Here is a 41,920-nt window from a genome sequence, read left to right on the forward strand (position 1 = left end):
CCGAGCAGGACTTGCAGGCTCGGATCTTTCTCCAACGTTGAAAATGCCGGCGCGCTGCCCAAGTCCAGCAGCACCAACGGCTGCTCAGCCGTACCGGCAGCCGGCAGTGCCGACAACGGCGATGCGAACAGGAAAGCGTCGAAAACCTTCGCATCGTGTCCTGCCCCGCTGTCGCGCACTTCAATGACAGCGTCGTCGGCTTTAAGATTGACCGGCGCTTCGGCGGCAACCCAGGCATAGTCCCAGCCTTTGGGTTTGATCGATACGATGCCGCGCAGCTCCAGCCGTGACGCATCCGGCCCGGCCCAAATTTCGAAAGACTGCACGCAAACACTAGGATCGCCGCCCTGGCGCCAACGCGCCCAGAAAATGTAGGGTTTGTCCGCAAAACCGGGATTGATATTGAAGCGGAAGCTAACTTTCCAGCTGCCGAATCCGGGATGCAGCGAAATGATTTCATCCTTATCGATCTGGATCGAGGTGTCGCCCTCGTGGCCGGACACATCGCCGACGAACACCCTCACGGTCTTATCGCTAACACCGGCCGACGGCGGCGCACTGCCCAATTCCAGTAACAGCGCTGGGCGTTCAGTTGTGCTTTGTACCGGCAAGCCGTCAAGCGCGGCGGCGTTGGAGGCAAACGCCGCCTGTAGGATAAGGATGAATAAAATCAATGGTTTCATGATCGATCAAGACGGCAGTTTGAAGAATGCCGACTATGATAGATCAGCGCTGGCGGGGACTGGACGGTTTTAATGTAATCCTAATTTTCGATCAAAACTGCGAATCAGACCTTCCAGGTTTTAAAAACCTGGAAGGTCTCCCTACCGGCCTATTGCGTAGCGCATCCATCATTCATGCTTAACGCCTCTACCGTCATCCGGCCGCGCAATGAACGTAAATAGTCCAAGACGCGGGCCTGACGCCACTGGGCGTTGGCGTGGCAGCGCGCGGCCCGTGCACGCTGACAGGCGATGATAGCCTCATCGCGGTGCCGGTCCGTCCAAGGCTGTAGATCGTCCGGTGTCCGAGCCAGCACCGTACGCGCCACATCCGTCGGGGGCGTTGGGCCTTCCCGCAGCCACGCTTCGGCCTGCGTAAAACCATCGCGACACATCAGCGCGATCATATAATCGCAGGCCGATTGCAAACCGGGCTGTAGCCGGCCGGGGCTGGCTGACACCATGGGCAGCAACGGCGCCAGCGTGGGTAAAAGGTGGTTGGCATAAATACTCGCGCCCCAGTAGCGCTCGGCCGTCTGGCGGAAGTGGACCAGGTCGCGCACGGCCAACAAGCCGCTGGCTTCGATCGGCAGGATCTCCACCTGGGGTTTGCTCACCTCGACAGTGTCGTTGGAAACATCAATGTACAAACCGCCAATTTGTAGTGCATTTTGAAAGTACTGCTCGCGCAGCACGCCCCATACCGTGCGCACGATGCCCCCTTGGTTCATGAAATTGTGCAGCGCATGCTCGATCGGCGCAACCGGCTGGCGCAGGCGTAGCGCGAGCAGCGCATGCAGCTCTCGTGTAATCTCCTCGCAACGTCCGTAAGGATAGTCCTTACCGGCGGCGGCAGGGAGCTTGGGCGACAGCACCGTATCGACCTGCGCCCGCAGACCCAGAAAATAAGCCATCAGCGCTTCTGTATGCCCTGCCAGGTAGGATTGGGTCAGCGCATGCTGCCGGGCATCAACGGGTGCGATTTGTTGAGGAAGTAAGGCCATCATTGTATTGACGCATTATCACGAAATAAAAGTCTCTGTACGGGATAAGAACTCGTTTAATTTAGCCAGCTCGGAAATTTCCAGCTTCAACATTTAAGCCGTTAAGTACAGAACCTTCCCTTTTTTTACTGGAGCCGCTCCCGGCAGCTACAGCACTTCTGACTTACATGGAACAGACCTTCCAGGTTTTCAAAACCTGGAAGGTCTACCTGCCACCTGCCTTTATCCGCCGATCACCGCACCCTCGCCGCCAAACAACGCCTGTTGATAGCTCGCCACCCCGACCGCATCGATAAAGACCTGGCCGCGCGTCAAGCCGCCCGCCAATTGACCCAGCCAATAGGCCTGATCCGCTCCTGTTAGCGGCGCGCCCAGGACGGCTGTGCTGAGCTGGGCGATAAACTGGCTGTCGTTCAGGCCGGCCCACTGGCTTTGGTAGCCGGCCGTCTGCATCAGCTGTGCGGCCACGTCGCCGAGTTGGACGGTATGGGCGGCCTGCGCGTTCAGTTCGGCCAAGCTCGGCGCGGCCCCGGTTTCCAGCCGGTACAGGCCGAACAACGCTTTCAGCGTGGCGCCGTCCAGGTTGGACGCGCCGGTCGCCAGGGTCTGGTCGCCAAACACGACGCTTTCGATGCCGACCAGGCTATCGCTATCGGCCCTGAGTTTATGGTTGATCTGCAACTGGCCGCCGCTGTTGACGCGAAAGACGTAATCGCCGCGGTTCTCGACGACAACGGCGCGGTCGCTGCCCGCGCCGCCATCCAGCAGGTTGCGGCCGCGGCCGCCGACCAGGGTGTCGTTGCCGGCGCCGCCGAACAACTGGTCGTTGCCGCTATCGCCGGACCAGCCCAGTTCCGGCGATAGGTAGGTTTGCGTCAACGGCAGCTCGCCCTGGCTATTCAGCAGTTTGCCCTTGAAGTTGTTGTGGTGCACCAGGTAATTCAGGGCCTCGCCCCAGCTGCCGCCGTTGACGATAAAGTGCGTGCCAGCCGCAACCCAGTCGGCCGTCGCGGCCTGGGCGCCCCATACGCTAGCGATCAGTGTTGCGACCTGGGTTTCGATCGCCTGACCTTGCGCCGGCGGCTGTTTCGCCAGGTAAGCGTCGTAGGCCGCTTGCGCATATTGCGCGTCGCTGTAGTCCAATACCGCCCAATGGCTCAGCGCATACACGTCCGGCAAGCTGCCGGTGACCGCCTTGTACAATAGCGCAACGGTTTCCAGTTTGGCCGCCGCTTCGGTGGTAAAGGCGACGCGGGCGTCGGAGGTCACGCGGCCTTCGGCGCTAATCCAGGGGCCGGACAGATTGGCGCGGGTGCCGTCGGCGAGGTTAGCATCGGCCGGTGTAAAGTCCGACTTCAGCAGACCGTCGCTGCCCAAGCTGAACGTCCAGGCGCCGGCGTCGCTCTGCCCGCCTTGCAGCACGTCGTCGCCGTTGCCGCCGTACAAGCTGTCGTCGCCGAGGCCGCCGACCACGGTATCGTTGCCGTCGTCGCCGTACAGTTGGTCGTTGCCGCCTTTGGAACCGACAATATCGTCGCCGCCGCCGCCATGCAGCAGGTCGTCGTCGGCGCCGAGCACCATATACTGCACGGCATCGTCGCCGACCGCGAAGTTTTGCCCGTCGCCGCCGGTAACGCGGGCCGCGCCGATGATGATCGCGAACTCGACGTTGTTCAGTTGCAGCACGGTGCCGTGCGGCAGGTTGCGCACGTCGATGACCAGGGCTTCCTGGCGGTCGGGATGGGCCGGATCTTGCTCGCCGGTGCCCTTGGCTCCGGTAATCACGATCGGCGGCGCATCGGCCGCGGCGGTTTGATCCGACGCCCCCGCCGGGGTCTGGAACGTGACCGTGCGCACGGTGACCTGGGCCTCGTCATGGACGCCGGGCACGTAGCCGTCGATGCCTTGGCCGAGAATGCCGGCGAACGCGTTTGAGTCGGTGCGCGGCTCGGACGCGGCAATCAATAGCTCGCGTAAAGTCAGGTGGCTGTTGCCGCCGCTCACCGCTTCGGAAGTCAGACCGACGCCGGGCGGCAGGCTGGCTTGCAATACGGTTTGACCGCTGTTGTCTTTAGCCAGCGGGATGTCGGCCAAGGCGGTCGAATTGTCTTCTTCTTTCCGCGTTGCAGGCACGATAGGAACGGTCGTGGTGACCACCTGGGTAGTCACGGAGCGCTCCGTTCCCGTTGTTGGGTCGGTGACTGTCGTCGTTGTGGTTTTCGTGGTGCCGGTGACGGTCATGCCATCCACGGTGGTTGTCGTGGTGGTTTCCGTGGTGCCTGTATTTGTTCCGGTGTTCGTGCTACCCGTTCCGGTGTTTGGGTTGTTGTTCCCGCTTCCGCCGCCAGCCGCCGGCGTATTATTGGTGACGGTGGTTGCGGTCAAGGCGGCGGCATCGTTGCCGCTGCTACTCTGAATGGCATTGGCATCGTCGCCTGCCGACGGATCGGCATAGGCCACGGTCACCGCATCGCCGTTCGCCACGGCCGAAGCCAGAGTCAGCGTGACGGTCTTACCGTCGGCATTGACCGTCACGCCGGTGACAGTGATCGCGGTGCTCCCGCGCATCACCGTAAAAGCGCCTAGAGCAGGGATATTCGTCGCATCCAGGGCGCCGACACTGGTATAGGTCATCACCAGAGTGTTGCCGTTGACGGTGGCGCCGGCGAACACCGGCGCGGCGGTATCCAGCACATAAGCCTGCGACAAAACGGCGCTGCTGTTGCCGGCCGTATCCGCGACTCGGACCTTGAGCGTGTTGCTGCCGCTCAGGGTCTGCCCGGTTAGCGTCCACGTACCGCCCGCGGCGGTGGTGGCCGGTATCCAGTTGGTGCCGTTGTCGAGACTGATTTGCAGCGTTTCGCCGGCCCCGAGGGTGCCAGTGTAGGTGCCGGACAAGTTTTGCGCCGCAGTTTGGGTGATGAAATCCTTGTTGCTGACGCCGGTGTCGGCTGAAAAGGCCACTGTCGCCGCGACCGCCGCCGGTGCGGTTGTGTCCAGCACGTAGGCTTGGCTGGCGATTACGCCGTTGTTGCCGGCGCTGTCGCTAACCTTGAGTTTGAGTGTGTTGCTACCGCTCAGGATCACGCCGTTCCAAGTCAGTGTGGTGCCGCTGACCTTGCTGGTGATGTTGGTCCAGGTGGCGCCACCGTCCAGCGAACCGTAAACGATTTCGCCCGCGCCGAGTCCGGCGCTCAAGGTGGCGGTAATAGTCTGGGCCGCGCTGTTAGTGACGAAATCGGTGGTACTGGTGCCGGTATCGGCTGAAAACGCCAGTCCGCTGAAGGTTGCTACATTTCGATAGCGGATGTATTCGCCATCCAAAACAAAGTTGCCCGGCAGGTAGGCGCCGGTCAAAGTGATCTGCAACTCCGGGGCATCGGCGTCGTTTTCGCTGTCGATATAGAGTGTCGTATTGCCGCCGGACGCGAAGATTTGTACGGATTTGCCGGCAACCGTCGTGCCGGTGCCGGCCGTGACCGTGCCGCCGGTGAAGTTTTGGGTAATTACCCGAATCGCATCGCCGGAGCCAAAGTCGGTGATGGTGTCGATGCCGTTGCCGGTAGTATCGTAGGTAAAAACGTCGTTGCCTGCACCGCCGGTCAAACTGTCGGCGCCGGCCCCGCCGGTCAGGGTATCGGCGCCGCTGCCGGCCGTGACCGTGTCGGCGCCGCCCCCGGCTTGAATCAGCGAGGGCGCCGAGCCGGTGTCGGTGAACGTGTCGTTACCGCCGAACAGGTCGTAGGTCAGATAGCCTTGGCCATTGTCCACGGTGCCGCTGGCGACCGTCACGGTGATCGGGTTGACTGCGGTGTCGGCGACTTCGGCCGGCAGGTACTGATGGTCGACATCCTGGTTGTCGAACACCGCAAACCAGGTTTTTAGGAAATTATTGGCGGCAAGGGTATGCGCCGCGGGCGCCGTGTTGTCCGTTTCGACGATCACCCCAATGAAGTTGTTGGTGAAGGTGTTGTCGTGGATGTTGATCGGGCTGGCGACGTTTATCAGGTCGATGCCGTAACTGCCCATCCAGGTCGGCGTGCGCTGGGCGTTGATGGTGTTGTTGGCGATTTCCGACACGCCCGCCGAGGCCAGCAGGATGCCGGTGGCGTTGTACGTACCGGCCGGGTCGTCGGCGTCGATGTCGTTGATGGTGTTGTACTTGATCGTCGCCGTGGTGCCAGCGCGGGTTCCGCCCGAGCCGATCTGTATGCCGTTCTGGTTGGACAGGCCGTGAACGCCGACGGCGTTGACGGTGTTGTGCTGGATGTCGGCATTGAGCTGCGGCCCCCAGGCGACGATGCCGGTCTTCTGGAACGTGCCGATGGTGGAGTTGGTGACGGTGACCGTCACCGGTGAACCTAAGGCATTGCTACCCTCGGCCAGGATGCCGAACTGGTTGCTGTCGCCCTCGTAGTCGCCGTTCCCTAGCACCGGTTGGGCGATATTGTTGATAACGACGTGGTCGATCGTCGCATTGGCGTTGTAAGTCGAAAGGCCTGCATATAAATCGCCATCGTCGGCGGTTCCCTGATTACGGCCGTCCAACGTGAGATAACGCACTGTGATCGCGTCGGTTCCGGGCGTCGTGGTCCACAAGTCGAGAATGGCTTTTCTGACGTAGCCGGATTTGAGCGCCCCCTGCGCCGAGGCCGTCCAGTTCCCGCTGTCCGGTGCGGCGAGGATCACGTCGGCGGCGTTGCCGCTGGCCGATTCGATGGTGACGCCGCCGGTCGCCGCGCGGAACTGGCCGTAATAGGTGCCGTTTTGAATCTTGATGGTGTCGCCGCTGACCGCCTTGTTCAGCGCTTCGGTCAGCGTGAAACCGTCGGCTGCGTCGCCCTGTATGTCGGTACCCGGCGCACTGGCAGTGTCGGAATGATCGACGTAGATCGTATTGCTGGTCACGGTCACGTCGGCGTTGCTGGTGTCGGCGCCGTCGGAAAGTCCCATGCGAATCGTGGCGGTGCCGTAGGGGGTGTCGTTGCGGTAAGTCACGGCGTGCAATACGCTTTGTACCAGCGCGGTGGTGGCCGCCGTGCCGCTGCCGGTGAAATTGACAGTAAGAACGCCGCCGGTATGGGTAAAGGTGGCGAAAGTCTGGCCACCGGCTTGCAGCGCATTGCCGCTGACGGTGAAGTCGGCGCCGCTGGTATTGAAACCGAACACATCGTTCGCAGTGGCGTCGGCCGTTCCGCTCAGGACCCGTTGTACCGTCAACGAAGCACCATTCCAGTCGCCGTTGCCGCTGTTCAGCGCGCCCAGTTCGGCGTCGCTGACCGTCACCGCCGTCGACCCATCCAGCCTTACGGTCTGCCCGACCCCAGCCCAGGCCACGCTGTCGCTGCCCAGGTTATTGATCACCGGGGACGTGTTATTCATCGTCAACGTAAAATCGTTGCCGGTGCCGTTAACAGTCGTCTTATAACTGGCTTGCAGTGAACCCGTTCGTCCGCCTTCGGCCAAGTTGTTGAAAGTGCCGGGGGCGCCGGTGATGGCGTCGGTACTGTCGTTATCGATCAAGACATAGGTGTCGTTGAGTGCCGGGGTGTAAGTCAAGTTCACCGTCAATGGTCCGCCGTTTAACGTGACTCCGCCGGTGACCGCCACTTGGTCGTAATCGGTTCCGGCGGTGGCGGCGCCCTTGATGTCGGTCACCAGGGTACCATTGACACGGAGGTCGCCGTTGACGGTCAGCTTGCCGACGCCGCTGTTGGTACCGGCGACGCCGGGCGACAGCGTGGCGCCGTCATCGACGAAAATCTCGCTGTTCACGGTGCCGGTGCCTGCCAGCGTTGCGCCTGAACTGACCGTTACCGTTCCCGCGCCGCTGCCGTTGAGCGTGCCGGTGGCCGCCAAGGTGCCGGCCGACACCGCCGTTCCCCCCGTATAGGTATTCGTGCCCGACAACGTCAGCGTGCCGGTACCTTGCTTGGTCAATGCACCGGTACCGGCAATCGCGCCGGAAAACGTCGTAGACGTATTATCGCCGCCGGCTGTCAGCGTATTGGCTCCCAAAGCCACGCTGCCGGCCCCGGCCAACGAACCGATGGTCTCGCTGGCCGACAACGTCAACGTCGCGCCGCTGGATACGGTAAGCGCATTGGCTTCCGCCAAGGCACCGGTGCCTGTACCTTTATTCAACGTCAAACCGCCCGCCGATACGGTTGTTGCGCCCGAGTAAGTATTATTGCCGGATAAGGTCAAAGTGCCGGTACCGACCTTGGTCAATGCGCCGGTGCCGGAAATAACGCCGGAGAACGCCGTGTTCGTGCCGTCGCCTGCCGTCAGCGTATGGGCCCCCAAGGCCACGCTGCCGGCCCCGGCCAACGAGCCGACGGTTTCGTCAAAAGACAAGGTCAGCGTCGCCCCCGAAGACACCGTCACCGCACCGGCATCGGCCAGCGCGCCGCCGTTGCGGTTCAAGGTCAACGTTCCCGCCGATACCGTCGTCGCGCCGGTGAACGTATTGTTGCCGCTCAACGTCATCGTACCGCTGCCGGCTTTAGTCAGCGCGCCGGTTCCCGAAATAACACCGGAGAATGTCGTGGAGGTGTTGTCGCCGCCGGCGCTCAGGGTATTGCTGCCCAGCGTCACCGTGCCGGCCCCGGCCAGGGAACCAATGGTTTCGCTGGCGGACAGGGTGAGGGTGGCGCCTGTATTCACCGTTACACCGCTGAAATTAGATATGGCCGCGCCACCGCTAACGGAAAGCGTGCCGGCCGAAACCGTCGTCGAGCCGGTATACGTATTGCTGCCGGATAAAGACAGCGTACCGGCACCGGTTTTAGCTACGCTGCCCAAGCCTCCGGCGATGATCGAACTAATCGTCAAACTGTCGCCGGACCCATTGTTGACGGTCAGCGCACCACTCAAATTCAAAGTATTGCCGGCAATGGTCAGGCTGCCCGGCGCGCCGATCGAATCGACGTCTAACGTAACGCCGGCCGCCGCGGTCACATCGGAACCGAGACTAATGGTTTGCCCGGACAGGCCGGCGGCGAATTTAATCACGGAGCCGTTACTGGCATAAACCAACGCCTCGCGCAACGACAAACCGCCGCCGTCGACAAAATCAGCCGTATAGCTAGGGCCAGTGGCGGCATCGTCACCGGAATCCAAATTCGTGGTCACCACCAGCGAATTATCGACCGTGATCGTAAACGTCTTGTCTAAAAGGCTTATGCCGTCATCGACTCTCACCACGACCGTATAGTCGCCGGTCGTTGTCGTGGACGGCGTGGAAGCCCGAAACGCTGCGCCGCTGATGTTGAACAGGTTGTCAGCCGTTACATCGACACTCGAAGGGTTCGTCACGCTGATGATGCTATAGGTCGGCCCGCCGCCGTCCACGTCGGTGCGCGTCAGCAAGCCGACGGTAGAGTCGTTCGCATCGTAGGTACTGACTGAGTTGGCCGACAACGCAATATCGGTAGGCGCGTCGTTGACCGCGGTTACCGCGATGGTGCGGGTAGCTGCGGTGGCGGTGTTGCCGGCGCCGTCGGTCAGGTTGAAGGTGACGGTGCGATTGGAGGTGCCCGGATTGTCCGAAGTGTTGTGGTAACGGATCGCGGCGACGGTGTCTTGGATATTTTGCTGCGTGGCGCCGGCCAGGAAAGTCAGGGTCCAGGCGATGCCGTTGTTGACGCTGGATGCAGTGACCGTGCCGATGTTGGTGGTGCCGGAGCGAAGGTTGTTCGAACCGTCGATATTAATACCGCTGTCGGTGCTGGTAGGCAGCGACAGCGTATCGGCAGCCTCGTTGTTGGCGGTGATTTGCACAGTCAGCACCGATTTACCGGGCGTACCGGCTTCGGTGACTGTGGCGGTGGAGTCCAGCGCGGCGGCCGTAGCGTTTTCGGTATAGGCGAAGGCGGTGCCGTTGTTGATGGTAACGGACGGGTTGGTCGTATCCAGAGTGAGGATCAAGCTACCGCCCGCCGTGCCGGCGTTGCTGGCAGCGTCGGTAACTTTTGCGGTCAGCGTCTTGCTGCCGTCGCTGCCCAAGTCGCCGTTGGCAATGGTGAAATCGACGTAGCCGTTGGTCGTCACGTCCGTGGAATTGAGTACCTTGGTTTTCGGCGTTCCCAACGAAGCCCCGCCCAGCAGCAATTCCAAGGTATCCCCTACAACAGCGTTGGTGCCGGCCAGGCTGACCCGCACCGTCGGGTTAGTGGTCTTGGTGATATCGTCGGAACTCGACGGCCCGGTATCGGAACCGCTTTGCAAATCAATAGCCGTGGTTGGTGTACCGGGCGCGGTATGGTCGAGCGTGTAGAGTTCTCCCGACGTGTAACCGGAAGTAATATCGATCGAACTGCCGTTCTGGATGCCGGTGCCCGAGCTGTTGAGGTCAAGTCGTAACGTACCGTCGCCCGACAGAGAATTGGCGGTGACCGTATAGGTCGTGCCACTGCCTGTGACGCTGCTGATCGTGCCGTTAGCGGTGCCGGTCTTAGTCAGCGTGAAGTCGCTGGCGTCAACGCCAGTCACCGACTCGCTAAAGGTCACCGTGTACTGGACCGAGGTCGCCAACCCCAGCACAGCGGCCGAGGCGCCGCCGGCCCGGACAATGCTGTCTGGGGTGGGGCCGGGAATAACCGGATCGGTAATCGAAAAGTCATCAAGCACGATTGTCGTAGCGTTACTTGAAAACACGACGGTCAGGCTGGTCAGGTTGTTGAAATTGGCCTGCGTACCTGGCGTGAACGAATACACATCAAGAAGGCTACCGAGAGAGGCGGTCTCCTGACCGGTAGCCGAACCGTTTGGCTTGATCGTATAATTTCCCCCATTTAAACTGGCATCGGCCAGTTTAAATGAACTTAACTTGAACGCATCGCCAAACGTGCCATCGTTACCCATATCGGCGGTGATGGTAATGGAAGAACTGCTAGCAAGTCCTTCGATGATCCCGTATTTGCCCGTAAAGGTGGTGGTATAACCAGAACCAGTAGCATTTTTAGTAAAACTATCATTTACGGCTCGCCATCCATCAAGGCTGCCTGCGCCGTTATCTGATGTTAGTTTGAGCGTATTGGTTCCGTCGTTTATAGTCAGAACAGTTGTAGTACCGTCAACGCTTGTACCAGAGGAAAAATCAAAAGTGCTCGCAGCCAAAACGTCTCGATAGGCACTTGTTGCTGAATTGCTAAAGGCTAGACGGGTATCCATCTGCGACGTCGCTGTTTCCAGTATCCAGTCCCCACCCCGAGACGCATTACCTGTTAAATCGGTGGATGCGGCGATATTCGCTTGAGTCGCATTTGCCAGCGCCGAAACGAAAGCCGCGCCGTCGGGTCCTGCCGCCACATCGCAGCCGTACAATAAAATATTGCCGTTCGGGGTTAACGCATTACCGATAGTTGCCAAATCGGCGGCATGACCTTGTAGGTTTTGCGAAGTCAATGTCAGCGAACCCAGCTCCAACGAAGCTTCGGAGCCGTGAGAGACGATGTGGATTGCATCAATGCCGCTCCGCCCCTCTAGAATCTGCGCCATCTGGGACAGGCCGTTTCGAGTCGAATCGAACAGCACCACCTCAATACCGGGTCGAATGCCGTCTACCAGGGTCTGGTAATCGGCCACACCGGTATCGATAAATGCCACTTCCCATTTGCCACCGTCCAGGCTGGGATCGGCGGTGCGTAATATCTGGGGTGCCAGAACCGTTATCCTATTTTCATCGGTGATCGACAGCGAAGCTGTGTCATTGCTATCGTTGTTATCGACAGAAACAGTTTCGTTGTGTTGCTGGGAGGTTGTCGTCATGAAGGTACCTGGAATAAACAATAATCGACTGGATCCGCTGAATAGCGGTTAAATTTCAGCGGATCGGCGTTGATGGATTGGGGATGCGTCAAGACTCGGGGCGACTTGCAACGAACTGAGCAGCATAAAAATGATACTGGAGGCAAGTCGGCCGGGATAGCTCCCATTTCTTCTAGGTATTTTGTAGCCATTAAAGTCCGATTCCTTAAGCTACTGAATTAAAAGATAATCAGTTTGCTGCGTATCGCATGAGCTACTGCCTGCGGCAGCGTTTTTGCTTGCAGTTTGCGTTTGGCGTTCTCGAGATGGAAGATGACGGTGGCTTCGGCGACGCCTAACGTTTCGGCAATTTCCCAAGCGACCTTGCCCGCCGCTGCCCACGTCAGGCATTCTTTTTCACGGGACGATAAGGAAGCCTCCCCTTCCGATGACTTCATGCCATTGATTCGGCAAATGGTGTCGTGCATTTGCGTCGCAATCAGCTGCGACAGGGTTGCCAACGCGGGCAGCCGGACTTTAAGATCAGGATCAGTTTCAGAAAACGCGACTTTGAATATTGAAAAACACGAGGGCGTGTGCACAGGCACAATAATACCGCAGCTGATTTCATGCGAGTCGAGTAACGAATATAAAATTTGTTCTTCCCGGGTCGCTTTCTTCCGCTGAAAATCCAAGCCGAACGCAATCGGCAAGCACTGGTGCCGTATTTGAGAAGAAATGGTATCGATAACAATGGCGTTGGATTCCAGATAGGCTTGGGTATATCGATCGAGATTTTCCGAATGGGCGTAATACGAAGCTTTTTCAGAAGAATAATTCGGCAAAAATAACTGTCCGAGTACATCGGCTCCCTGATTTTTCTGCAAACAATCCATTGCTTCATGGATTTGATGGTGTGAACTGGCGTTGGCTAAAGCATTTAAAATGGTATTGAGATCGTCTATCGCGGAGCAATCCAGGCGAGTACAAGGAATGGGTTGATATTTTGCCGCTGTTTTCATAGTGTCTCTCTTCACCCATCAGCCATGATATATGCCGAAGCTCATGTTATCTGGTTTGCCGGCCCTAGTGGCTTAAACGCTCTCTGCCCTGTTCAAACACCACTTCTTGCCAATGAACACTACTCTTCAAAAATAGCCTCGTCGGGTACCGCCGTGCGTACCCTACAGGGTTAGTAGCAGGAGCAGATTGGTTTGAATTTGTATCGTCCGAATTTTTCTTAAGTTTATTTTCAATCAAATTCATTCGGGTTATGCTCTGCGCCAATGTCGATGGGATTGAAAACTAAATAAACTTATAACTGTAAGCATAAACTTACAGTTATAGGTAATAATACCTAGTTCCACCCAACCGGTAAAATGCTTATTGTTAATATTTGACTTTCGCAACCCTAGCCAAAGCGGTGCTTTGGGCGACTTGATGCGTAGCATCGGCGTCAATCGGCTGCACAGTAATGTACAGGACCATTACCCGATGGATAACCGGATCTATCGCAACGCCGCCGACGGCAAGACCAAAAACGACCATTTCAAGGACATGCCGGTCAACGCCGTTGCCGACAAAGCCTTTAAAGCGAAGACAGTGTTGTTCAGCAGCTGGTATGCCTCTTGGGAAAACCTGAAGCTGGCTCATTCGCTCAAGCAAACCTTTTACACGCCCCTAAAAAGCAACCGCTTGGTCTGCCTCAATAAATCGGAACCGTTTCCCTTTTAGACCGTCGGCTATATGCAGCACGGTCGCTCCAGGTTCTTAAGCCTTAACAGGTCATTGGCAACAACCAAATACCGCTATAATGAAAATACGACAACTATTTGGGAGAAACGACATGTTAGCCGTAAAAGATACCGGACTCATCAGCCCGGAAGACTATTTGAAAGGCGAACCGCTTAGCGAAGTCAAGCATGAATTGATCGATGGCCATGTTTATGCGATGGCCGGAGCCAGCGCCAATCACGAAAGAATATCGGTGAATGTTTTAAGAAAATTTGGTAATCATTTAGAAAACACGCCTTGCGAACCTTTCGGTTCGGACATGAAGGTCAGGGTCGGTTCGAACTTCTTTTATCCCGATGCGACTGTCGATTGCCATTTCGACGATTCGGAACCCTATTTCACCGAGACCCCTATCATTATTGTCGAGGTCTTATCGAGATCGACGCGCAGAACGGACGAAACCGTCAAGCTGATGTCCTATATCAATATTCCCACTCTGCAAGAATATGTGCTGATCCAACAGGATTTCGCGGATATTCAAGTCATACGCAGAAGCGAGGGCTGGTTGCCGAAGCATTATTTTCTCGGCGATGAAATTACTTTCGAATCGATTGGCTTAACCTTGCCTGTCGAGGACATTTATTACCGGGTACAAAACGACGATGTGGTTGAATTTCTCAACAATAAAGCCGAAGCCGGGGAACAGGCGCCTGAATAGTCGCTATACGTTAACGCCAGTCATAGATTGTAAAGTTTCAAAGAGAAAACAATCGATCAACCCGCAACATGGTCAGCGATAGTTTAGTTGTGTGTATAATAGCCGCCGTTGAGTCAGGCTTGCCGGCAAATGTATCGTAGCTGTAATCGGGTTTTATAATGCCCGAAGCGGCTCCCGTTGCGGCGCGGCATCATGGATGGGTTATTGGCGAAAGGACCACTTTTAACAATTACACACGGAGATCCATGAAGGAGCCTATCCCCAATTCTGTTCCGGGTATTTCCGGAAAACCGGATTTATCGAAGCTTTGGTCAAAACCGGCAGAACGCTTGTTTGCGCTATGCGACCGGATAAAATTCAAAAATATTCTTTCGTTAAAATCGCTTATCGCTCTTGGTTTTGTGATTGCGGTTATTCCGCTTTTTTTAGCCGTGATGTATGCGGCTTTCGGCATGCGCGAAACCTCGGCATTGGGCAGAACCATCAATTCCGAAGTTTTTGAACAAACCAAGGCGATACGCCTGGTTTTGCAAAAAACCGGCGATATTGAACGCAAAGCCAGGCTGTTTGTTTTACTGTCCGATCCGGCCGTGCGCCAACCTTATGAGCAACAATCCTATGAAAGCACCCGCGCATCGTTCAAGCAAGCGTTGAACGCCCTTCTAAAGCTGCATATCGACAACAAAATCGCTTTGCTGGTCAACGAGCTGTCGGAGAAAGAGGAGCTGATTTACCAGCAGATCATCGGCTCGGCCGGCGAGAATAACCTGAAGTTGCCGGTCGACGAAGCGTTTCAGGGCTTGCGCGAATCCTCCTCCAGCCTGTCGCGCGAATTCGAGAGCTACGTCGATCATGAATTCAACGAATTGCGCAATCAGTCCGAGTCGCTTGAACAAGGGTTGTTGATCAAAGGCGGAGCGCTGTTAGTTATTTCGTTTATTTTTATCGCGGTATTGCTGGCGATACTTTCGCGCTCGATGCGCCAGTTGGACGCCGGCATCCGCCGTCTGGGCTCGGGCGAACTCGACGAAGCAATCGATATTACCGGCCCTTCGGACCTGCGCTACCTGGGCAACCGTCTCGAATGGCTGCGTACGCATTTGATGGAGCTGGAAGTTTCGAAGCAGCAGTTCATGCTTAACGTGGCCCGCGAAATCGACCTGCCGTTGGCAAGCATCCGCGAAGGCGCCGAACTTCTCGCCGTCGTGCCGGATCAGCAATCAAGCGATACACGGCACGACATCGCCAAACAGTTATGCAGTAATGTCGACAAGCTGAAAACCGTGTCCGAGGAATTGCTTCGTTACAGCCAGATCAACTCGAAACAGGAAGCTAACCGCAAGCAAACCGTCAATATGAAATCCTTGCTGGAAGCGGTCATTGAGGATTTTCAAGTCCATCTGCAAAGCAAGTCGATCAGTGTAAAAAAACTGGTCAGGCCGGTTGAGATTTCCGGCGTCCAAGACCAGCTACGCAGCATTATCGAGCAGTTGATGTCGAACGCGGTCAAATATTCGCCGACCGGCGGCGAAATACGGATCATGCTTCGCGATTCGGGCGCGCAATTGGAACTGGAAGTCGAAGACGAAGGTCCCGGCATTGAACCCGATGAACGCTTGCATGTGTTCGAGCCCTTTTTCCGCGGCAAGATTGCCGAATCCGAAGATGCTATCGAAGGCCCGGGCCTGGGGCTTGCGATTGTCAAGGAATATGTCGTCAACCATCAAGGCAAGGTCGATATTATCGACTCAAGGCAAGATCAACACGGAGCCCGCGTCCGCGTTCAGATTCCGCTAAGCGGGAAGGCTTAAAATTAGGGGTCAGTGCGTAAAAAAGTACTGTCGTTTCCACGTAGCGTGTCGTCACTAGTTCTCGCTCCCACGCGCTGCGTGGGAATGCGATATAGGACGCGCTGCGTCCTATTAAGATAGCCTGCATATCGACGCATTGCTCCCGGCTCGCGGCGCAGCGCGCCTTGACTGCATTCCCACGCAGCGTATGGGAACGAGACATTTGATTCTTATCTGTACGCTATTAATTACACTCAAAACATAAAACCAATAAACCTATGCTGTCATTTTTTTCTATTCGCAATACCGGCTTGATGCTTGGCGTCTTGCTGTTAACAGGATGCGCCGAGTTCAACTCCGGTTGGAACGGCTACTCATCCACTTATAACGATCCCTATGCGCAATCGGATTTTGACGAACTGCTGGCTTTCGGGGCCAATATGTCCAGAATATCGCCGTCAGCGCGCACCGATGTCTGCCGTACTTTATTGAAACGGCAAAAAAGCCCTCCGGGCCCAGGCATACACCTGCACTTGATGGTAGGCCGCCTGCTGTCCGATAGCTGCGGCGACATCCCCAGAATCCTCGATGGCGTCAGTTCCATCCCGCCGGTGAACCTGTCCGATGAACGGATGCAACGGCTGGTCGCGATTCATGCCGAAGCGTTAAAACGCCTGCAAAACGTGTCGAGAAAAGTTGGCTCGCTGGAGCACAAACAAAAATCGGTCCAGTCGGTGCTGGAATCGAAAGATACCGGCGGCTCGAAAAAGGATGAAACCCGCCTGCTGCGGGAAAAACTGGAAGCGATCCGCTCAATGGAAAAACACCTGGACGAAAGCGGCGACGCAAACTAAGCCTGCATGTTCCGTTTCCGCTTGGCGATCGTGATCGTCGTATCGTTTTGCTTTGTGCTGTTTTTAGGCATCGCGCTGTATTGGGGCGCGAACCAGGTGGCAGGGCATTTTCAGCGCAGCCAAATGGCGTACGACGCTTTCGACCATTATGAAAAGTTATCCCAGGAAGCTTATCGCCACTTCAAACAGCGGATGGATAGACAAATCACGGACAGCCCGGCCGCGGATACCGGCGTCGAATCGTCCAAACAGCGTCTTTACGAGGCGATGCAGGAACTGAGGAACACCGCTGTCGCGGAAAGTCACGGCGAAGATCGCCAGGATAAGTCCGCCGAGCTGGAACGAGTCGCGCATTTCACCGCCTTCCTGGATGCCGGCGAATACCGCTTCGATGAAGTCGAACGTCTACGTCAGCAGGGTAAAAACGAATTGGCCGTGAAAGCGTTGTCAAAATTCTCCGAAGAAGAAATCGACGGAAAATTCCAGCCGCTGATCGATGCGGCGATCGATGCGGAACGGGAAAAAGCCGGCAAAGCCAAGCAGGAAATGGAGGATTTGGTCGCGCAGTCGCGCTGGGTCGCGATCCTGGCTTCGTTGATCGCGGCGATATTCAGCCTGTTATCCGGCGCATTGCTGTTTCGCGGCGTCAAAAAACCGATTGAAGCGTTGATGAAAGGCACCGATGAAATCGCCTCCGGCAACCTGGATTACCGTATTGCGCTGGATACCGGCGATGAATTCGGCTATCTCGCCAGCCATTTCAATCAAATGGCGCAGGAACTGGAGCTTCAGCAAAATAAACTGCGCGAAGGCCGCCTGGTGCTGGAGAAACGAGTCGCCGAACGCACTGTCGAGCTGCATCAATTAAACGAAGAATTGAAACGCATGGACAACGAGCGCCGGGAGTTTCTGGCCGACATCAGCCACGAGCTGCGCACGCCGATTACCGTCATTCGCGGCGAGGCGGAAGTGACGTTGCGCGGCAAGGACCGGGAAACCGAAGAGTATAAGGATGCTTTGCACCGTATCGTCGAGCTGTCGATGCAGTTGGGAAAATACGTCAACGATTTATTGTTCCTGGCCCGGGCGGAAACCGCGAACCTCCAGTTCGAATGGGAGCGGCTGGATTTGGTCGAACTGCTGTCCGCGGCCGTCGAGAATTTTCAGGTCATGGCCGAGGAAGAATCGATGTCGGTCTCGCTGGATGCGCCTGAAGGGCCGGTCTGGGTGCGCGGCGACAAGCAACGGCTTCGGCAAGTGTTATTCATCCTCGGCGACAACGCCTGCCGATACTCGAATCCCGGCGGCCGTATTGCGGTCGCCTTGCAGGTGGACGGCGGCATCGCAAGCTTCAGCCTCAGCGATCAAGGCATCGGCATACCGGAGGAAGATTTGGAACGCATTTTCGACCGTCATTTCCGCAGCAAAAATGCGTTGGCCTCGCGGGACGACGGCAAAGGCCTGGGCTTGCCGATGGCCAAATCTATCCTGAAAGCGCACGGCGGCAGCATCACCGCAGCCAGCAGTGAAAATTCGGGTTCGACGTTTACGGTCGTGCTGCCGCTGGTTTCGCCGGATTAAACTCCCCTACTGGTTCGGGATAAAAGCTCTTTACTAGCCAAAGCGGAGCGGTAAATATTCATGCTTGATTTGCGCAGTTAGCCAGACTAGACTAAAAATTTTCATGGAGAAGGCAATGCAAACTGTCAATATGTTACAAGCCAAGTCCTCTTTGTCTCGCTTAGTAGAGGCCATTGAGCAAGGGCAAGAACGTGAAATCGTGATTGCCCGGAATGGCCGCCCGGTTGCCAAATTGGTCCCGCTGGAGACTGCATCAACCGGACAGCGGATTGGCGTCGCGAAAGGCTTGTTCGTGGTGCCGGACAACATCGATACGCATAACGACGAAGTGGCTCGGTTATTTATCGGCGAGGCCTCGTCTTGAATCTGCTGCTGGATACTCATGTTGCGCTATGGGCCATTACGGATAACCCCAAACTGCCGCAAAGGGCGCGCGATTTAATTACGTCACGCAAAACGAACGTTTGGGTCAGTGCGGCGAATATCTGGGAAATTGCGATTAAGCATGCGCTAGGCCGAGGCGATATGCCGGTTTCCAGCCAAGACGCAATGCGCTATTTTCAGGAATCCGGCTATCGCTTCCTCGCCGTTGAGGCGGAACATGCGATTGCGGTCGAAGAGCTGGCTTCGCATCACCAAGATCCGTTTGACCGCATACTTGTGGCCCAAGCGCTTGTAGAGCCGATGCGCTTAATGACCCATGATCCCTTGGTAGCTCTTTATAGCGACACCATTATCAAGATTTAAAGCTGAGTCGTGCGGCTCGTCCGCTCAACCCCTACTTGGGGATAAAGCTGAGTTGATTTTAATATGCAAATAAAGTCCTCATCACTATAAATTAAATAAAAATCCAATGAATACCGGTTATATGAGAGTTCTGCTAGTAGAAGACGACGATCGCATTGTCGATTTTGTTCACCGGGGACTGAGGGCCGAAGGCTACACTGTCGAAGTGGCCCGTAGCGGCCAGCAGGCCGTGGCGCTGGGCAGTCAAGGCAAGTTTCAAGTCATGATCCTGGACCTTGGCTTGCCTGACATGAACGGCCGGGAGGTTTGCGAACGCTTGCGCAATACCGGCGTCGCCACCCCGATCCTGATGTTGACGGCCAGGGACACCGTGCAGGATAAAGTCACCGGCTTACGCTCAGGCGCCGACGACTATATGACCAAGCCTTTCGCATTCGAAGAGCTGCTGGCCAGGATCGAGGTGCTGATGCGCCGCGGTAACGGCAAGATCAAACCTGAAAAAGAAAGCAAAGAACTGCGCATAGCCGATTTGGTGTTGAACGGCGAAACCCACGAGGTCAAGCGCGGAGAAACATTGATCGACCTGACGCCGAAAGAGTTCTCCTTGCTCGAATGCTTTATGCGCACGCCCGGCAAGGTGCTGAGCCGCACCCGGATACTAGAACAAGTATGGGGCTATAGCGCCGATCCGTTGACCAATGTCGTGGATGTTTATATCCGCCAGTTGAGACGGAAAATCGATGACGATTATGAGTTAAAACTGCTGAAAACCGTCCGTGGCTTCGGCTATAAAATGGATGTATCCTAAAGCTGAGTTGAGCGGCTTACCCGCTCAAACGAAACTTATGGCCTTTGGCCATAAATTTTACAATCTCGACATCACATAAAAAACATGGCCGCCGATTTGCCTGACAATCTCACCGGAATACCGCGGCTTGGTGCCGACATTCCAGCTGTCGGAGTTCCGTACGATGGATTCTTTACCATGCATAACGGATTTAGCTAATGCGGTGTAATGCGATATCAAGCCGCGTGGCGGGGTTAACCGGGACACGCCGCTTAAGTTACAGATTGACTTGCCGGTACGCTTGGCCCGGTTGACTGTTGCCTGCCCTACCGCGACAGCGCCTTCTATGGATTCCCCCCTGGATTCCGCGAAAATAATGTTAGCTAGGCATCCCTCTTCACTGGGTGTAGCCGATACCGGAAACAAGAATGCTAGCGTTAGAATTAAGTTGGTCATCGTGCAATTCCTCTGGGTTAGCTTTGGTTAATCACATGCCAATTTCATTACTATCTATTTCGTTCAGGCATTTTTGGTCTAAAGTTGGATGCTAGACTTTTTATCGTAATCAAGGAATAAGTGCGAATGCGTAGACCTTTGCCCTGCTCTTTTCACTCCCATCTTAACGAGAAAACGTACAATTTATACATAAGCTTTCAACGTAAGCCGAGACACATACGCAAAGACTAACATTTTTGCAGAATGAACAGGGAACACGGATGACACGGATATGACGGATTTACACAGATTTTCTCGTTATTATTCAATAGGTTATTTTTAAGCACAGAGCTTCCGCTTTATCCGTGTCGATCAGTCGAATCCGTGTCATCCGTGTGCCATTTTTTAACGCTCCCGGCTTAAATGGATAACCTAATAAATAGCCAACACATTGTTATTATCAGGCTTTATCAACTTTCTAAAATTAAACGTTTTTTGAATAAGACGGGAGTAGGTTGATCGACTATATAACCGCTGCTTTTTGAGATTCTAAAACCAGTGCTAGTGAATATGTCCGGCAGTAATTGAAGGATACAACGCACAGGAATGATTGGTCGTTCCCTGCTCGACTTGCAACGTGCAATGATGGACAAGAAAACGATCCTTGAGCGTCTGCACGATGGCGTCAATAAACGCATCGCCGGGATAACCGTCAGGCATGACCAGATGAACCGTTAACGCACTCTCGGTCGTGCTCATGCCCCAGATGTGCAGATCATGAATGCCGGCCACGCCGGGGCATTCGCGCAGATAATTTTCCAACGCGGCCACGTCGATATGCGCCGGAACGGCAATCAACGCCAGTTGTACGGATTCGCGCAGCAATTCCCAAGTGCTGACGACAATGACGGCCACGATCACCAGACTGATCACCGGATCGAGCCAGAACCAGCCGGTAAAAACCATAGCGATACCGGTAATCACTACGCCCAGCGATACCGCCGCATCAGCCGCCATATGAAGATAAGCGCCGCGCACATTCAAATCGCTTTTGCTGCCCTTAACGAACAACCATGCCGATAGTCCATTGACGACGATACCGACAGTTGCGACCCATGTAACCATTAATCCCGCGACCGCCGGCGGCTGCGAGAAACGATGAACGGCTTCCAGCGCAATAGCTCCGGACGCGACCAGCAGGAACATCGCGTTCGCCAACGCGGCCATGATCGAGGTGCTGCGCAGACCGTAAGTGTAACGCTCGCTCGGCGCCCTGCGGGAAAGGATCGAAGCCCCCCAGGCCAATACCAGGCCAAGGATGTCGGACAAGTTGTGCCCGGCGTCGGCCATCAGCGCCGTCGAATTGGCAATAAAGCCGTAGCTGAACTCCATCAGCACAAAGGCCGAGTTCAGAACGATGGCTAAAACGAAAGCGCGGCCTTGCTTATGGGTATGATCGTGATGCCGATGACCGTGACTATGCGAGTGTCCGGCGTGATCGTGAGAATGATTATGTTGGTGGTTTTTTGCCATCGGTCTGCCCCCGTGAGCCATTTGCAGAATTGGCTTAATTATTATTCTAACGGAGCGATAATGGCAAGTTGCCGCGCGGAGCTACTCACCGCGCCGCTTAAGAAACAGGCCGATAGACAGACCTTCCAGGTTTTGCAAACCTGGAAGGTCTAACTCGCGCAACGAAGCAGCATAAAGCTTAGTTGGCGTAACTCTCTATTTTTCGTGGCTTTCGCGCTTTTCGTGAACAATGCGTAACATCCGCTAAAAAAGATAATGCGCACCCAAACCGAAATATTCCACTTTTTCCTTATAAAACTGCCCGCTTGGCGAATAACCGTTATAGTATTCAGCCATCAATTGCAGCTTGCGGCTTAATACCTGCAAGCTTTCAAACTCAACGCCCGCCCTGGCCGATACGTCGTAATTCCAACGGTTTTCTTCATGGTTTTTGATGTCGACTGCCGCAATCGGCCGCATTTTTGCCAATTCCACGCGCCAAGGGCTTCGAAATTCAACGCCGTATTGCGCCGACCATATCTTCAGCGCCGAAGGTTCCCGGTCGAATAGCCCGGCTCCGCCGCCGTACAAACGTATGCCGTAAGGAAATTCATAAGAAAGTTTTAAGTCTACGCCCTCATAACTAAGATTCACGCGCTCGAATTTCGTACCGATCTTGCGCAACAGAAACTCATCGCCCAGATGCGAGCTCTGGTGATAAATACGGCCAAAAGCCGAGAATTGATCGACTCGCAAACTTGAATAAAGCGCAGCAATAAAATCGGTATTGACCAAGTCGCTTGATGGCGCGTCCAGATTGAAATCGCTAAAGACCCCGCCCTGAAGCCCGGCCTCCCATTGCACAGTGGACTGCCCGAAATTATCCCGATAAATCGGTATTGTTTCGCCGAAACTCACCGAGGCTATATCCCTGCCGTCGAAATTTTTGCTTTGGAAATTACGATACGCAGCCGAGAAATGCGTCCAACGCGGGTCCGCCAATAAAGGCTTAAACAAGTGGCCTATCGGTAGAAGTCCTGTCGGCAAAATAACCGGTTCATTCGACGGCAGCGCCTGGACGGCACTGGCTTGGGCGGACGTTGACGAGCCGTATATCAACTGCTGATCGGTATCCTCGGAAATTTTTACCGCATTGACGCCGGGAATTTCGGCTAATAACTGTGCCGCTTTGGCGCGGTCGCCGGCGTTTAAATTACGTCCCGACAAATTAATCGCGCCATTCCGTACCACTAACGAGGCTTTATCAATCTTTAAACCATGCTTTAGCGCGGCCGCCGCGTAGCCGGCAATATACGCATCGTCCGCCGTTGTCGCATGAGCAATCGCCGCGGGCAACAGCATGACACCCAGGGCAATCATAAACCGTAAAGTAGCCATTATTTATCCTTGATAGTGTTTAGAAACTCACTAAGAAATGTAACGGCAAGGTCAGGCGCTGTCTGTACGCTAGCGAACATATAAGTGGCGGTTATCCGTTAGACGCACGTCCCCTGGAACCCGTCACTACGATCAAGATTAGCGTTGTAGCCCGCGACATCTACACAGCGATTGAAGAACTGTAGCGGCATCATCGCGGGCGCAGCCGCTCCTACGGAATATCGATATGCTTTTCGTAAGCCCTATTTTTTTAACGAAAATTCTCTAGGTCCGCCACGGATGCTTCGGATGGTCGATGACACCGGCGACCGCGACGCCGACCTTCGCAATCTGATAGTCGTTTGCCACGGTGCCGCCGCTGACGCCTATCGCGCCGATCAATACGCCGTACTCGTCTATGATCGGCAGGCCGCCGGGGAATGTGATCAAGCCGTTATTGGAATGCTCTATGCTGTAAAGCTGGCCGTTCGGCTGGGATAACTTGCCCAGCTCGCCTGACGGCATCGCAAACAAACAGGCGGTTTTAGCTTTCTTGATCGCCACATCGATACTGCCGACCCAGGCATCGTCCATACGCCGGAAAGCTTTCAGGTTCGCGCCGGAATCCACTATAGCGATGCAACTCGGCGTTTCGGTTTCTTTGGCTTTATTAACGGCGGCATTGATCATTTTTTCCGCTTGCTCATAAGTCACATGCATGTCATTGCTCCTTGATTTATCAAGTAATTTACCTAAAATTTTCCAATATTTCGGAGTGCAAACTCTGCTTGCAAAGCAGGCGTAACCTGCACTCCGCCTTTAAAGAAACAGTCTAAACTTAATATTCAGCTACTTATCCGGTTGAATAAACTCGATTTCATCGCATTTACCAAACTCGATCGGTACGCAAGCCCACATAAGCTTGTACAAGCTATAAACCTTATTCCGCCTATCTGTGCGATACCGTACCGACCCATCGCCGCTTTTGCAGTTAAAGTACGAACCAAGGTCTTAATACGACCCCAGTCTCGCTGCCCAGCTTGATGCGGGGCCGAGGTTTTTTAACTGTCACTTTTCCTGCTTTAGGAGAATCTCATGACTCAGCAAACTCATACCGAAACATCAATGCGCCCTGAGCAATCCATACACGCGATGCAGCATTCGATGCAATCTTGCATAGAAGATTGCATGAATTGCCATCAAGTTTGCCTGCAAACGGCAATGAATTACTGCCTGAATACCGGCGGCAAGCATGTTGAACCGGAACATTTCCGCCTGATGATGAACTGCGCCGAAATCTGCCAAACGTCTGCCAACTTCATGCTAAGCAATTCCCGCTTTCATATGCGCACTTGCGCGGTCTGCGCCGAAATCTGCGAAGCCTGCGCCGCGGATTGCCGTCAGATCGGCGGTATGGACGAATGCGTGCAAGCCTGTCAAAACTGTGCGGAAAGTTGCCGACAAATGGCCTCCGGCACTCAGCATTAAGCGGGTGCAGGACTCCATACCGATGAAATCGCAACGCTCACTGTTATTCACTGTCATCGCGATGGCTCTGGCCTCCTGCGGCGACGTCGCACAATTGCCGGTAACAGCGGGCGTTGGACCTCATCCCCAGTTGCCGCCTCCGAACCCGACCTGGATTCCGACCGTAAACATTGCTCCGGCTGTAGGCTGGCCTGAAAACAGAAAGCCGATGGCCGCACCGGGCATCAACGTCAATGCTTTTGCGGCCGGACTCGATCACCCGCGCTGGCTTTACGTGCTGCCGAACGGCGACGTATTGGTCGCAGAAACGAATGCACCGCCAAAGCCCGAGGATAGTAAAGGCATGAAAGGCTGGTTCATGAAGCAGGTCATGAAGGATGTCGGTGCAAGCGTGCCCAGCGCTAATCGCATCACGTTGCTGCGCGATAGCGATGGCGACGGCGTAGCGGAAACGCGGACAACGTTTATTGAAGGATTGAATTCGCCGTTCGGCATGACGCTGGTCGGCAACGATTTTTATGTCGCCAATACCGATGCGTTGGTGAAATTTCCTTATCGCGACGGCGAAACGCGGATTACCGGGCCCGGAACCAAAGTCGTGGACCTGCCGGGAGGCCCGATCAATCATCACTGGACCAAGAACGTTATCGCCAGCCCGGACGGATCGCGGCTGTACGTCACGGTCGGCTCGAACAGTAACGTTGCCGAAAACGGCATCGATAACGAAACCGGCCGCGCCGCTATCTGGGAAGTCGACCCGAAACTCGGCACTCACCGTATTTACGCGAGCGGCCTGCGCAATCCCAACGGCCTCGCCTGGGAACCGAATAGCGGAGCGCTTTGGACGGTCATCAACGAGCGCGACGAACTCGGCGGCGACCTAGTTCCCGATTACCTGACTTCGGTGCCCGACAACAGCTTCTTCGGCTGGCCCTATAGTTATTACGGACAACACCTGGACGAGCGTGTGCAGCCGCAGCGCCCCGATCTGGTGGCTTCGGCAAAAGTGCCGGATTATGCTCTCGGAGCGCATACCGCCTGTCTCGGTTTGGTTTTTTCAAAAAATAATGTCTGGCCGGCGCCTTTCAATAACGGTGTTTTTGTCGGCCAGCACGGTTCGTGGAATCGCAAACCGCGCAGCGGCTATCAAGTCGTCTTTGTTCCATTCAAAGGCAGCCGACCTTTCGGCGAGCCGATCAACGTGTTGACCGGCTTCGTCAGCGCCGACGGCAATGCGTTCGGGCGTCCGGTCGGCGTCGCGCTGGACAAAAAAGCCGCGTTGCTGGTCGCAGACGATGTCGGCAACAGCATCTGGCGCGTCGTCCCGTCAATCGCCGTTAAGGCTGCCAAGTAAAACTGGCCGTCGCGCTGAATTAGACCTTCCAGGTTTTCAAAACCTGGAAGGTCTGTCTATCGGCCTGTTTCTCTTCCAACGTCAACTCAGTAGAATGGCTTCCAAACAACACTTTGATGGCATAGGATCAGGCTGTGGAACTCAATATAAGCAATTCTATTAAGAAATATATATGGGGTTTACGCGACGACAAACTGCCGCCGTTTAAAGAAAAAGCCATTAAATCGCTGAAAATACTCGTCCTGTCCGCCCAAGGCTTCTCCCGGGATTTATGCTCGCTTAGGGCCTCCGCATTAACGCTTTATACCTTGTTATCGATAGTGCCTGTCATCGCGATGCTGTTCGGTATCGCCAAAGGTTTCGGTCTTGAAAAAATGCTGAAGCAACGCTTGCTCGAACAAATTCCAAACCAGGAAACGATGGTATTGAAATTAATCGGTTTTGCGCAAAACCTGCTCGATAACGCACAAGGCGAGGTTGTCGCCGGGACCGGTATCGTCATCCTGTTTTGGACCATTATTAATGTGATTAGCGACATAGAACAATCGTTTAACTACATTTGGAAAGTCTCTCAAGACAGATCGTTAAGCCGTAAATTCAGCGATTATTTATCGCTGATGTTATTAGCCCCTATTGTATTAATCGTTTCCGGCAGTATTACGGTCTTTCTTAAAACGCAGCTGACTTGGCTGGTCAATATTCTTTACCTGCCTGCTATTGGCGAATGGTTCGTTATCAGGGCACTCAGCTTATTACCTTTGCTACTGATGACCGGGTTATTTGCTTTTATATTTATTTTCATGCCCAACCGTAAAATCAATTACCAAGCCGGCATCATCGCCGGTCTTGTCACCGCTATCATGTATACGCTGACGCAATGGGCTTATTTGAGTTTGCAGATCGGCGTATCGTCCTATAACGCCATTTACGGCAGCTTTGCGGCATTGCCGCTGTTTGTTGTTTGGCTGCAAGTCGGCTGGATGATTACCTTATTCGGTTGCGAGATAGCGTTTTTCACCCAGAACTTTGAGAATTACCAAGAGGATAGCGACTTCTCCAACTTGAGTTTTTCGCTGAAAAAAATCATTGCGCTGCAAGTGATTCATTTGATCGTCAAGAATTTCATTCCTTTGAATAATCCGTTAACAGCCGCCCAAATAGCCGCAAAACTGGCCATGCCGATCGCCATTGTGCAATCGGTTCTATTAATGTTAATCGCGAGCCGGATCGTTATTGAGCTGAAAAACCGTGAGGAATATGAAGTCTATCAACCGGCCGCCGATGTCAACAAGCTGACTATCGCTTATGTGATTAATGCATTGGAGCAGTGCGGGCAAAATCAATTGCCGGGCCTGAATCAAGATCAACTGTTTTCGAATGCAGTCAACGATTTCAAGAAGCTAATCGAAAGCTCCGGCCAAGACCGCTTATTAAAAGACATCTGATCGTTTGGGCGTTTCAAAATCGCTGGCTTTTACCCTGGCGGGCGGTGTTTGCCTGTTGATCACGATCGCCGCGCTGATGTTGCGAAAACCTTTGGCCGACCATGTTCATTCGTAAATGGCTTTGCTCCGGAATATCTCAGCAAACAAATAGATCGCTTATTAGGATAAGCTGATAAATCTTTTTATCGTTTTGACAATGCAAAGTAATAATATTATTTTTCGCTGTTTTTAATATGTCCTACAGCTGCTCGCGCATGTCTGGTAGCGGTACCTACATGGCCCGACTCGCTCTGGGAAATAGCTTCTTCCAGATCCTCGGCCGCCGATTCCAAATGGCTTTTCGACACGCCTTGCGCTTTTAAGGAAGCGGCAAGCACATGTTCCAACGCAATTTTTGCATGTTCGAGTAAAACAGAGGTATGTCCGTTCTTGCCGTAAATTGTAGCTGCTGTCGCATGTTCCAGCGCTACGTCAATATGATGATCATCGGCAAAAGCAGTGACATTTACCAAAAACAATCCTATAAATAAAAGTGCTAATTTTTTCATGATCCACTTACCCTACGTTATGTTTGCGTTTGTCTATTAAGAGCTTATCGATAAATAATATTGCTCTTATTTTGCCGCTTAATTTCTCGTAAGGCAATGAAGGGAAACAGCAAGCGTAAACAAGCCGAAATAACTACGCTTCATTTTTTTCATATCTGATCAAGCGCTTTCCGGAGCATTTCTTCGTTAGTTAGCGATGTTGCGCATTGTCCACGAAAGACGCGAAAAAATATCAGCCGTCGATTTTTCGCCGGCAGTGTCTATCCGGTTCTTTATTTCTTTATTAAATGTCCTTCCTGTCCGGAACGTTGCCGGTTAGACCTTCCAGGTTTTGAAAACCTGGAAGGTCTGTCTAGTATTTTCGTGCTTTTCGCGGACGCTGGTTTTTTATTATCTGTATGCGTTAACAAAGGAATAGGCTAATTTCCAATCACGACGGATTTGAATCGGGCCTGTCAGTCTTGAACAGTTATCTCAGATTCAAAACCGGTATGTCCGATTTCATAAATTACGCATATTTAAAAATCAACGCTACCAGGACCTGAAATCCCCCGTATCCAAGTGTATAAAATCGGCACGTTTGTAATAACCGACTCCGCCGCGGCGCATCGCTAATGCGGCGTTCCTGAGCTTTCGCGTCGCGACGCCTTTCACATGAAAATCGACGGCCCGGCCTTGCATGTGCAGGCTGTGTCTTGCGGTGCACCGGCACATATGGCGTAATGCGGCATTCGTGCCTGGAGAACGGTAACCTGAAGACAAATAGAACGGCTGGTTGATTCTGAGCATCAATTTCAGGTCATACAGCTGGTCCAGCAAAGCCGGATCGATCGGATGCACATCGTCGGTATGATAATCGCGCAGCAGGTAACTGATTTCCTGCAGCGCCTCGTCAATATAATGCCCTTGTTCGAAATACGTTAACTTTAGTCTTTCGCCGGTATGGACATGTTGCAAGGCAAGCGTTTTGCTCGAAAGGATTGTGCCGGCTTCGGCCTTCGCGACCGCTGACCCGCCCAGCGTCAACAGGGAGCCATATCCTAGCAGCTTCAAAAAACCGCGCCTTGACGAGCTAAACCTGTCCGCGTCGTCATGTTTTATAGTGCTATTCATATCGGACGGCATAACGTGCATTCATCTCATCGGTTTTTTCGGCGGCTAACCGTTGACTACGGTGCCTCCATTCGGATGGAGGATCTGTCCTGAGATATAAGAGGCATCGTCCGAGGCTAAAAAAACATAGCAATTGGCGACTTCTTCGGGCTGGCCCGGCCGCTTCATCGGCACGTCGCCGCCGAAAGCCTCAACTTTTCCGGGCGGAAACGTCGACGGAATAAGCGGTGTCCAGATAGGCCCGGGAGCAACGCCGTTAACCCTGATCTTTTTTTCGGCCAACGCAACGGACAAGGAGCGGGTAAAGCCGACAATCGCGCCCTTGGTGGACGAATAATCGAGTAATTTCGGACTGCCTTTATAAGCCGTGACCGACGCGGTGTTGATAATCGTACTGCCCGCTTGCAGGTATCTCAGCGCGGCTTTAGTCAAGTAGAACATCGCAAAGATATTGGTGCGAAAGGTCTTTTCCAGCTGCCCGGCGCTGATGTCTTCAATACTTTCTTGAGGATGCTGTTCGGCCGCATTGTTGACAAGGCAATCCAATCGGCCTAATTCACTGGCGGCTTGCTCAACCGCTTCGCGGCAAAACGCTTCGTTGCCGATGTCTCCGGCAATCGGCAGGCATTGGCGGCCGTATTCATTCACTAAGCGCCTGGTTTCTTCCGCATCTTCATGTTCATTGAGGTAAACAATCGCCGAATCGGCGCCTTCTTTTGCAAAAGCCACTGCAACGGCGCGGCCGATGCCGGAATCGCCGCCGGTAATTAAGGCGACTTTGCCGTTAAGCTTGCCGGAACCTTGGTAATTAGGATCGTGGAATTGAGGCCTGGGATTCATATCTTTTTCAAGTCCCGGCTGCCGCTGCTGGTGTTGACGCGGATTCGGTGGGCTGGGATGTTCTATATCGGCCATAACGCCTCCTTCATTATTCAAAAATGGAACACGGATGACACGGATCAGGCGGATTTAACACGGATCGTTGCTATCTAGTTTATAAGTTCACCTCGTTCCCACGCGCTGCGCTCGTCGTTATACTCATCTCGACATAGGCTGGAAATCTGTTGCTCCGTTGAGCGTTGCGCGAATTTGTCCTGTGCTCGGTGCGGCAAACGGGAAAAACACCGTTCGTACGTAACATCAGTCAATCATACGAAGAACTACCGCTTCGCATTCATTCAGGTTGGGTCGATGTACTGTTGCCTCGGAAAATCCACTTTGGTTAGTAAATTACTGGCTTAGCGAAATTTTTTCTGTACGACAACGTACCGAGTAGCGACTTTGTTTTTCTGTATCCGGGCGCACGGACTTCGGCAAGCTTATTGCCTACTATGATTGTAAAACTTGCCATTCGCTTGGAGGTGGAGCATGCCTTATCGAGACATAAACGACTTGCCCCAAAACGTGACCGAACATTTACCCAAACACGCGCAGGAAATTTACCTGGCGGCTTTCAACAATGCCTGGGATGAATACGGCCACGAAGAAGAACGGGCGCATCGGGTGGCGTGGAGCGCGGTCAAAAAAAAGTATCAAAAAGACGAAAGCAGCGGTCAATGGAAAGCTATCGACAAAGCTTGAATATTGCCGGCGAGTAACAAAGAGAACACGGCGCCACGGTTTTTTTACGGATTGACACGGATAGGAAGTCAGCCCTGTAAAAATCCGTGCCAATCCGTTGCATCCGCATCATCCGTCGACTACAAGGACAGCTATTTGCTCCTCGGCAACGGCTCCTGCATTGACCGCCAAGGATGGTGGAAATGCCGCAAGATTGTAGGGAGCAATTGCCGAGCTCCCACTTTAAGATCATTAGCATCTGCCTATTGATGCCACTTAAGTTAGATTAAGCCTCAATTATATGCATTTTAAATGCATTTTTCCTGCCATCTATGTGTGATTGCGTACAGAAATAACCGGCTCTTTCGTCATATTCTTGAATCACTTCTTTAAATACAAAAGAAGCCATGCTTTTTGTCTAATTCCACAGAAGGCACTCATTTGATATTTAAATCGAAATGTTTGAGGTGATGATCATGGAACAGCAAAAACAGTCCCATAGCGGTGAAAAATCTTCCACCAAAAATCGAGGTTTCGCTTCAATGGATGAAGACAAGCAACGGGAAATTGCCAGTAAAGGAGGGCGCGCCGCCCATGAAAAAGGCACTGCCCACGAATTTACTTCAGAAGAAGCCAGGGAAGCCGGTCATAAAGGCGGTCAAGCTGCTCATCAAAAAGGCACGGCTCACGAGTTTACTCCGGAAGAAGCCAGGGAAGCCGGCCGTAAAGGCGGCCAAGCCGCTCATCAAAAAGGTACGGCCCATGAATTTACTCCGGAAGAAGCCAGAGAAGCCGGCCGAAAGGGAGGCCACGCCTCTCACGGCAAAGGCTCCTCAGAAGAATCCGGAGAAGGCCGCAAGAAGAAGTAGCTCAGGTGAGCACAGACAACGCTCTTAAAAAAGCACTTTATAACTCCACCTTAACCGGGAGTTCGTCTCCCCTTGCCAAACCAGTGAGGGGCGACGGTTTTAACTGAGGCGCCGACACCCAACAATTCCTGTTGAGCACTAGTCCCGAATAGCCGGCGTCCAGGCGGGCTCGATTAGTCTATCCCGGCCACAGACCGGACTTCGGCATACGCTTAATTTAACGGCCGATACCTGACAGGATGGCAACGAGCGAGTCGTCCCTATATGAGAAAGGGGTATCACTCTCTGCAACCGGTGTCCCCGCTCTCATTCACTTTAAGGAGCTGCGGAAATGAAAAAACATCCTATAACAGACACACCCCGTCTTTACATACTGTTGTTAGTCATACTGGCTTTTACAGGATTGAAAGCTCATGCCGCAGGGAATTTTTATCAGCAGCACAATCTGGTAGCCAACCTTTCCGGCAACGCCGACGTTACCGATGCCAATCTGGTTAATCCGTGGGGAATCGCATTCAATCCTTTCGGACCGGTCTGGGTGGCCGATAACGGCTCCGGAGTTTCCACGTTGTATAACGGTACCGGCACCCAAAACTCCCTAATCGTTCAAATCCCGTCGCCGGGAGCGCCTAACGGTGGACATCCCACCGGCATTGTATTCAACGGCTCGACTGAATTTACAGTTTCCGCAACAGGCGGCACGTCCGCCTCCAGCCGCTTCATTTTCGCGACCGAAGAGGGCGCCATCGCCGGCTGGGCGCCGACTGTAGACCAGACTCACGCAATTATAGTCGTCGACAACTCGGCTTCGAGCGGCGCAATATACAAAGGCCTAGCCCTAAGCGCGAACGGTACCGGCAACCTGCTTTACGCGACCGACTTCCATAACAACAAGGTCGATGTCTTCGATAGTGCGTTCAAGCCGGTGACGCTGACAACAGGCGCGTTTACCGATCCCAATATTCCCGCCGGCTTCGCACCGTTCGGCATACAAGCCATTGGCGGCAATCTTTATGTCTCCTATGCAAAGCAAGACGATAACAAGGAGGACGATGTCAAAGGCAACGGCCTTGGCTTTGTAAATGTATTCGACCCCAGCGGCAAACTGATCAAGCGCGTCGTATCGCAAGGCAGGCTGAATGCACCGTGGGGGATGGCGTTGGCGCCCGCGGGTTTTGGCAAGTTTGGCAACCATCTTCTGATCGGCAACTTCGGCGACGGCTTTATTAACGCCTACGATCCAGCCACCGGGCAATTTGCCGGCCAGCTGACCAGTGCCAACGGCAACCCGGTAAAGATCGACGGCTTGTGGGGATTGGCTTTCGGCAACGGCTTTGCGAATCAACCGGTCAACACGCTCTTCTTTTCCGCCGGTCCCAACAATGAGCAGAACGGCCTTTACGGACGTATCGAGGCGCAAGACAGCCAGTCCTCAACCGAATGCCTGTTTAATTGGGCTGAAAGCATCTTCTCGGGTCTTTTTGCTCCAGCCGGCTCCTCCACTATTGTCGGACCGGTTTACAGTTACCGTTTCTATTCGGCGACTCGCACTTACCTGGCCGTTTCCTCGCAGAACAATCATCTTTATTACTTCGATCCCTCCGGCAATAGACAAGATGCCGGGCCGGTTTCGGGCTGGTTGTCCCAGGCGGGTTGCGATAGGGTCAATGCAGGATAATGATTTATAGCAAATCCGGTTAATTCGCCGGTTTATCTGCGATGATCTTACATTGTCCTAATCTATGTGCTTTAGCGTACCGACGCTATGCCGCTTCAAGCGTATTGTTTCTTTATGAGCGAGAAAACCCTCATTCATGCACTGGTAACCGGGCTGTCGATGACAAAACGATCGTAACAGCCCATCCCTCATTATTTTTGACAGGAGATAGATATGAACTTTGAAGAACGCGATACCTACGGGATGTACAAACGTCATGCCGGCGAAAGCGAAGGGCCCGGTCCCCGGCTGATGGGCGCCAACACGCTGATGGGAAATGACGTTTACAACGAAAAAGAGGAAGATTTGGGAGACATAAAGGAAATCATGTTGGATATGACCAACGGCCAAGTGGCTTATGCGGTGCTGTCTTTCGGCGGTTTCCTCGGCATGGGCGAACGACTGTTCGCTGTGCCCTGGGACGCATTAAAGCTCGATACCGAAAACAAACGCTTCATATTGAACGTAGACAAAGCGCGACTTGAGAATGCGCCGGGATTCGACAAAGACCACTGGCCCGATATGGCAGACCAGACCTGGAAGGATGAGATCCAATCTTTCTATGAAACCGGCCGCTCCGCTGAACAACAAGGTCAGCAAACCCACCACTAAAGCAGGTGGCCGGTAAACGTATTTGTAGCGATGGGGAAACTGCGGTTTTGGCCTTGGCGCCCGGGAAATTGGCGCTAGCTACCATAGGGTCACGGCCGTGCTTTTTGTGCCCGATACTGGACAACAGTCGACTATCGGGCACAAAAAGGCTTTTTTCGAAATTGATTTTAGACAAAATGACTCTCGAAAAAATCTTAGTCTACGAAACGTCGTAAGACGGATAAGCGTAGCGCATCCATCGTTCATATATTTATCGTCCACGAAAGACACGAAAAAAAGAGGCCCGAAGAACAATCCGCAGCTTACGCTGGTTCCCCAGCTGGAGCTTGGGAACCAGCACGCAAATCCGTGTAAACCAGCCCTATACCCAGTTTCGTTTGAGCAGGCAAGCGGCTCAACTCAGCTTTATCCGTACCATTCGTGTTCTATTCTGAGTAGTTACCTATTTTCGTGCTTTTCGCGCCTTTCGTGGACAACGCTTTTTATGCTCGGCATGCGCAACATCCAGCCGGCTGCCGGATTTTGTCAATCAGTGTGCGACACCGTACCGACCGAGCTTGATTTTACCGATAAGCTCGTTGCCAAGTCGTTATCACAGCATTTTTATTTATTCGCGTCACGCTAATCGATAAGGCTACAGCGTCAAGGTTCTCCGTATTCATCACGGATGAACAGCCCGAACGCGATAACGGCATCAACTGTCATCCTGGACAGGAGATTTGTCATGACAAAACATCGAGTTAGGAATAGCGCAAGTTTGTCCCGCATTCACAAAACCGGCGCTCATTCCCCCTTTTCGTCCGTCGCAATCACGCCGTGGGCAAAACCGCGTGGCAGAGGCATTCCATTGGCAAAAACGGCTTTACCGTTTGCCGAAAATACCGATACCCACATTTAACATTTTCGCAAAGGAGACCATCATGCAAACTTTAGGTAATAACATCGGCAAGAAGTTCGCCCTATCGAAGCTATTAGGATTATTCACTTTTATTTTGACGGCCGGGTTGGGGCTGGCAAGCGGCAGCGTCAGGGCCGAACAACACATCATCCCGGCGCCGCTCGCGGCGAATACGGGAGCCGAAGATACCGAACGCAACGTTCGCGATCGCGACGACAAGACCCTCACGCCTGAAAATCAACCGGAATCCCGTCAAGATCTCCACATTACCAAAACGATACGCAAGGCTATTGTGAAACAAAAATCGCTATCGACCGATGCGCATAACGCCAAAATCATTAGCCGTGCCGGCGTAGTGACCCTGCGCGGCCCGGTCGAAAACACCGCGGAAAAAACCAAACTTGAATCAATCGCCAAAAAAATAAAAGGCGTGAAGCAAGTTGATAACCAACTCGAACCTAAAACGCCTTAATCGCAAACCGGAGATGAGCCATGAACAGAGCTGTTTTTTGTATCGCCCCCGATATGGAACAAGCGGAAGATATTGTCAGCCGGTTAAAAACGGCCGGTTTTTCGAATAACGACATTTCCGTGCTGTTTGCCGACAAGACCAGCACCAAAGACTTCGCCCATGAAAAACACACCAAAGCGCCGGAAGGAGCGACGATAGGAGGCGTAGCCGGCATCAGCATCGGTGCCGTGCTGGGCTGGCTGGCAGGTATCGGCAGCCTCGCTATTCCGGGCGTCGGCCCCTTCATTGCCGCGGGTCCGATCATGGCCGCATTGAGCGGCGCGGCCGTCGGCGCCGCAGCCGGCGGTTTGGCCGGCGCGCTGATCGGACTGGGCATTCCGGAATACGAGGCCAAGCGCTATGAAGGCAAAATTCATGGCGGCAGCGCTTTGATTTCAGTTCATGCGGAAAATTCCGACGATATTTCAAGAGCGAAAGACATTTTCGAACAAGCCCATGCGGAGGATATTTCCTCAACCGCTGAAAGCGATGTCAGTGTTTAAACTGATGTTACACCCGTCCACGAAAGGCACGAAAAGCTATTAATCGTAGATTTTGCTCTCGTTCTCACGCGACGCGTGGAACGAGAATAAAGTCAGTGCCGAAGGCATAGATTAAGTCCCGTTTGCCGCGCCGAGCACCTCCGTCGAAAATGACAAATTTGCCTGGAGCAAATTTGAACAGCCATCGGCTGGCCCGCAGGGCGAAAACCATGGAGGTTTTTCGTAGCAGCGCAGGAACAGTTGCCGAGGCGGAGCAAAATAAAGTAACTCGCCTTCGGGGGCGAGACCCCGATCCAAATAAAACGTCGCGTTAACGACACCTTTGCAGTCTAAATTTGATCGGCTGCATAACGTGTTAATAACTGCCGCCCTCCTTGCGGCCACTGCCATTTCGTGGTGAGCCCTTCGACAAGCTCAGGGCGAACGGAACAAGTCTTAACTAAATGGCAGTGTACCTTACGTTGGATGCGCCGGCGCTTATCCTTGATCGTACTTAATCCCGCAGCTATCAACCATTATCAACAAACACAGGAGACCATCATGGAAACCCCAAATAGCGAAGAAAATATTAACGCCCCCAGAAACGCAGAAAGAAATATCAAAGAAACCGTAGACAAGGTATCGCACACCGCCCATAAAGCCGTCGATAAGATGACGAATGTGGGTTACCAGACTGCGGAAGTGATTGGCGAAAAAGGCGAACAACTCAAAACTGCCGAGGAACAACTGGTAGAGGATTACCGCGAATATATCCGCGATAAACCGATCAGGGCGGTAGGCATCGCAGTCGCCGCAGGTTTTCTATTAAGCCGGCTGATGAACGGCTGTCGAGCCGCTCATCATCATTAACCGTCACCCATCCGTACGCCGTCAATCGCGTGCGGGACTCAAATAGAGAGGAGATCGTCATGAACACCATAGAAAATGCATCCGATTACGCCCAGGAAGCCGGCGAGAGAATTGCCGGCGCAACAAGCCAAGCCGCAAAAGCGCTGGGCGAAAAAGGCGAGCAATTGCTAAGTGCCGAACAGAAAATGATGAAGCAATGCTGCAATTATGTCAGCTATCACCCTGTCGCATCGGTGGCCATGGCGATAGCGGCCGGCTTTTTATTGAGTCATCTGTTAAGAGAGCGTTAGAGAGGAGGCCGTCATGGATACGCTAGAAAAAGCAGCCGATTATGCGCATGACGCTGCCGATAAGGTCGCCGATGCAACGCACTATGCCGCAAAAGCGCTAAACGAGAAAGGCGAGCAATGGTTAGATGCCGAGCAAAAATTGCTGAAAGACTGCCGCGCTTATATCCGCGACAATCCTATAACATCGCTAGCGATTGTGCTGGCGGCCGGTTTTGTACTGGGGCGCTTACTCAACGGTCGTTAAAACCGTCCCATCCTGTCAACCCCGAACGCCGCGAACCGCATGCGGCTTAAACAGAGAGGAAACGATTATGAACACAATCGAAAAAGCATCCGGTTATGCCCAGGAAGCCGCCGGAAGAGTCTCCGATATATCCGCCCAGACCTCAAAAGCAATGAGTGAAAAAGGCGAGCAAATGCTGAAGGCCCAGCGCAAATTAATGAAGCGCGGCCGTAACTATGTCAGCGATCATCCGATGGCATCGATAGGTATCGCGGCAATGATCGGTTTAGTGCTGAACCGCATGTTCAGTTACCGCTAAGCCGCAACGGCTTCAGGTAGTCTGGAAGATAGAACACGGATCGCACGGATGCGACGGATTAGCACGGATAAGTAACTGAATATAAGCATCCAACTCGTGTTTAAAGCCGGAGTGCAGGCTCCGCCTGCTTTGCAAACACCAATAGTAGGCGCTTTACGACTGCATGGATGCAGGAGGTAGCGCAATGCAGGAGCAATTGCCGAGGCGAAGCTTGCACTCCAAAATACCGGAAAATTTTAGAGAAACGACTTAAGCCGACCCTGTAAAAATCCGTATCAATCCGTCGCATCCGTGTGATCCGTGTTCTCTTTTCTCAATGAAATACCCTGCGCCGAAACGGCAATTTATTCTCCTCTATGTGCGATATCGAACAGATACAGGCCAAGGCCCAATACCATAATTTCCCGAATTTCATTCAAAGGAGAATTATCATGAATGTGCCAAATCTTTCAGAATCCGACGCATTTACCCGCAGACGCGCCTCCGACGAATTGGGCCGTAGACGCGCGGTTCAGGGCGTCCAGCCGGAAACAGTTTTATCCTCCCAGGCAAGCGCGGTATCGTGGGGGGCTATCTTCGCCGGAGCCGTCGGCGCCGCCGCGTTGGCGCTGATTCTTACGATGCTCGGAACAGGCCTGGGCATGTCCTCGGTGTCTCCCTGGACATACAGCGGCGTCAGTGCGACAACCCTCGGCGTCGGTGCTATTCTGTGGCTGACCCTCACCCAGCTGCTGGCCTCGGCAATGGGCGGTTATATTGCCGGCAGGCTCCGAACAAAGTGGATTGCGACCGACGCCGACGAGGTCTATTTCCGCGATACCGCGCACGGCTTCCTGGCCTGGGCGATCTCGGCGCTGTTGACAGCCGCCCTGCTCACTTCCGCGATCGGTTCGATTGTCAGCAGCGGCTTTCAGGCCGGCGGCAAGGCCGTTGCAGACACGGCGGACAGCGCCGCAACGGCGGCCGGAGCCGAGATGGCCCAGTACAACAACAAAGAACCGCTGAAATACTACATCGACTCGTTATTCAGGACAGACATCAACGCCGTCCCTACAATGGCGCCAAGCAGTATCCAAGAGCAGACGCCCGCCGAATCCGCAGCGGAAATCAGCCGCATCTTTATGAACTCATTACATAACGGCCCATTGCCTCCGCAAGATGTCCGCTATGCCGGTCAAATTGTTGCGCAACGCACCGGCCTGGCACAACAGGATGCGGAAAAACGCGTCGCCGAGACCTATATCCAAATACAGGGCAAGATGCTTGGAGCGGAAAAAACCGTCAAGGAAGCGGCCGACTCGGCGCGCAAAACATCCGTCTACGCATCGTTGTGGTATTTCATCGCCCTGCTTATCGGCGCTTTCACGGCCAGCTACGCGGCGACGTTCGGCGGCCGGCTGCGCGATCTGTAACTGCAACCTCATCCTTACAAAGGAGAAAAGCAATGCGTTCAATACTTTTATATCTACTTGGAGTTCCGATTCCTATCATTATTCTGATCGCGTTGTTCATGCGCTAATCGCTAACCCCACCGGACATAAACTGGAGACAATAGAATGGCAACCGCAACCAGTAAAGCAAGGAAGTCAGCCAAGACTCAAGACGCGACAGTATTATTAAAGACCGACCACCAGTTGGTCAGCGACCTGTTTGACGAATATGAAGCCGCCTATTCGAATGCGAAGAAAAAACAAATCGCCAATCAAATCTGCAAGGAATTGACCGTGCATGCCCAGATCGAAGAGGAAATCTTTTATCCGGCAGTCAAGCAGGCGATGAAAGACAAAGAGTTAATTCCGGAAGCCAGGATCGAGCATGCGACCTTGAAATCCCTCGCATCCCAGCTTGAGGGCATGGAGCCGGACGATGAGATGTTCGACGCCAAAGTCAAGGTGATGCACGAATACGTGAAGCACCATGTCAAAGAAGAACAGAATGAGATATTTCCGAAAGCCAAATCCACCGGCTTGGACATGATGAAACTTGGCGCCCGGCTATCCGAGCGCAAAGCAGAGCTTCGCGCTGCCCGGTCTTAGCGGGTTTAATCAGGATCGGTCATCAATTCTTCGCAGCAATGAGCACTTGTAGCTTACAGCAATACTTAAAGCAAAACGTGATCGAAACTTGCCGATGGTAGAAATTTAATCCCGTCTGCCGCCGAGCACCGGAGTTTTTGCCGAGAATGGCCCGCAGGGCGAAAACCAAGGAGGGTTTTCGTAGCGGAAAATATCTCGCCCTCGGGGGCGAGACCCCGATTCAAATAATCCGTCGCGTGAGCGACTCTTTCTCATTGCCCGCTTGCACTTGAACTGAACAACCGCCACATTCAATACGCGAAGGAGAATTTCCATGGCTACGCCTAACGACGACAAACCGGCCACCACCGGCCTTGAACCTTCGCCCGCCGACGCTAACCGTTCCGAACAAAGCGCGGCAGTGCTTGCCCAGGAACCGGGCGAAATTCTGACCACTAATCAGGGCCTGCTGATCAGCGATAACCAGAATTCCTTGCGCGGCGGCGCGCGCGGCCCAACGCTGCTGGAAGATCATATCCTGCGCGAAAAAATCATGCATTTCGACCATGAGCGCATTCCCGAACGCGTCGTGCATGCGCGCGGTTCCGGCGCGCACGGCGTGTTCGAAGTGTACGAGTCGATGAGCCGGTACACGAAGGCCGATTTCCTACAGGATCCGGGCACCAAGACGCCTGTATTCGTGCGTTTTTCGACCGTCGTCGGCTCTCGCGGCTCAGCCGATACCGCCCGCGACGTGCGCGGATTCGCGGTTAAGTTTTATACCGACGAAGGCAATTTCGACCTGGTCGGCAACAATATTCCGGTGTTCTTTATCCAGGATGCGGTTAAATTTCCCGATTTAGTGCATGCGATCAAACCGGAACCGCACCATGAAATCCCGCAAGCCTCGTCGGCGCACGATACGTTTTGGGACTTCATTTCGCTGATGCCGGAGTCGGCGCACATGATCATGTGGCTGATGTCGGACCGCGCCATTCCCAGAAGCTATGCGATGATGGAAGGCTTTGGCGTGCATACTTTTCGATTTATTAACGACTTGGGCGAGTCGAGTTTCGTCAAATTCCACTGGAAACCGGTGCTCGGCGTGCATTCCCTGGTTTGGGACGAAGCCGTCAAGCTGGCCGGTAAAGATCCGGACTTTCACCGCCGCGATTTATGGGAAAGCATCAATCGCGGCCAATATCCCGAATGGGAACTCGGCGTACAGATAGTGACGGAAGAGGATGAGGGCCAGTTCGACTTCGACTTGCTCGATGCGACCAAACTGATTCCGGAATTAATGGTGCCGGTGCAAATCGTCGGCAAGCTGACCTTGAATCGCAATCCGGATAATTTTTTTGCCGAAACCGAGCAGGTTGCGTTCCACCCCGGCAACATCGTGCCGGGCATTGATTTCAGCAACGATCCTTTATTGCAGGGCAGGCTGTTTTCCTATACCGACACGCAGCTATCGCGTTTGGGCAGCCCTAATTTTCACGAAATACCGATCAATTGCCCTATCGCCTCGGTGGACAATAACCAGCGCGACGGCCATATGCGCCAGACTATCGTCAAAGGCCGGGTGAGCTATGAACCCAACTCGCTGGGCAGCGGCTATCCGATGCAGCAGCCCGAGGAATACGGCGGCTTCGCCAGTTATCCGCAAGCGTTGGAAGGCGAAAAAATACGCGTGCGCAGCAATAGTTTTGCCGACCATTTCTCGCAAGCGGCACTATTCTGGCGCAGCCAGTCAGCCCGGGAAAAAGACCATATTGTTTCCGCATTCTGCTTTGAATTAGGCAAAGTCGAGGTTGATGCGGTGCGCGAGCGCGTGGTCTCGATGCTGACGCAGATCGACAAGTTTCTTGCCTACCGGGTTGCCGAAGGTTTGGGAATGGCTGTTCCTCCACCTGCCGGCGGCGCTAAAAGCGTTCTATCCGACGATCAGCTCGATATAGATCCGTCGCTGAGCATGTCCGACACCCGCAAGGATTCGATTATCGGCCGTAAAGTTGCCGTATTGATCGCGGACGGTGTCGACGAAGCGTCAATCGATACCGTATCCAAGGCCTTGGCGGCTAAAGGCGCGACGGTAAAATTGATCGCTCCGCGGCTGGGCGAAATCAAAAGCCGCAAACATGAGTTCATCAAAGTGAACCGCAGCCTGCCGACGGTAGGATCGGTGATGTTCGACGCGGTCTTTATTCCGGGAGGACAGCAAAGTTCGGAAAACTTGTGCGCCGATGCCGATGCGGTCATGTTCGTTAAAGAAGCCTACAAACACGGCAAAGCCATAGCCGCCAACAACGATGGCACGTTGTTGCTAGAGAAAGCGGCGCGTTCGGCAGGCCTTGAGCATGGCGCGTTTAAGGGACCGGGCGTTATTACGTCGTCTTCTCAAGCCGTCGATGACGAATTTGCCGAAAACTTCATTGCCGCTATTGCTATGCATCGTTTTTTCGAGCGATCCGATATGGATGCGATTGCGTCGTGAAAATTATTGTCGTAGATACCGTCTTAAAAGTCAACGCTGAGGCACATAATCAGGTTGATAAGGCTGACGCGTTTTCAAAACGCCAAAGCACAAGTGCACCA

General features: G+C 53.8%; 36 protein-coding genes (1 of these 36 running past the window's edge). 25 read left to right on the plus strand and 11 right to left on the minus strand.

Features of this window, described 5'->3' with window-relative positions; translation table 11 throughout:
• The 4 genes from EKO24_RS17600 to EKO24_RS17615 form a co-directional block, all read right to left on the minus strand.
• Nucleotides 1–683: the 5' end (the start) of a hypothetical protein gene (locus tag EKO24_RS17600; protein ID WP_127027757.1), read on the minus strand. It extends 2,953 nt beyond the left edge of the window; 683 of the gene's 3,636 nt are visible here — the first part of the coding sequence; it begins with the start codon at nt 681–683; its stop codon lies off the left edge, out of view.
• A 149-nt stretch (nt 684–832) separates the two neighbouring features.
• Nucleotides 833–1,729 (minus strand): hypothetical protein, encoded by an 897-nt coding sequence (locus EKO24_RS17605; protein ID WP_127027756.1) that lies wholly within the window; start codon nt 1,727–1,729, stop codon nt 833–835.
• A gap of 219 nt (nt 1,730–1,948) precedes the next feature.
• The gene (locus EKO24_RS17610; protein WP_127027755.1) at nt 1,949–11,497 is read right to left on the minus strand and encodes a DUF4347 domain-containing protein; all 9,549 of its coding nucleotides are present in this window, start codon (nt 11,495–11,497) and stop codon (nt 1,949–1,951) included.
• Between the two features lie 218 nt (nt 11,498–11,715).
• Complete coding sequence (locus tag EKO24_RS17615; RefSeq protein ID WP_127027754.1) at nt 11,716–12,498, minus strand: helix-turn-helix transcriptional regulator; 783 nt, start codon at nt 12,496–12,498, stop codon at nt 11,716–11,718.
• A 364-nt stretch (nt 12,499–12,862) separates the two neighbouring features.
• On the opposite strand from EKO24_RS17615, the gene EKO24_RS17620 reads away from it, so the two are divergent.
• From EKO24_RS17620 to EKO24_RS17655, 8 genes are all read left to right on the plus strand, one after another.
• Nucleotides 12,863–13,210 carry a hypothetical protein gene (locus EKO24_RS17620; protein ID WP_127027753.1) on the plus strand — a complete coding sequence of 116 codons (348 nt, stop codon included), beginning with the start codon at nt 12,863–12,865 and terminating at the stop codon, nt 13,208–13,210.
• Between the two features lie 112 nt (nt 13,211–13,322).
• Nucleotides 13,323–13,928, plus strand: coding sequence for a Uma2 family endonuclease (locus EKO24_RS17625; protein WP_127027752.1), 606 nt, complete (start codon nt 13,323–13,325; stop codon nt 13,926–13,928).
• A 245-nt stretch (nt 13,929–14,173) separates the two neighbouring features.
• On the plus strand, nt 14,174–15,739 hold the full coding sequence (locus tag EKO24_RS17630) for a sensor histidine kinase (RefSeq protein WP_127027751.1): 1,566 nt from the start codon (nt 14,174–14,176) through the stop codon (nt 15,737–15,739).
• A gap of 257 nt (nt 15,740–15,996) precedes the next feature.
• Nucleotides 15,997–16,572, plus strand: a complete 576-nt coding sequence (locus tag EKO24_RS17635) for a hypothetical protein (protein ID WP_127027750.1) — start codon at nt 15,997–15,999, stop codon at nt 16,570–16,572.
• A 6-nt stretch (nt 16,573–16,578) separates the two neighbouring features.
• On the plus strand, nt 16,579–18,153 hold the full coding sequence (locus EKO24_RS17640) for a sensor histidine kinase (RefSeq protein ID WP_127027749.1): 1,575 nt from the start codon (nt 16,579–16,581) through the stop codon (nt 18,151–18,153).
• 115 nt (nt 18,154–18,268) lie between these two features.
• Nucleotides 18,269–18,517 carry a type II toxin-antitoxin system Phd/YefM family antitoxin gene (locus EKO24_RS17645; protein WP_127027748.1) on the plus strand — a complete coding sequence of 83 codons (249 nt, stop codon included), beginning with the start codon at nt 18,269–18,271 and terminating at the stop codon, nt 18,515–18,517.
• Nucleotides 18,514–18,900: a type II toxin-antitoxin system VapC family toxin gene (locus EKO24_RS17650; RefSeq protein ID WP_127027747.1), complete on the plus strand. Its 387-nt coding sequence runs from the start codon at nt 18,514–18,516 to the stop codon at nt 18,898–18,900. Before EKO24_RS17645 ends, EKO24_RS17650 begins: the two co-directional genes overlap by 4 nt.
• A 121-nt stretch (nt 18,901–19,021) precedes the next feature.
• Complete coding sequence (locus EKO24_RS17655; RefSeq protein ID WP_127027801.1) at nt 19,022–19,708, plus strand: response regulator transcription factor; 687 nt, start codon at nt 19,022–19,024, stop codon at nt 19,706–19,708.
• 57 nt (nt 19,709–19,765) lie between these two features.
• Here EKO24_RS17655 and EKO24_RS17660 read toward each other — a convergent pair whose 3' ends face one another.
• From EKO24_RS17660 to EKO24_RS17675, 4 genes are all read right to left on the minus strand, one after another.
• Nucleotides 19,766–20,143: a hypothetical protein gene (locus EKO24_RS17660; protein ID WP_127027746.1), complete on the minus strand. Its 378-nt coding sequence runs from the start codon at nt 20,141–20,143 to the stop codon at nt 19,766–19,768.
• Between the two features lie 540 nt (nt 20,144–20,683).
• On the minus strand, nt 20,684–21,655 hold the full coding sequence (locus EKO24_RS17665; RefSeq protein WP_143733251.1) for a cation diffusion facilitator family transporter: 972 nt from the start codon (nt 21,653–21,655) through the stop codon (nt 20,684–20,686).
• 243 nt (nt 21,656–21,898) lie between these two features.
• On the minus strand, nt 21,899–23,032 hold the full coding sequence (locus EKO24_RS17670; protein ID WP_241674621.1) for a DUF1207 domain-containing protein: 1,134 nt from the start codon (nt 23,030–23,032) through the stop codon (nt 21,899–21,901).
• Between the two features lie 264 nt (nt 23,033–23,296).
• Entirely contained in the window at nt 23,297–23,731 is a 435-nt protein-coding gene (locus EKO24_RS17675; RefSeq protein WP_127027744.1) for a GlcG/HbpS family heme-binding protein, read from the minus strand.
• Between the two features lie 375 nt (nt 23,732–24,106).
• Between EKO24_RS17675 and EKO24_RS17680 the strand changes: the two genes are divergently transcribed.
• From EKO24_RS17680 to EKO24_RS17690, 3 genes are all read left to right on the plus strand, one after another.
• Entirely contained in the window at nt 24,107–24,499 is a 393-nt protein-coding gene (locus EKO24_RS17680; protein WP_241674622.1) for a four-helix bundle copper-binding protein, read from the plus strand.
• Nucleotides 24,456–25,853 carry a PQQ-dependent sugar dehydrogenase gene (locus tag EKO24_RS17685; protein ID WP_241674626.1) on the plus strand — a complete coding sequence of 466 codons (1,398 nt, stop codon included), beginning with the start codon at nt 24,456–24,458 and terminating at the stop codon, nt 25,851–25,853. The genes EKO24_RS17680 and EKO24_RS17685 overlap by 44 nt, the downstream gene beginning before the upstream one ends.
• 134 nt (nt 25,854–25,987) lie before the next feature.
• Nucleotides 25,988–27,298 carry a YihY/virulence factor BrkB family protein gene (locus EKO24_RS17690; protein WP_127027742.1) on the plus strand — a complete coding sequence of 437 codons (1,311 nt, stop codon included), beginning with the start codon at nt 25,988–25,990 and terminating at the stop codon, nt 27,296–27,298.
• 212 nt (nt 27,299–27,510) lie between these two features.
• On the opposite strand, the gene smbP is transcribed toward EKO24_RS17690, so the two are convergent.
• The 3 genes from smbP to EKO24_RS17705 form a co-directional block, all read right to left on the minus strand.
• Nucleotides 27,511–27,846 carry a small metal-binding protein SmbP gene (smbP, locus tag EKO24_RS17695; RefSeq protein ID WP_127027741.1) on the minus strand — a complete coding sequence of 112 codons (336 nt, stop codon included), beginning with the start codon at nt 27,844–27,846 and terminating at the stop codon, nt 27,511–27,513.
• Nucleotides 27,847–28,377: 531 nt separating this feature from the next.
• Nucleotides 28,378–28,959: a YcbK family protein gene (locus EKO24_RS17700; protein ID WP_127027740.1), complete on the minus strand. Its 582-nt coding sequence runs from the start codon at nt 28,957–28,959 to the stop codon at nt 28,378–28,380.
• Nucleotides 28,960–29,004: 45 nt separating this feature from the next.
• Nucleotides 29,005–29,874 carry an SDR family oxidoreductase gene (locus EKO24_RS17705; protein WP_127027739.1) on the minus strand — a complete coding sequence of 290 codons (870 nt, stop codon included), beginning with the start codon at nt 29,872–29,874 and terminating at the stop codon, nt 29,005–29,007.
• 453 nt (nt 29,875–30,327) lie between these two features.
• Here EKO24_RS17705 and EKO24_RS17710 point away from each other — a divergent pair, with 453 nt between their 5' ends.
• The 14 genes from EKO24_RS17710 (at nt 30,328) to EKO24_RS23430 (ending at nt 41,819) form a co-directional block, all read left to right on the plus strand.
• A complete protein-coding gene (locus tag EKO24_RS17710; RefSeq protein ID WP_127027738.1) occupies nt 30,328–30,540 on the plus strand; it encodes a ChaB family protein in 213 nt (70 codons plus the stop codon).
• A 455-nt stretch (nt 30,541–30,995) separates the two neighbouring features.
• Complete coding sequence (locus EKO24_RS23670; protein WP_127027737.1) at nt 30,996–31,388, plus strand: KGG domain-containing protein; 393 nt, start codon at nt 30,996–30,998, stop codon at nt 31,386–31,388.
• A 331-nt stretch (nt 31,389–31,719) separates the two neighbouring features.
• Nucleotides 31,720–33,066 (plus strand): TIGR03118 family protein, encoded by a 1,347-nt coding sequence (locus tag EKO24_RS17720; protein WP_127027736.1) that lies wholly within the window; start codon nt 31,720–31,722, stop codon nt 33,064–33,066.
• Between the two features lie 213 nt (nt 33,067–33,279).
• Nucleotides 33,280–33,717, plus strand: coding sequence for a PRC-barrel domain-containing protein (locus EKO24_RS17725; RefSeq protein ID WP_127027735.1), 438 nt, complete (start codon nt 33,280–33,282; stop codon nt 33,715–33,717).
• Between the two features lie 724 nt (nt 33,718–34,441).
• Complete coding sequence (locus tag EKO24_RS22435; RefSeq protein ID WP_154671602.1) at nt 34,442–34,615, plus strand: hypothetical protein; 174 nt, start codon at nt 34,442–34,444, stop codon at nt 34,613–34,615.
• A gap of 22 nt (nt 34,616–34,637) precedes the next feature.
• Nucleotides 34,638–35,087, plus strand: coding sequence for a BON domain-containing protein (locus EKO24_RS17730; RefSeq protein WP_127027734.1), 450 nt, complete (start codon nt 34,638–34,640; stop codon nt 35,085–35,087).
• A gap of 20 nt (nt 35,088–35,107) precedes the next feature.
• The gene (locus EKO24_RS17735) at nt 35,108–35,629 is read left to right on the plus strand and encodes a hypothetical protein (protein ID WP_127027733.1); all 522 of its coding nucleotides are present in this window, start codon (nt 35,108–35,110) and stop codon (nt 35,627–35,629) included.
• 540 nt (nt 35,630–36,169) lie between these two features.
• Complete coding sequence (locus EKO24_RS23500) at nt 36,170–36,478, plus strand: DUF883 C-terminal domain-containing protein (protein WP_338324020.1); 309 nt, start codon at nt 36,170–36,172, stop codon at nt 36,476–36,478.
• A 59-nt stretch (nt 36,479–36,537) separates the two neighbouring features.
• Nucleotides 36,538–36,768, plus strand: a complete 231-nt coding sequence (locus EKO24_RS17745) for a DUF883 domain-containing protein (protein WP_127027732.1) — start codon at nt 36,538–36,540, stop codon at nt 36,766–36,768.
• Between the two features lie 13 nt (nt 36,769–36,781).
• Nucleotides 36,782–37,012 carry a DUF883 C-terminal domain-containing protein gene (locus EKO24_RS17750; protein WP_127027731.1) on the plus strand — a complete coding sequence of 77 codons (231 nt, stop codon included), beginning with the start codon at nt 36,782–36,784 and terminating at the stop codon, nt 37,010–37,012.
• Nucleotides 37,013–37,079: 67 nt separating this feature from the next.
• Complete coding sequence (locus EKO24_RS17755; RefSeq protein ID WP_127027730.1) at nt 37,080–37,310, plus strand: DUF883 domain-containing protein; 231 nt, start codon at nt 37,080–37,082, stop codon at nt 37,308–37,310.
• A 437-nt stretch (nt 37,311–37,747) separates the two neighbouring features.
• Nucleotides 37,748–38,722, plus strand: a complete 975-nt coding sequence (locus EKO24_RS17760) for a hypothetical protein (protein WP_241674628.1) — start codon at nt 37,748–37,750, stop codon at nt 38,720–38,722.
• Between the two features lie 144 nt (nt 38,723–38,866).
• Nucleotides 38,867–39,346 (plus strand): hemerythrin domain-containing protein, encoded by a 480-nt coding sequence (locus EKO24_RS17765; protein WP_127027729.1) that lies wholly within the window; start codon nt 38,867–38,869, stop codon nt 39,344–39,346.
• 313 nt (nt 39,347–39,659) lie between these two features.
• Complete coding sequence (locus tag EKO24_RS23430) at nt 39,660–41,819, plus strand: catalase (protein ID WP_127027728.1); 2,160 nt, start codon at nt 39,660–39,662, stop codon at nt 41,817–41,819.
• Nucleotides 41,820–41,920: the final 101 nt, after the last annotated feature.

This window comes from Candidatus Methylobacter oryzae (genome assembly GCF_003994235.2).
Classification (GTDB): Bacteria; Pseudomonadota; Gammaproteobacteria; order Methylococcales; family Methylomonadaceae; genus Methylobacter_A; species Methylobacter_A oryzae.

Bases quoted from the DNA above. Each gene is read 5' to 3' on its own strand.
- EKO24_RS17605 (WP_127027756.1), bottom strand. From the start codon at position 1,729: ATGATGGCCTTACTTCCTCAACAAATCGCACCCGTTGATGCCCGGCAG.
- EKO24_RS17610 (WP_127027755.1), bottom strand. From the start codon at position 11,497: ATGACGACAACCTCCCAGCAACACAACGAAACTGTTTCTGTCGATAAC.
- EKO24_RS17615 (WP_127027754.1), bottom strand. From the start codon at position 12,498: ATGAAAACAGCGGCAAAATATCAACCCATTCCTTGTACTCGCCTGGAT.
- EKO24_RS17625 (WP_127027752.1), top strand. From the start codon at position 13,323: ATGTTAGCCGTAAAAGATACCGGACTCATCAGCCCGGAAGACTATTTG.
- EKO24_RS17630 (WP_127027751.1), top strand. From the start codon at position 14,174: ATGAAGGAGCCTATCCCCAATTCTGTTCCGGGTATTTCCGGAAAACCG.
- EKO24_RS17635 (WP_127027750.1), top strand. From the start codon at position 15,997: ATGCTGTCATTTTTTTCTATTCGCAATACCGGCTTGATGCTTGGCGTC.
- EKO24_RS17640 (WP_127027749.1), top strand. From the start codon at position 16,579: ATGTTCCGTTTCCGCTTGGCGATCGTGATCGTCGTATCGTTTTGCTTT.
- EKO24_RS17645 (WP_127027748.1), top strand. From the start codon at position 18,269: ATGCAAACTGTCAATATGTTACAAGCCAAGTCCTCTTTGTCTCGCTTA.
- EKO24_RS17655 (WP_127027801.1), top strand. From the start codon at position 19,022: ATGAGAGTTCTGCTAGTAGAAGACGACGATCGCATTGTCGATTTTGTT.
- EKO24_RS17660 (WP_127027746.1), bottom strand. From the start codon at position 20,143: ATGACCAACTTAATTCTAACGCTAGCATTCTTGTTTCCGGTATCGGCT.
- EKO24_RS17665 (WP_143733251.1), bottom strand. From the start codon at position 21,655: ATGGCAAAAAACCACCAACATAATCATTCTCACGATCACGCCGGACAC.
- EKO24_RS17670 (WP_241674621.1), bottom strand. From the start codon at position 23,032: ATGGCTACTTTACGGTTTATGATTGCCCTGGGTGTCATGCTGTTGCCC.
- EKO24_RS17675 (WP_127027744.1), bottom strand. From the start codon at position 23,731: ATGCATGTGACTTATGAGCAAGCGGAAAAAATGATCAATGCCGCCGTT.
- EKO24_RS17680 (WP_241674622.1), top strand. From the start codon at position 24,107: ATGACTCAGCAAACTCATACCGAAACATCAATGCGCCCTGAGCAATCC.
- smbP (WP_127027741.1), bottom strand. From the start codon at position 27,846: ATGAAAAAATTAGCACTTTTATTTATAGGATTGTTTTTGGTAAATGTC.
- EKO24_RS17700 (WP_127027740.1), bottom strand. From the start codon at position 28,959: ATGAATAGCACTATAAAACATGACGACGCGGACAGGTTTAGCTCGTCA.
- EKO24_RS17705 (WP_127027739.1), bottom strand. From the start codon at position 29,874: ATGGCCGATATAGAACATCCCAGCCCACCGAATCCGCGTCAACACCAG.
- EKO24_RS17710 (WP_127027738.1), top strand. From the start codon at position 30,328: ATGCCTTATCGAGACATAAACGACTTGCCCCAAAACGTGACCGAACAT.
- EKO24_RS23670 (WP_127027737.1), top strand. From the start codon at position 30,996: ATGGAACAGCAAAAACAGTCCCATAGCGGTGAAAAATCTTCCACCAAA.
- EKO24_RS17720 (WP_127027736.1), top strand. From the start codon at position 31,720: ATGAAAAAACATCCTATAACAGACACACCCCGTCTTTACATACTGTTG.
- EKO24_RS17725 (WP_127027735.1), top strand. From the start codon at position 33,280: ATGAACTTTGAAGAACGCGATACCTACGGGATGTACAAACGTCATGCC.
- EKO24_RS22435 (WP_154671602.1), top strand. From the start codon at position 34,442: ATGACAAAACATCGAGTTAGGAATAGCGCAAGTTTGTCCCGCATTCAC.
- EKO24_RS17730 (WP_127027734.1), top strand. From the start codon at position 34,638: ATGCAAACTTTAGGTAATAACATCGGCAAGAAGTTCGCCCTATCGAAG.
- EKO24_RS17735 (WP_127027733.1), top strand. From the start codon at position 35,108: ATGAACAGAGCTGTTTTTTGTATCGCCCCCGATATGGAACAAGCGGAA.
- EKO24_RS23500 (WP_338324020.1), top strand. From the start codon at position 36,170: ATGGAAACCCCAAATAGCGAAGAAAATATTAACGCCCCCAGAAACGCA.
- EKO24_RS17745 (WP_127027732.1), top strand. From the start codon at position 36,538: ATGAACACCATAGAAAATGCATCCGATTACGCCCAGGAAGCCGGCGAG.
- EKO24_RS17750 (WP_127027731.1), top strand. From the start codon at position 36,782: ATGGATACGCTAGAAAAAGCAGCCGATTATGCGCATGACGCTGCCGAT.
- EKO24_RS17755 (WP_127027730.1), top strand. From the start codon at position 37,080: ATGAACACAATCGAAAAAGCATCCGGTTATGCCCAGGAAGCCGCCGGA.
- EKO24_RS17765 (WP_127027729.1), top strand. From the start codon at position 38,867: ATGGCAACCGCAACCAGTAAAGCAAGGAAGTCAGCCAAGACTCAAGAC.
- EKO24_RS23430 (WP_127027728.1), top strand. From the start codon at position 39,660: ATGGCTACGCCTAACGACGACAAACCGGCCACCACCGGCCTTGAACCT.